This window comes from Paenibacillus tabacirhizosphaerae, assembly GCF_040812395.1.
Taxonomy (GTDB): Bacteria; Bacillota; Bacilli; order Paenibacillales; family NBRC-103111; genus Paenibacillus_E.
Genome location: NZ_JBFNXH010000002.1, coordinates 1 through 57,671, shown reverse-complemented (window position 1 = coordinate 57,671; position 57,671 = coordinate 1). Strand labels below are relative to the sequence as shown.

Genomic DNA, 57,671 nt, shown 5'->3' with positions numbered 1-57,671 from the left:
CTTGTCTGAGATGGATTGAAGCATTCACGATTTACCTCGCTGTCCACGTATAATAAGTCATTTTATTATACTTTAGGCACACTTACAATGTCTTCTGACCGGGCTTCCAATTCGCTGGACACAACCCGCCGGCTTGAAGCGCTTGAAGCACACGCAGCGTCTCATCCACAGAGCGCCCTACGTTCATATCCGTTACAACCTGATAGCGCAAAACGCCTTCCGGATCAATAATAAACAATCCGCGGTGCGCAGCTCCGGTTTCATCATCCAGCACGCCATACGCATGTGCCGTTTCTTTGGAAAAGTCGCTGACCAAAGGGAACTTGACTTGACCGATCCCGTTCTGCTCGCGCGGTGTTTGCGTCCAAGCTCTATGCGTATAAACACTGTCCACGGAAGCGCCGACAATCTCAGTATCCAACTCTAGAAACTGCTCGTAACTATCGCTGAAGGCCGTAATTTCAGTTGGACAAACGAAGGTGAAGTCGAACGGCCAGAAGAAGAAAACGAGCCATTTTCCACGGTAATCTTCCAGCGAAATTTTTTCTTCCAAAGTCTCCATATTTTTCGTTGAAAGCAGGGAGAAGGAAGGTGCAGGTTGTCCTATTTTAGCAAATGGATAGGTTTGTTGCAGCGTTGTTTGTGTCATCATTTCGTTTCCTTTCTTATCCGATTTTTTAATAAATCTCTATATTAGCTAGCGACTTCAGCTAAAGCTTTTTTCAATTTCGTAACATTAAGGCCTAGAATTTTGTGCTCGCCGATGACCGTTACAGGCAATGACATGAGCCCCATATCGTGAAGTTCTTGTCCGAATTGATCGTTCAGATCTATATTTCTTTCTTCATAAGCGACGTTCTGTTCGGTTAAATATTTCTTCAACTGTTGGCAATAAGGGCAATTTGTACTGGAATAAACAACTACATTAGACATAGCTTCATCTCCTAATCGGGTATGTTAGATTATTTGTACTGCGGAATTAATTGAGCGCGCTTGTTGATAAATTTGTCGACCGCCATCGCCGCGATAGCGCCATCTGCCGCCGCGACTACAGCCTGCTTAACAGGTGTGCGTCTAACTTCCCCCGCTCCAAAAACGCCAGCAACCTGGGATTGCATGGAACTGTCAAGGATCATGAAGCCTTCTTCGTCCAGCGGTACTTGATCCTGAAGGAAATCCGTTCCAGGCTTGCTGCCTGACAGGAATACGAAGACCCCGTCTACCGCCAACACGTCCTCGGCACCTGCCGCTGTGCGAATTTTCAGCCCTTTAACCTGCTGATCCCCCACGACTTCCAGCGCTTTTGTTTTGTAAAGCAGCTCTGTATTTAGCAGCTCAGGCACATGATGAACACCTTGAAGTTCAGGACGCGGAACAACGAAGTAAATTTTTTCTGTGAACTTAGCGAGCGCCTGCGCTTCTTCCAGCGCTTCCTCCGAATCGCCAATTACCGCGACCGTCTTTCCTTCAAAGAAAGCACCATCACAGGTTGCACATGTGCTAACCCCGCGCCCCATCAGATTTTCTTCCCCTGGCAGCATCCGGTTGCGGCCTTTGGAGCCTGTCGCGATAATGATGGACTTACCTTCATATATCCCATCAGCGGTGAAAACGTATTTGGTATCGCCTTCCACATCCACAGCGGTAATCGTCGTTTGAACGAATTCGGCGCCAAAGCCCTTGGCCTGATCACGCATCGTGTCCAGCAGATCTTTGCCAGATAGCTCCCCAATAACACCAGGGTAGTTAGCAATTTTATGTGTAATCGCGAGTGCGCCTGTGTTAGGGGCTTTATCGATGACCAGTGTTTTTAAATTGCCTCTTGCTGTATAAATCGCAGCGGAAGCACCCGCAGGGCCTGCGCCAACAATAATGACATCGTACATGTTTGCTCACCTTCCTTTCATTTCATCATCAAACTGAGAATATCTATCAGATAATAATTATTATAATTAAGATCTTAAATAAAGTCAATCCTTTTTTATAATAATTATAAATAAGATAACTCCCTTTTGCTTCATGTCGAATTGAAAATAAAAAAAGCCTCTCAATATTGAGAAGCCTTCCTGCTTAAAACAGAGCAGAAACTGCATGCAAATTGTTACCCATAGTAGGGATAAGGGCACGGGTATTGATAAGGCGGAAATGGGCATGGGTACGGATAATAAGGATACACCGGATAAGGCTGATTATACACATAAGGAGTAGTCACAACCAAAGGAAATAAATCTACATTATGACCGTGAAAGTGACCATGGCCGTGGCCAAAGTGTCCAGGGCCAAATCCGGGACCGCCGTGGCCAAATCCATGGCCAGGTCCTCCTAGGCCGCCGTGTCCAAACCCGCCGGGTCCTCCTAGGCCGCCCGGACCTCCATGGCCAAACCCGCCTGGACCGTGCCCGCCACCAACAGGCGGCCGGAATTCTTGATCTTCTAGTTTTGTCATCTTCGTAATCACTCACATTTCTGTATGGGTTATTTGCCTAATATACTGTATGTGTGCTAGTGCCTAGTTGGTGAATACGATTTTTGAAAATGGGCATTTATCCCGCCTCATCTCCTTGGTCCGTTCCACAGATCACTGAGTCCGACGAAAAAAACAACGATCGTCGTACTAACAATAAACCTCAAATCCCATGAGTTCGGAAACTCATTCATTTGAATACCCGAAGCTCTAAGGATTAGCACAAACAACAACAAAAGCAGATCAAATAACATACAGTAAGCCATACGCGCGGAAAGTTTATGGAGGGGAAGCTTATCTAAGATTTTGCCAAAACCAAACAAGTCTATTAATTTCCGGGGCTCATTGGAAGGTTTCTGGGGGGAATTCTTCTCCTGCTGATCAGCTGCCCGTTTTTGATCTTCCGACATCTTTTTTTCCACTCAGCAGTTGGGATTCTTCTGCATCCAACCATATGAGAATGGCCATAGCGATACTGCCGCCCATTATGAATACCCCCCCCAGAGGTGACAGCAAGTTCACCTGCCAGGTCATCACATACGATAGAAATCCAACAATTATTAAAAGAAAAGAACCCGTTTTCTTCATCTTACTTCCTAACCTCATAACCTGATCCTCCCCTGCATTAAGATGTATTAGTATATGAGAGATTCATAGAGTCGGTGATAGAAAAAAAGACCTCATCCCGCATAGGAATGCGTAACGTGATCAGGCTTTTTCAACGGACCCCTGGTGCGCTCGGAGAGAAGCAGGAAGTCTTGCTCAAAGCAAGAAAAACCGTCAGGGAAAACATCCTGACGGTCCTTTTGCGTGTAAACCCATACAAGGCTTCTTTTGCGATGTATTTTGTTTCAGCGTACAATTACGGGGCAGTCTAAAACTTTTTCAAAAGATGACGATTTTTCGATACATAAACCTGCGGCATCGATCTATTTTCTTGACACTCGACATAAAGTTGTTGTTTGTTGTCGCCGGATGACAAGAACTTGATCCCATTCCCGTTCAAGATCGCTTTCTTTTTGTTTTACAAAATGAAGAAGAGGCTGTACCTCTGACATTTTAATGACTTATGGGACAGCCTCTTTCAACTATTTAACTTACTATTTTTTCAATGCTTTCACAATCACCGTTACTGCTTCAGCGCGTGTAGCATTCGCATTAGGCTTGAAGGCCCCATTCTCGTAGCCGTTCACAATGCTGTTTGCCACAGCCGAAGCCACTGAAGCTTTGGCCCAATCGGAAATTTCCGCACTGTCTGCAAATGTTTTATTGCTAGAAGCTGCCGGGAGCTTAGCCGCTTTTGCGATCATGACTGCCATTTGCTCACGGGTAATCAAGTCGTCAGGTCCGAACGTGCTTACGCTGTACCCCGAGACGATCTCATAGGCCGCTGCCGTTTCGATGGATTTCTTCGCCCAATGGTTAGCGGTGTCCGCAAATCCTTTCCCGCTTTTCTCCTGCAGCTTGAACGCTTTGACAAGAACGGATGCAAATTCCGCGCGGGTGATGCTTTTCTCAGGACTGAACGTTCCTTTTGGATATCCATCAATGGCGCCCGACTTGATAAGCTCGCGGATGTTAGTTTCCGCCCAGTGTCCTTTAATGTCGGAAAGCTCTAAAGAAGCAGGTTCAGCCCCCTGTGTGGAAGACTGCCCTTTATTCTTCGCCAGAATGGCAAACTTCGTAAAATGCTTCACCGACCCGGTAACGATTGCTTGATCCGCATCGACCTTAGGATTATCCAGTTCCATCCATTTTTCCGATGATTCATCAAACCAATAAATCGATACCGTTGATTTTGCTAAATCCGTCTTTGTTTTATCAAACGGCAGCGTGATCGTAACGTCTTTAGTAAACTCGCCTTCGGCGTCTTTCTTTATTTCAAACACGTCGCTTACCAGCTTAAAGGTCGAATCTTTAACGAGATCTGCCGTGTTTGTTACTTTTTCTACAGTAACTTTGGCGTCTGACTTCATTGCACCCGCAGGAATAGCGATTTTAGCTCCGTTCAGTTCGACGGTACCGCCGGCTGAGGCTGTAATGGCGAGGCCGGAGGTAGCGGAAGAAGTGCCGCTGCCGCTGCTGTGGTAATCACTTTGGCTATTGCTAGATGTATAGCTGACAAATTGAGTAAAGTGCTTGGTCCAAATAACCAGGTCGCTGCCTACGTCGATTTTAGCCTCGCCGCCAGCCGCAATCTCTTTATCTGCAGCTTCTTGGGAATCCGCGCTTACCGTGTTCGTGATCGGAGTGAAAATACCGCTGCGTATAAATCCGGCCTTTTTCCCCGCCTGGTTCGGAATAAGCAGCCTTACCGCTTTATCGAAGGTCAGCGTGACGTTCGGTGAACCAATCTCGATGACCGCTGCAACCGTTCCATTATTGACTGTTACGCTGTTGTTAGGCAGAACTTCCGGCAACTTAATTGTTCCGTCCCAATTTAAAGGAGCGGTTATTGTAGCTCCGTTCGGGATTTTGACGCTAACGTCGCCGATAGAAGTGATTGCCTTCACTTCCACGGATGGCACCGTAGCCTGTTTGTTGCTTCCATATGTAGCCGTTGTAACTTGTACACTTGTTCCAGTCACTCCAGATGGAACGACAATGTTCACCGGACTGCCCGACAGTTGAATCTTCTCGCCCGTTGTTATCGAAGCCGGCGCAACAATCTCGCGGATACGTCCTTCCGATACATAATCGATCGGTCCTTGATGATTTTTCACAAATTTCACGGTTGCCTGCAAATCTTCCGGTCCTTGCAACGCATTTTTGCCAAGTGTATGCATTTTGATGTATCTCGCGTCATTGCTTGTGTACATAAAGCTGTTTACGACAAGCGTGTACGTGCCGTTCGCCGGAATCGGCGTTCCGTCAGGGAACGTCAAATCGATCACTTTGCGCTTCGTTCCGACTTGCGTCCACGTATACCGGAATCCACCCACGTGGGAATCCGGTCCGTACATCGGGTTCGTACCGAGCTGCGCCTCAACGATTTCCTTGAGCTCTGCTCCGGTCACCTCGACCCTGATGAGTGTGTTGCTGAAAGGTTGAATCGAGAACAGCTCTTCCCACGTGATCGAACCTTCATTGAGCGGTGCCCGTACGCCGCCGCCGTTCATCATGGCGAAGTCCGCGTTCAATTCGGCTTTCATCGCATCGGCGATCAGGTTACCTAATGGGAAGTCGTTGTTTATACCCGTTCCTTTACCCGGATAGTTTTGTACCATAGCATTGACGTTCGTACCGACGATTTCTTTCAGCTTCGGGCCTGCTTTCACATTGTAATCATCGATAATTGTTTGTACGTCAGTATCAGGTGTAACCGTCCGGAAGTTGTATAGGATTTGCCCCTTTTTCGAAACAACATCGCCTGTCGTACGGTCGATTTCCAGATCGACATCCATCAACGCTTTGCTGTATTCCCAAGCAGCGACGACCAGCTTGCCGTCGATTGTCGTGTTAACCCGCTTATGGTTATGCGCCGCAAAAATGACATCAATTTCATCATCGACCTTATTGGCTAGGTCTACGGCTTCGCCCGTGAAAGATCCGTTTGTCCCTTGATCCGCGCTCATATGTGCAAGAACTACGATCGTTTTGACGCCTTAAGCTTTCAGTTCGGCGGCCGCTTCGTTCACCGCTTCCACAGCATCCGTAAATTCAAGATCTTGAATGCCTGTCGGGATGACGATATGCGGCGTTTCTTCGGTGACGACGCCGATAAATCCGATTTTGGTTCCGGCAACTTCTTTTACCGCGTAAGGAGGTAGCGCATGCTCATGGTTCGCTTTAAACTTGACGTTGGCTCCGAGAATCGGGTACTTCATCCCTGTGTAATTTGGAGAGCCTGTGCCGTCGACATGTGCTCCGCCTTGAATCAAGCGGATCAGCTCAGCCGTTCCTTCGTCGAACTCATGGTTGCCTACAGCGCCGACATCGAAGCCGATTTCATTCAATACCTCAATCGTCGGCTCGTCATGGAACAACGCAGATAACGGCGGACTTGCTCCCACCATATCTCCAGAGTGAAGCATGAGGGTATTCGGATTCTCCGCTTTTTTCGCATTGATATATGTCGCCATGTACTGCATGCCGCCGAGATCTTTGTCCTTCTTGGTGTCGCCGTCCAGGTCTTCATTGATGCCGGAGTCTTTTTCATTAAACTTGGAGTCGATGTTGCCATGCAGGTCACTCGTCGCCAGCAATTGAACCTTGATGTTTTGCGAGTTGACATTCAGTGTATAACTTCCGTTTATCGCTCCATAAGTTGCCGTAATTACGGTTTGACCTTCGTTTTTCGCGGTGATTTGGCCGCTCGTGCTGCCGATTTCAGCCACCGCTGTATTGCTGCTCGTAAAGGTGACTCCCGAAGAGGAAGTAAGTTTCATGCCGCCATAGGTCGCTTCTGCAACCGAGGTTTCACCGACGATCAAGCTGGTTGGGCCGCTGAGCGTCACTACATCTAATTGCAGCACGGCAATCGTGCCGCCAACCTCGTTCGCGACCAAGAGCAATGGGAATCCGGTCGGGCTTTCCGACGCCGGAATGAAATCAAGTCCTTCCGGTCCGGTGTCGGTGGCCAGAGTGTCCTTCGGCGTCCACTTTCGTGTATTGATATAATTTGCGAAAACAGGATGTTCCGGATTCGTGACATCATATGTCATCACACCGCCAGTCCGCTCCAATCCGATAAATGCGAACACTTTATTTCCGACTTTCCCGACAGTGACATATTCCGGCTCAGGCCCTTTCTTGGGGCTGCGGTCATCCTTAGTCGTCTTGCTGTTGCTGGCGTTGAAGTTATCAGGCAGGCGCTCGGCCGTAATCGATTCAAAGTCATTCCCGCTGTCATAAACCTGACGCATCGTTTCCGCATTCCAAACAGAGAACGATCTTCCGCCATACAGATAAACGTTATCGGTACCCATATCTCCGGCTACCGTTACTTTGTCGTACGTCGTTTTTCCGTTCAGGAATTTTGCGGCCGCTGAATTCGTATTGAGGCTTCCTTTGAGATCGCCGATGCTCGAGCCATTCTTTCTTCCGCTCCAATCCGTCTCATCGCCTTCGTTAGCCGTGAATAAATACGTGGTGCTTCCCACCTTGTATGCAGCTACACCGTCCGGCATATACATCCCGTAGAAAGGAACATTTTCCAGCTTGAATTGCCCGTCGTTCACGAGGTCCAAAGAATTGCTGGACTTTCTAAAATCTTTGTAACCAAGTCCCTTGACGGAAATCAAAGATTTCGTGGACATGTTGATCGCCGCAATCGCATTATTTTCCTGCAAACTGACGTAAGCGATCGATTCGTCACCGGACAATGCAATATACTCCGGCTCCAGATCCGTAACAGCATCCGCCTTTGAACCGCTGCCGGTCACTAGACCCGTAGTAGAATCGGATGCGCCACGAATATGAACGAGATTATCGATGAGTTCTGGCTTGTCGAATTTAACATGGGTTACCGAATCATTTTGAGTATCCACGATGGTCACGCTGCCCTGCGGATCCATGCCCGCAACTCGCGGCTCGCCCTCGTCGGCAGTCAGTATGTAGCGCCCGTCGGAAGTAAACTTGACCATGTCGGGCTGTACGCCGGCTTCATAGGTTTTCAAGAGATTGCCGTCGTAATCGAGCACCATGATTTTACCGTTTTTTGCCGAATCCAGCTCTTGTACCGCTAAGGCAATCTTATCGGTAGCCGTATTGACGTCAACGCTTGTAAGATCCCCGTACTGGAATCCGTTGGTTTCAGCGAGCGCTCCAATATTAATCGATTTTTCCTTTGTTAAAGTGCCCCCGGCCGAAGTTAAAGGTACAATTTCTAATGTTTTAATTACACCGTTAACCAAGTAAAACTTGCCGTTGTCCTTGTTGTACTTGACGATTTCCGCCACGCCGCCATCTTTGTTCGTTTTACCTACCGAATAGTTGGCGATCTTCGTGATGTTTAGCGTGTCCGGCTTGGAATAAGTGCTTGAGCTGACTGTTGCGCTGGCAGCTGAAGCCCCAACAGTATCCGATGCGTTCGCCGTTATCGGCATACTGGTGATCATCGCTCCAACCATGTTCGCAACGACGAGACCTGAAATCAGTCTTTTATATTTCTGCTTCAACGTTTAATCAGTCCTCTACTATAAATTCTATTGCTATCTAGCATTTTATAGTAGAAATGTAATTCAAATATTTTCCTTTTACTAAGATATTGTAAAAAAATCCCTATTCATTCCACTAAAAAAGCCGAGGGATTATTCCCTAGGCTTTCGGATACATGTATCAATCGCAAGTCGAGTCTAGCGTCTCGGCGGCAAGGTCTTCAATAAAATCAGCGGCATTGCCGATTATGCGTATATGTTTGTGTCGTAAAACGATTATGCGCGTATGTTTGTGCCATGACTTCGCGCCACAAACATATGTGCTTTGTGTTTCCAATTAATTAAGTCGTAGACTGAACAATAAAGTACTAGATTTAGATAATAAAGTTGTAGACTGACGCGACTTGTTCCAAAACAGCATGACTCTCTTTCGAATATACCAGTCGATTTTGTTCAGGAAGATGTCGGCAAAGCTGTCCATCGCGTAGTAATTTCTCCACCCCTGAATTTTAGGGTTAAGTTCCTCTTTCATTTTGCTCATTGTCCAGTACAGTCGATTACGTGGCTCGGTGACTTCCTTTACCTTCTCCTTCATCTTCTTCATGGCTTTCTTCGAGGGGTAGCTTCGCAAAATGTGGTAATCTACTCCATAGAAAGTCGAATCCCACATTGCCATTCCACAGATAGATAAGCTTCGACTTCGACGTGTTCATTTGTAGTTCAAACTTGCCGAATACTGCTTTCAAAACGTTGATTGATTCTAAGGCATGATCCTTGGTTTTGCATAGGATGACGAGGTCGTCCGCATAGCGGACTAGTGTACCAAGTTCAGTGAATTTGTTTTCCCAGTTCGTGTCGAGATAATTCAGATAGATGTTTGCAAGCAACGGACTAATGACGCCGCCCTGTGGACTTCCAAGGTCAGTTTCGTAGAACTGATCATCTTTTACGAAGCCTGCCTTCAACCATTTCCGGATGAGCTTGAGTATTCTTCTGTCGCTTACTCGTTGCTCCACAAGCTTCATCAACTTCTCATGCGAAATGTTTTCAAAATACCCAGAAATATCCACATTTACTACCCAGTAAACACCTTTTCTCACGGCACGCAGAATGTGACGGATTGCTCCTCTAATATCCCGTTTTGGACGGAATCCATAGGAGCATTCCTTGAATTCCGTTTCAAAAATCGGCTCGAGCACCAGCTTCGTTGCTATTTGCACAACGCGATCACGGATAGCGGGAATTCCGAGCGGGCGAGGTTTTCCGTTTGTGCCTAGCTTGGCTAGGCGCGCATCTGTCAAGAAAAAAGCCTAGCGGCGTCCTTGGTATAGACCATATATGGCGAAAGGGAGTGGATTGGGAATGGGGTTCCAACCGCTATCGCTTCTCTACCCCACACCCATCCCCTCGTCTGTGCTACTCAGTGCTGCCTTCCACTTCTCTTCTCCCTTATCTGTCTTCCATTCGGTATTCCTGTCCATGAACACCCCTGCAAGTTTCCGGGTACATTTCACCTCCGCAAGCTTCACAAGAGAGTGGAGGAGGAGGTACTCCGGACCTCACATGCCCCATACACAGCGATATTGACGGAACTACGAAGCCTTATTCCACGGTAACGTCCCTTTCCTCCCCCTGAAGAGGAACTAGGGTGCGTTAAATGAGCGAAAATCGTGCCGAAAACCCAACATTTCCTGTTCATAACGCACGGTAGTTTCGCGAAACGTCCCTGCAACCGAAAACACCGCCTCTTAACGCACCTACGTTCCGCTCACCCATGCAAAATAGACGATCCATCGTAGATCGAGGCGGTATGGGGTGATCCAAACCGCGGTGGCACCTAAGTTCTGTGAAGGATTCAAACATTCTATTAAAAGAGCCATGGATTCCCATCCATGGCCTTAGACACTCACACTATTTTATCTGTTCAAAAGGCTCCCCACATAACGCAGCAGTTCATTCGCGCATACCGGGCAGTAACCGTGCTCATCGATTAATTGCTTCGTAACGTCATTGATTTTCTTCAGCTGCTTCTCGTCCGGCGTTTTCGTTGAGGTCGTAATCTTCACAATATCCTTCAAATCGGCAAACAGCTTCTTCTCAATCGCTTCACGCAGCCGTTCATGGCTGCTGTAATCGAATTTCCGGCCTTTGCGGGAATACGAAGAGATGCGAATTAAAATTTCTTCGCGGAACGCTTTCTTCGCATTTTCCGAGATGCCGATTTGCTCCTCGATCGAACGCATCAGCCGCTCATCCGGATCCATTTCCTCACCGGTTAACGGGTCTTTGATTTTACCCCAGTTACAGTAGGCTTCAATGTTATCCAAATAGTTGTCAAACAACGTTTTGGCTGACTCTTCGAACGAATATACGAAAGCTTTCTGCACTTCTTTCTTCGCAATATCATCGTATTCCTTACGGGCTACGGAGATGAAATTGAGATAGCGTTCCCGCTCATCCTTCGTGATCGACGGATGCTGATCCAACCCATCTTTCAGAGCGCGCAGCACATCCAACGCGTTAATACACTGAAGATCCTGACGGATCAAAGCGCTGGAAATCCGGTTTATGACATACCGGGGGTCAATGCCGCTCATGCCTTCCTCGATAAATTCATTTTGCATTTCCTTAAGATCAGCTTCTTTATAGCCTTCCACGACCTCACCGTCGTACATGCGCATTTTTTTGACTAAATCCATCCCTTGTTTCTTCGTTTCCTTCAAACGGGTAAGAATGGAGAAAATAGCCGCCACCCGCAAGGCGTGCGGAGCGCTATGAATATGCGACATATCGCTCTGGCCAATGAGCTTGTAATAAATTTTCTCCTCATCCGACACCCGCAGATTATACGGGATTGGCATGACGATCATCCGCGATTGCAATGCTTCGTTCTTTTTGTTCGCGATGAACGATTTGTATTCCGTCTCATTCGTATGAGCTATAATGAGTTCATCTGCGCTTATCAAGGCAAAGCGTCCCGCTTTAAAGTTGCCTTCTTGCGTCAAGGAAAGCAAATTCCACAGGAATTTCTCGTCGCATTTCAGCATTTCCTGAAATTCCATGATGCCGCGGTTCGCTTTATTCAGCTCACCATCGAAACGATACGCGCGCGGGTCCGATTCCGAACCGAATTCGGTGATCGTAGAGAAATCTATACTTCCCGTCAAATCGGCAATATCCTGAGATTTGGGATCGGACGGGGAGAAAGTACCGATGCCGATACGCGCTTCTTCAGAAACAAGCACACGCTCAACGAGCACATCTTCTATACAGCCGTTATACTCCGTTTTAAGGCGCATTTGACAGGAAGGACACAGGGTTCCTTCAATTCGAACGCCAAGCTCCCGCTCAACCTCAGAACGAAGCTCCCCAGGAATCAAATGTAGCGGATCCTCATGCATCGGGCAACCTTTAATCGCATAAACGGCCCCTAAATCGGATTTGGAGAATTGCTCCAACCCGCGTTTCAGCATGGTCACAATCGTTGACTTTCCTCCGCTGACAGGACCCATCAGCAGCAAAATGCGCTTACGAACATCCAATCGACGAGCGGCGGAGTGAAAGTATTCTTCTACAAGCTTTTCAATGGCGCGATCAAGGCCGAAAATTTCTTGATTGAAAAATTTGTAGGACTTGTGGCCGCTTTGATCATTAATGCCTTGCGAAGCAATCATTTCATATACTCTTGAGTGCGCGGTTTTCGCGAGGCCAGGATGTTTACGAACCAACTCTATGTACTCCGCGAACGTACCGTTCCAGGCTAGTAGTTCCTTCTCCGTACGATGCTCCGTAATTCTTTTGAATATGTCCATGGGTACCTCCTTTCACTGCCGCCTCTCAAAATCAGGTCAGCTCGTGATGGTGAATTGTGTATTACAATCCTATGCACCCATGGAGGATAAGTTTCCCGAAATTTTTATGTCAAATGGATTTCAATAGGACCTTCCAGCAGACGCTGTAAGCGTAAGATCGTAAACCGGTTGCGGACGAACAGCGCATCCTGCAAAGAAGCTTCCAGCAGCTCCGGCTCCACGCCAAGCTGCCCGGTCGTGACAGGACCCTGCACAGCCTTGAGCCAAGCGCTCAGCTGTTCCGGCGCAGGAACCGCGCGGGCGATGGCCTGCACATCGTCCCAGCGCTCAGCGATGCGCGCCTTCAGCTTGCGCGCATCAATGCCCTTGGCATCCGCCGGGAAGTTCTCGGCGATGACCTGCTCCGCCATGTCCCCATAAGCTTGCCGGATGCGCAGCGCATCCGACTGCTCGCTGGGGACCGCGGTTTGCGCGAGGCGCCTCTCGGCCTCGCCGGCCGTAAGCCCCAGCAGCGCCTCATAGCGCTGCGCCATCAGAACGGTCGCGACGCCGACCTTCGCGCCGTGCAGCAGCGCCCTGCGGCGCTGCTGCAGTAGCACCATCTCCCAATAGTGGGAGAGATGGTGCTCAGCCCCTGAGGCCGGCCGGGAATGGCCGACCAGGAGCATGGAGAGGCCGGATAAAATCAGGCCTTCCATAAGCTTGCGCATGCCGAGATCCGTGCGCTGCGCGATCTCGTCCACATGGGCCGTGCACAAGTCCACGGCCTCCAGGGTCAAGCGAGCGCTCAGCTCGCAGTAATGCTCGTCAAGCAGCACGCGGCCGAGCGCCCAGTCGGCGAGGGACGTGTGCTTGCCGAGCATATCGCCAAGACCGGCGGCGATCATGGCCTGCGGCGCCTCTGCGAGCAGCGCAAGATCAGCGAAGATTGCCTCGGGCGAGCTGGCGGGGATCGTCTGTTTGAAGCCGCGAACGATGAGCGGCGCCCCCACGGAAGCGAAGCCGTCGACGGACGGCGCCGTCGGCACGGACAAGAACGGGCGCTTCGTCCGATGGCTGACGAACCGGACAATATCGTGGACGGTGCCCGCTCCCACGGCCACGAGCGCTTGCGACGACAGCGGCGTGTCGAGCAGTACCTGCACGATCGCCTCCTCATCGGCGGCAACCTCTCCCAGCGTGTTCTCGCGAATCACGCTGACCGACACGTGCACTTGCGCAGCCTCCAGCAGTCCGCGCAAGTGCAAGCCAGCCGCTTGCTGCGTCCTCTGGTCCGCAACAAGAGTTACATGGCTGTAGCCGGCTTCCTTCACATAGCCGGCTGCAGCCTCTATAGCGCCTCGCTCGATAACGATGCGACGAATCGGAACCTCATGCTTGTGGCCGCAAGCACAATTGAAGCTCTGGCCCAGCCATTCATCCAAAACAGAATGCTCCTGAGTAGCATTCTTCATTTGCTCTTGTAAGTTATCACGGTTTTGATTCGACATTCTGCTTGCCCTCCTACGACTTCGTGCGTACTTTCCTTTCTTAAATTAACATGTACGTACAAGTTAGTTTCTCCCCCTATTCTAACAAAAGCTATGCTATAATGATACAAATTCTGATTACTAAGCAATGTAGATAGGGGAAGCAGAAGGGACATGCCCATCCAAACCGAAACGGAGCTGTATGCGCCGATTAAACAATATTTTGAACAGCAGGGCTATACGGTTCGAGGTGAAGTCAAGCACTGCGATTTAGTTGCCATTCGCGGTGAGGAGCCTCCTGTCGTTGTTGAGTTGAAGAAGAGCTTCAACATCCCGCTTCTTGTACAGGGCATTGACCGGCTCCGCTTGACCCAGCAGGTATATGTCGCATTTGAGCTCCCGAACAAAGGCCGCGCTCCGCACCGGCTCCAGTGGGAGGACATACGGCGCTTATGCAGGATGCTTGGCCTCGGTATCCTAACCGTTCAGTTCTATAAACGCAAAAAGCCCGCAGTCGATGTCGTCTGCGAGCCTATCCCTTATACCTTGCGCTCGAACAAGCGCGCTGCCTTGCAAGTCGTGCATGAATTTCATGAACGCAGCGGCGACTATAATGTCGGCGGCAGTTCGCAGCAGAAGTTAATGACGGCTTATCGCGAGAAGTCGCTTCACTGTGTCCATCTCCTTCGTGAGCATGGACCGCTAAGCCCTCGTCAACTGCGAGCGTTCACAGGCAACAAAGCCGTTAGCTCACTGCTGCAAAAAAACTACTATCACTGGTTCATACGGCAAAGCCGCGGCATTTACCATCTTACACCTTCAGGCGAGCAAGCATTGGCGGAATACGCCCATGTGGTAGCCGCATTTCCGCCAACAGAATCCCCGGTTGCGACTCAGCCTGGAACCGCTTCAACCCCTCAACTGCCCACTTCCCTGTAGCTTCTTAAGAGCGAACGAGTATTTGATACGCATTCGCTCCTTCCTTCATCATTTGAAGAGCCTTGTTCATCCAAATAGCCGCTTGCGATCCTTCACCCATGGCGATCGTCACTTGCTCCGCGTGCACGCCGACGTCTCCGGCCGCCCACACGAACGGCACGCTCGTCATTTTGCTGCGCGGATCCGTTACGATGTGGCGGTTTTCCATCCGCTCAGCACCAAGCTGTCCGGCCAAATCCGACTTTACTTCGTTGCCGCCAAAAGCAATGAATCCCCGTTCGGTTTCAATCAACTTCCCGCTTCCTAGCCGGACTGCTCCCATAATGCCATCCTCACCAGCCATAACTTCTTGAATATCTTCCGCTATATATACAATTCCTTTAAGATCTAATTCAGCAAGGAGTTCGCTTTTTACCGGCCGATTTTCATGATTGACATAAATGAGATCTTTCGTCCGGCTTCGAAGCCGGAGAGCCATCCGGGCCCCGGCATTTCCTGCGCCCATCACGACTGTTCGCCGCCCCCTGATCTCATACCCATCGCAATCCGGACACACGTATACCGTTAGGCCTAAGCATTCTTTCAAGCCTGTGATTTCCGGCATGCGATCCATTAGCCCTGTCGCTAACAGCAGCGTCCTGGCTTCGTATCCTTTGCCCGAGTTGCCCCATAGCTCAAAACCTTCTCCCAGCTTTCCTTTGCTCACAGCCTGAACAACTTCATCCTTAGCAAAAACAACGCCAAGCCGTTCAGCCTGCATACGCCCTACGCTGCGCAGTTCCTCTCCAGAGACGCCGTCTGGCCAGCCCAGTAGGTTATGATAGCTGCGGCATAAGGAAGAGCGACCAGCGCCAGCGTCGATAACCAGCACCCGATGCTCGTATCTTCCCAGCTGAATGGCCGCCTGCAGTCCGGCAATACCGCCGCCAACAATGATGCTATCAAAATACTCCATCATGTTCCCTCTTCTCCCAGTTATACTACTTTCTAGGATTCCCGGGACGGAGCACTTTCATCCAAACCATCCAATCATGCTTTCGAAGATTTTATCGACCACACCAGAGCAATCTGCGTAAGCGAAGCTATAAGCAAAATCCAAGGGATCGACCCGCCATCGAGATCGCTGCCGAAATTGATCAAACAGCCTATCGAAATAACCCTTCCCACATTCAAGAAAAACTCCCTTACAACGACACTTTCCACCTTTAATTCACCTTTTAGCGGAAGTGTGGAAATAAGCCCGTAATAATAGCCGGTCATCGTATTCCCTTGCAGTGGGGCAAATATCGAGTAGAGAATCATGAAACTCACTACCGACCAGAGATTAATGCTCCCAAGGAGCAGAGATGAGCCTATCAAATAACCGACCGTCGATATAGCTAAATACATCCGGGCTTTGCTCGACTGTGCATACTTGGATATAAATACCCCCATCACAATACTTAAGCTGGAGTAGAGAACACCCAAATAGCCTACAATATCCTCTCGCGGCATTACTTTAAACAAAAGAATGTTAGGAAGAAAAAGCATGGTTCCTTGCAGCAAGCCCATCCCGAAAAAGCCAAGTAAAGATTTCAACCAAGCTTTGTCTTTCTTCATCATCAATCCAGCATATTTTAAGTAGTAGGCTTTGTGGTGACCGCTGGATGCTTTAATCTTTAGTGAAATAACCGTTGCCAGCAGAAACATCAAGAAAGCGATGGAGAAAACAATCGTATAGCCTCGCAACCCCTCCTGCAGCCTGATAACAAAGCCAGCCAACGCCGGACCTGCCAAAGTCGCAGCTGTGAAAAAGATCATATTAAAAGCCAAATATCGAATACGATTTTGTTCGGTCGACACATCATACATCAAAGTAAGATATCCTACCCAGTAAAAGGCAGCAGCAAGCCCGTTAAAAATAGCAAAAAGCACATAATATTCGACTAACTTTTCTTGTGCAATGATAACGCTTAAATAAAAGAGAGCAATTAGCACGATACCTAATCTATAAGATACCATCCGATCTTTCTTCTTGATCATCCATCCGCCAATCGCGAACCCCAGTGGTGTTATGAGGAATACAAGAATGTTGTAGAAACCGTTTACAGCAAGACTTTGTGTAAGTCGCCACAAGTACAAATTCAAAAACACACCTGACATTGAAGCACCGAATTGAAAAGTCGAATGAATAACCAACGAAATGATCGCTTCGCGAGATAGTTGTTTTTCTAATGGAAGCGGATTCCGTTTTTGTTGAAGCCAGGCACTAAATCCCATATGTATCGTTACCCTCCAGTCTACCCCATTGTAACAGCCCGTGATCGTCCTGTTAAACGGCAAAAAGCCCCAGCTTAGACGCTGAGGCTTTATATTTGATCATATTCGGCTTACTTCTTAAGACTATCCCATGTTTTCTGGAATTCATCCAGCATTTGATCTTTCGTATACTTCTTCGCGATGTAACCTTGCATAATATCGCCGTATTTTTTGCTTGTCGCTTCGCCGCCTGGGAATTTGAACCAGTTCCAGCTCAATGTTTTGTTTTCTTTGCTGTATTTGATAATATCGGAAGCCAAAGGTCCAAGTATTTTCTCATCAGCAGGAATTGACTTGAAGGCAGGAATGAACTTGAATTCTTCTGTAATGTATTTCTTACCAATATCCGATGTTACCATCCAGTTCAAGAATTTCTTAGCTTCGTCTTTAACAGCAGAGTTTTTGTTAATAGCCCAGTTGTTCGGTACGCCCACGAGCAACTTATCGTTTTCTGCTGCATCATCGCTGATTGGCATTGGCAAGAAGCCAATTTTCAAGTCTGGATTTGTTTTGGAAATCTGCACTTGAGTCCAGTTACCTTGCTGCGTCATAGCCGCTTTACCTGTCGCAAAGTCAGTAACTTGCGTGTTGTAATCGGTTTGCAGCGGGTTTTTGTTACCATATTTCAATTGAAGGTCGAATAGTTTGGACCAATTGTTGAACTGTTCATTACCCGGGATTTTCGCTGTGCCTTTGTTCAAGCCGTCAATAAAGGCATTCGGATCTTTTTGGTGTGCAAACGGCAAGTTCACGAAGTGGTTACCAAGTACCCACCATTCGCCATAGCCTGTTTCGAAAGGCGTAACACCGCTATCTTGCAACTTTTTCGCTGCTGCTTCCAACTGCGTGTACGTTTTAGGAAGCTCTGTGATACCTGCTTTTGTAAACAAATCTTTGTTATAAATGAAGCCATAGCCTTCCAAATTCAGCGGTTGACCATATAGCTTGCCATTTTTCGTCATCGGTTCTTTTGCAACGTCTACTAGATCATTCACCCATGGCTGATCAGAGAGATCTTCCAGGTTATCGAACCATTTATCCAGATCGGAGAATCCGCCGTTGTTGAAAATATCCGGTTTATCGCCTGAGTTAAACTTTGCAAGCAAAGCCGCGCCATAGTCAGCACCGCCCCCAACTGTGTCCACCTGGATCTTAACATTCGGGTTTTGCTTTTGATATTCTTGAACTAATTTGCCCAATTGATCAGCAATTTCCACTTTAAATTGGAACATTTTAATTGTAACTTGCTTACCTGAAGCTGGTGCAGTTGTCGCTGTCGATCCGTTGGAAGCCGCTGGTGCTGGAGTTGATTTGTTACCACAGCCTGCTGCAATCACAGATAGTGAGAGTACAGTTGCCATGCTAAGCATCGTCAATTTCTTCATTTTGTATTGCCTCCCTTTTCTGATGTTCTTAACTGCTTACGAATTTATTGTAAACACTAGCTTGAACCTGGGACACAGATAATATTGAACATAATAGTGGAAAATCTTGAACCTTTCTGTCGAACTGTCAACCTTTTACTGAACCTGCTGTGATGCCTTCCACAATATGCTTCTGCATGGCTAGGAAGAAAATAACAATCGGCAATATACTAAGCGTCAGGCCGGCCAGTGCCAAATCCCATTGTTTCGTATATTGACCAAAGAAGGAAAAGGTAGCAAGTTGAATTGTTCGCAGATCAGGAGAATTCAAAACCAGTGAAGGAAGCAAATAATCGTTCCAAATCCACAAGCTATTGAGAATAACCACCGTCACGGACATCGGCTTCAGCAGCGGGAAAACAATCCGCCAGAACACACCATACGCCGAGCTGCCGTCAACCGTCGCTGATTCTTCAATTTCCAGTGGAATGGACTTGATAAATCCATGATACAGGAAAACATTCAGCGAAACACCAAAACCGAAATAACAGGCCACCAAGCCTAATCTGCTGTCCATAAGGCCAACTTGACTAGCCACGCGGACAAGAGGAATCATGATGGATTGGAATGGAATGACCATCGCAGCAACGAATGCGAGAAACACCAAGTTATTAAATTTGCTTGCCTTTCTTACCATCCGGTATGCAGCCATGGAACTGATGAGCACAAGCCCCACATTGCTGACGACCGTTACGATTAAGGAATTGAGAAAGGCTTGCGGGAATTTCATAATAGACCATACTTTTATATAGCTGTCGAAATATAAACTCTTAGGCAGCCTAGCTGTATTAGCAGCCAGCTCCGGAAATGTTTTTAGCGAATTTACGATCACAAAATAAAAAGGGACCAAGAACAATAGTGCAACCAGAATGCCCAGCACCTCGAGCGAAAAAAGCCGCCCTGAATATTTTTTTACAGATTCCATTAGACTTCAACCTCCTTGCGTTTCGTATACATGACTTGGATGGTTGAAATAATGGCAACAACAATGAAAAATACGAATGCTTTTGCTGTTCCCAACCCATAACGATTATTGCGGAATGCTTCTTGATAGATGTTAATCGCTACCGATTCCGTCGAGTTAAACGGCCCTCCCTTGGTTAAAGAGAAGTTCAGGTCGAACATTTTGAAAGACCAGGAAATGGTCAAGAATAAACATACGGTAACCGCCGGCATGATTAGCGGTACGATGATGCTCCGCAGCACTTGAAGACGTGTTGCACCGTCAATATAAGCAGCCTCAATCATATCTTTAGGCACATTCGAAAGTGCCGCAATGTAGATAATCATCAGATAACCTGAACCTTGCCAAATACTTACGATGACGATTCCCCAGAAAGCCGTTGGCGCGTCTCCGAGCCATGGCAATTGAAAAAAGCTGAGATGTGTCAGATCACCTAAAGTTCCAAAACCTTTGACGAAAATAAATTGCCAAATAAATCCAAGCAGCAAACCGCCGATTACGTTCGGCATGAAGAAAATTGTACGCAATACATTACGTGTTTTCAGTGCTTGGGTGAGCAAGAGCGCCAGAAGAAACCCAACAAGATTCGTAAGAATGACATTCGTCACGGTAAGTCGTGTAGTGAACCAAAATGCATTCCGATAGTCTTCGTCATGAAACAAAATCTGTTTGAAATTATCCAAACCGTTGAATTTCACGTTAGTTGTGACGCCATTCCATTCGGTAAATGAGTAATAAATGCTCATTAGGAAAGGAACAACGACAATGACCGCAAAAAATAGTAATGCCGGGCCGACGAATACCCACTGCTGAAGAAGTCCTGATATGCCTTTGTTGTTTTTCATGGGAATTCCCCCCTATGTTCCAGAATCATGAAGCTACGTTTTAGTATAAATTCTATTTTTCTTGAAAAACACAGATTATCGTGATGCAATAGGTGGAATTTGTTGACCTCTCCTGCTACAATGTAGGGGAAAAACAACCTACAAGAAACCGAGATGATGCTCCCTGATCCGTAACAGCATTCGCAATAAATTGATCCTTTTTTTGCTCTTGGCCACTTTAATTCCATTTATTACTTCTGTTGTCGTTTCCTATTTTTTCACAAAACAACGGGTAATCGAGGATACAATCGCAAGCAATGCAGTGCTCATTTCACAGGCAAAGGCCAACATCATCAACTATTTGAATAGTGTCACGCAAGCCTCCTTAACCATTTATACCGGGCAGCAAGTCTCGAAAGACACTGAGCCGTTATACAATATTTTGCAGAGACAAAAGGAAATTGATTATATAAGCGGCAAAGTGATTGCCAGCGGACTTCAGGTTATGTCCCATTCCATCAAAGAAGTCAAGCAAATTTATTTATATGCAAGTGTCAGCAACCGCTCTTATCTCATGGTCAACGACCTTTCAACAAGCTCGAATGGTAAATACGAGGAACTACGTCCTTTTCCCGAGAAGAGGGATGTTTATTTCCAAACAACCCATGAAAGCAATAATTATGGAATCCCGCTCCGAGATTATTTTGCTCCCTCACCCGTCCTATCTATGCATCGGAAAATCTTGTATGCTCCGAATAATAGTTCGATTGGAGAATTGGTCATCGACCTCCAGCTCGATTTGATCTCGGACATCTGCAAAAACTTGTATACGCATGACCAGGAAGAACTGTATATTCTGGACGACTCCGGCTTCATTGTCTTCGGTCCGGATCCAAGCAAATGGGGGCAGCCGATTGACGGCAGTTGGGGAAATGAGGCTATTCTCAGCACGGCAGAAAGCGGCAGCTATCAGTGGACCAAAGGTTCCTATGCGGGGATGAATGTATATGAGAAAATGAAAACAGACTCTGTCAACTGGACGATCGTCAAACGATTGCCTTATGATCAGCTAACCAAGAATGCAAGGCAATTGACCCTGATTAATTCATTTGTTCTGACCCTTTTTCTCGTCATTGTCGTTATTGGAACCGTATATGTCAGTATTATGTTTACTTCGCCAATCAAAAAGCTTATTCGTTACATAACCCGGATCCAAGCCGGACAAATGAACGCCGATATTGAGCTGACCCGAACGGACGAGCTAGGCATACTAGCAAACCGATTCCATACCCTTATGCAGGATTTGAATCAGATGGTGATGCGTGAATATCGGTTGGAGCTTGCCAATAAATCGAATCAGCTAATGGCTTTGCAAGCGCAAATCAATCCGCATTTTTTAAATAATGCGCTGCAATCTATCGGAACGCTCGCACTGCAGCATGAGGCGCCGAAGATTTACGGCCTGATCTCCTCCTTGGCCAAAATGATGCATTACAGCATGAACACAAGCGAATCTACCGTTCCTTTGCGTAAAGAACTGGATCATGTGAAATCCTACTTGGAGCTGCAAAAGCAACGCTTTGAGCACCAGTTCGAAATTGTATTTGACATTGAAGAAAGTACCAATATGCTTAATGTGCCTAAAATGATCCTGCAACCTCTTGTTGAAAATTATTTCAAACATGGTTTCAAACCAAGCGGAAGCACGGGCTTATTATGTATACGAACGACGAGCCTTGTTGAAGAAAACAGGGCAGTGCTCGTCATCAGCGTAGAAGACAACGGCGTCGGCATGACGGAAGAACGCATGCTGGAAGTAAAAAGCAATTTGCATGCACCTTCCATCTCTGACGATGCCAATATAGGACTCAGTAATGTGTTGACGCGAATTCAGTTGTATTTCACCGACGAAGCGAGTCTTGAGATCAGCCCAGTTGAGCCGCAAGGCTTGCGAATTGTCATTAAGATTCCCATGCAGAAGGAAGTCATAGAATGAAAGTATTAATAGTAGATGATGAGAAACACGTACGGGATGCGATCCGCCTCCTCGTTAATTGGCAAGAGCATGGCATTACTACCATATATGAAGCCTCCAACGGAGAAGCCGCGATAGACATTATCCAAAGGGAGAAACCTGAAATCATCATGACCGATATGATGATGCCCATCATGAACGGCGTTCAACTGCTGGAATGGCTGCATACCAAAGCTCCAAACAGTAAAACAATTGTCATCAGCGGTCACGATGACTTCTCTCTTTTACGTCACACGGTCAAATACGGTGGAACTGATTATATTTTGAAGCCAATCGACGCGGAGCAATTGAATGAAGCATTGGCAAAAGCCATCCTGGCATGGAGTAAAGACGAAGAACACCGGCAGTTAAATCACGAGCGCAACATGGAAATCAATCAGATTAAACCTGTCTATTGGGACAAGCTTCTCTCGACGCTAATCGCAGAACCTGCTACGTACGAAGGCTCAGCGGATCAAATTGACAAGGAGCTTGGGTTATCGCGCGATATTCATTACTGCCGTGTAGCCATCTTATCCCTGGATACGATGGAACGCAGCCTGAAGAACAAATTCAGCCATAATCTGGACTTGCTGCTATTCTCGCTCGTTAATATTTGCAATGAATTCTTGACCGCGGAGCAGCGCGGCTTTGCCTTCCGGCATTGGAATAGCGAAAACGAAATCGTTCTCTTCCTGTGGAAAGAACAGCGGGAAGCTGAAACGCTCCTGAAGAAAATTAATGAAGGGATGCGTGTAACACTGCGCAGCCGTGTCGATTTCGGCATTGGCGGCTCGCATGCATTTCCAGCCGACTTGTCGATATCTTATCAAGAAGCCAGAGAAGCGCTGCGGCAACGGAATCTCATGACCAAGGATACCTGGATCCACAGCACACCCAAATCTCCAGCGAAGTCTACACATCGCTCATTGTCATTCAGTCATTACGAGGAGCGAATTCATCTTGCAATCCGCAGCGGAAACATGGAACAGATTCAGGAATCCGTTCAGCTATGGATCGACGCCGTTAAACAGTTCGATGCCATCACTCCGCAGCAGCTTGATCTTTGGTGGCGTGAGTACACCGTCATGAAGCGTCGCTGGGTGCAGGAGTTTTTCCCAAGCAAAAATGAAGAAGAAGTCAAACAACTGCTCGCAGATGAACCTGCCAGCTTAATTGTTCCGCTCGATGAACACGGTATACTTTCCTTGACACTCTGGCAGCAAGAACTTACCCGAAGCATCGTGCATTTGTCCAAATTGCTATTGGAGCATCATCAAAAAGATAAAAATGTCATATTTGAAATAGCTTCCTTTCTCAATCAGCATTATCACGAGGATATTACACTTCAAGATATTGCCAGCCGCTTTTTCTTAAGCCGCGAGTATATTTCACGTAAGTTTAAGCAGGAATTTGAAGTCAACTTGTCCGATTATTTAGGTCAGATTCGAATGGATAAAGCGAAAATTTTGCTAAGCAATCCTCATCTACGTATTTCTCAAGTGGCTGAAATGGTAGGCTATCAGGACGAGAAGTATTTCAGCAAAGTTTTCAAAAAGCAGGAAGGCATTTCACCGAATGATTATCGGAAAATCTCGAAATCTACCTAATGTTTTTCTATTAGGAACGTGTCGATATCGCAAGAATTTGGTAAAAATCTGGAATATGGTATACTACTAGACAGAGGTGATTAACATGAACATGCCCATCGAGAATGCAACAGCGAATTCCTTTCCTCGCGCATCGAAGGCTACCAAGGTAAAAAGGAAAACGTATTTGTTTCTATTCATGGGTTGGGTCATGCTGATCGCAATCGGAGTGGCAGCAGCTATGCTGTACACAGAGCATTTGAGGAAAGAAATCGCAACCGATATCGCACAGCAAACCCAGCAGCAATTAAAAGTGGTTCAGGATGACTATCAAACGCAAGTCTCTCAATTGAAAGACAGTGTGACTACTGACATCAAAGCTCTGCAGAGCAAAGTAGACTCGCTGAACGAATTGTTAGCTTTCACCAAAGACAGCGCCAACAGCAAGACCGATAACAGCAATCAGTTGTACACGCAACTTGCCGATGTGAAGAAGAAGCTGGAAGAGTTGCAGAAGAATTTGGATGTGTTGAAATAATGAATGCCGTTCAACAAATCAATCGCATGTTCTTACTGGCTTGCGCGCCATTTCTAGGCATGCTGATCTGGCTGCTTTTCGTTTCTACGAATGTACATATTGCTGACTTCGCTCGAATCGGAGCTGCTTCCTTCTCCCTTCGTCAAGAGGCTACGTCGCTGGATGCCAAACTTGTTAAAGCGAATAGCGATGCAGTCCAAACGAAAACGATTATTCAGAAATATTTTGAATTGTATGAGAAGAGCACAGCTGAGGTCTCTGCCATGCTCCAGAATGCTACAGCACAGGCTGCTAAACCAGGTCTCATCTACGATTCCCGCATTACCGCTAAACTTGGAAGCCCCGTTAAACAGGCCTCATCGGGCAATATCGATCTTAAGCTGTTTACATTAAATGAAAGCAACTACAAAGGCTACGCGCTCAAGGTCAATCTCAAAAGCGACAAAGCCATTAAGCTTGTGCTCGGCAAGGACAAGATGGGATCCAGCGAAACGACCCTAGACGCGGTTCAGCGTTATGGGGCTATAGCTGGCATTAATGCAGGCGGCTTTGCCGACGACAGTAAGGGCAGACGTTTCCCGTTGGATACAACCATCATAAATGGGAAATACTTAAATGGCTTCTTCCCAAGCAATAACGATACGGTCTTCATCGGACTTAACAAGGATCGAAAGCTAATCGGCGGAAAATTTAGCAGCCAGTCTGAACTCGACAAGATGAATCCATTAATGGGCTCAACCTTTGTTCCTACTTTGCTCAAAAATGGCAGCAAAACATCTATTCCTTACCAGTGGCAAAGCTCACCTGCCAGGGCTGCCCGAACGGTCATGGCGAATTACAAACACGACCAACTTCTGTTTGTTGTCACTGACGGTTACGATGAAAGCGGCAACTCAGGCGCAACGCTGGCCGAACTGCAGGATAAGCTTCAACAGCTCGGCATCGTCGATGCTTATAATCTCGATGGAGGCGGCTCCTCGACACTCATTTTCAACGGAAGCGTCATTAACCGTCCTTCGGATGGAAAGCTCAGACCGCTCGCGACCCATTTCCTTTTCTTCAAATAACGAAAATTCACATTTTATTCGTTTCTTTTTTACGGATCCTTGGGTATAATAATTTCTAACTATATGTAATTTCGTTCCTCAAACCTATAGGAGGTGCAGATCATGTTTGGATTATCAGCAACATTTTGGCTCGTTTGTACGGTATTCGCGTTATTTATCGTCGCAATGATGACGGCTTCCTATAACGAAGATAAGACAAGAGGGCTGTAATTTTAACAAAATAACAAACAAAAGCATCGACTTTCTCCCTGCGGAGAAGCGATGCTTTTTTTGTTTGTCGCTACACTCTGGATTTCAGCATGTTCATTTCGGCAAGACACACGCTGCAAATATGCCGCTCTTTAAACTCGCTAACACCGTCCATATTCCCACAGAATACACATTTCGGTCGGTATCTCTCGAGAATAATATGGTCGCCTTGTACAAGGATTTCTACTGGATCTCCTTCGTTCATTTGGTAACGTTTCCTCAGCGATTTAGGCAGTACAATACGTCCCAATTGATCGACTTTACGAACAACACCAGCTGGCTTCATCATAGGACTTCACCTCTCTTCCGCTCACGTTTTCCATGCTTCTAGAACTAAACTAACCAGTCTATACGCATTGATACCGTAGGTATTCGCCGTTTTATGAGAAATTCCTTCTATTTTCAAAATGAAAACTTTCTCATTCTTACAAAATGGACGGTCTTAACGTCACAACTTAGAAAAAACTTAAGTAAGCCCGACGAAACCGGTCTGACGAAGCCCCTCATACAGCATAATTGCAACAGAATTCGATAAATTTAACGATCTTACCGCATCTGACATGGGTAGGCGAAGCAGCGTCTCTGGATGCTCACGCAGCAATTCTTCCGGAAGCCCCTTGGTTTCTTTACCAAATACCAAAAAATCACCGTCCTGGAAAGTAAAGTCGGTATAATTCTTCTTGGCTTTAGTCGTCGCGAAGAAGAAGCGATGTCCGGCGTACGCTTGCAGCACTTCATCGAAGGAATCATGATACTCCAATTTAACAGAATGCCAATAATCCAGACCCGCACGTTTCAGTGTCTTGTCATCCGTTTGAAAGCCCAGCGGTCTAACCAGGTGCAAATAGGTGCCTGTTGCTGCGCATGTGCGCGAAATGTTGCCTGTATTGGCAGGTATCTCGGGTTCTACTAATACAATATGAAAAGCCATCTCTGTAATATTCACCTCATTCTCTATCCTATTATAAGACAACCTGGAAATCAATTTTACACTGGGTTAACTTTATCTTAATATGTCGATGATAGAGTCCTGACATAATAGAATTATCAATCGATAAAAGGAGCAACCAATCGATGAAAAAGAAAATATTAGTTGTGGATGATGAACCTTCAATCTCCATGCTTATAGAATTTAACTTGAAGCTTGTCGGATTCGAAGTACATTGCGTATTTGATGGAGAAGCTGTGTTTGAGGCTATACAAACATTTCGCCCTGACTTAATTGTTCTTGATCTCATGCTGCCTAAAATGGATGGCTTCCAAGTGTGCCGCAAGCTTAGAAACCAGAATAACCTCGTACCGATTATTATGCTGACGGCCATGCAGGATCTTACTGATAAAATCGCCGGGCTTGATAACGGAGCCGACGATTATATGACGAAGCCTTTCAGCCCGCAGGAATTAATTTCCCGTATTCAAGCGATCATGCGCCGTATTCAAACGCTGCCCTCCACAGTGGAGAATGCACCTATCAATATTGGCCAAATTTCCATCAAAGCAGATCAACGGGAAGTTACGGTGGGCGGGACGCCAATTGAGCTGACACCCAAAGAATTCGAGCTGCTGCTTTTCCTATGCAAGCATCGCGGCAAAGTACTAAGTCGTCAGCAACTGCTGCATGGGGTCTGGGACTACCATTTCCTTGGAGATACCCGGATTGTCGATGTGCACATCTCTCACTTGCGGGATAAAATCGAGAACAACGCGCGTAATCCGGAATATATTATGACCATTAGAAACGTTGGCTATAAACTGACCGAGCCCGCTGTGAAAGAATCGCTGGCCTAGTCAGTGCTCCGCAAACAAAAAAGAGGCCGTCCCTGGGCAGCATGTTCGCTAAGGGACGGCCTCTTGCAGTTATGGCGATACTTGCCCTTGATGGGTGACATTGCAGACTGAGAGCGAGTTGCCTTCGGGGTCCTTAAAGCCGAACCCGCCCATGCCCTCCAAACCCGGAATGTAGTTAATGCCTGTCACCTCGACCCCTTGATCAATAAGGAAGAAACGGAAGCGTTCGAGATCGGGCACGAAGAAATCAATCACACTATGGATGATATTCGTATTCGTATTAAAGAAAGACAGCCGCTGAGGATCATCCGTCTGAACGAGGTACAAAGTCGGCACACCAATGCGATTGCCACCCTGCAGATGCAGCATCGCGGTCAGCCCGTCCTGATACACAACCTTTGTCCCCAAAATTTGCCCATACCAATGAATGGCTCTCGTCATATCCCCTACAGGAATTTCAATTGTAGAAATGCGTGGGACGATTTTCCACAGCACGTCTTCCTCAAATTGCTTGCCGACTTTATTGCTTTCCAGCTCTTGTGCCATATAGCTTAACAACTCCTTCTTTAATTGTTCTTTGGACCGCTTGATGCGACTTTCCACGGCACTGATCGAAAGACTCAAGTATTGACTGATTTCCCTCGCCGTAAAGCCGCTAATGTAGTACAAAATGGTGACCAGCCTCTTGGCCTCATCCAATTGATTTACGGCATCCCAGATCGTTTGTTGAACGAGACGGCGCTCTACGATCGCTTCAACGCCGTCCGCTCGATCAGTCAGATTGGCATAAGTGTCGATAGGCTCCGCAGGTCTTTCTTTCCTGAGCCAATCCACACATAAACGCTTGGTAATCATGAACAACCACCCGCCGAAATGCTCCTGCTGCTCCAGCGTGCCGAGCTTGAACCATGCCTTAACGAAAGCCTCCTGTGCGATGTCCTGTGCTAGATGATAATCGCGGATCATGCTAAGCGCCGTCGCATAGACCGCATTCGAATATTTTCCGAGCAATACGGAATAGGCATCTACATCCCCCCGCCTAGCTCTGGCCACAAGCTCGCGCTCTTTTTCCGAATCCAAACATTCTCCCTCCTTTCTATTAAAGACGGAAGCAACAAACAAAACCAGTCAAAAAAAGCCGTCCCTTCAGATCGTATGATCCTCGGAACAGCCCTCATCATTGTTAGAAAATAAAATCGTCATCCGTCAGCGGTTCTACATGAATAGTACGAACATAACCATTACCTTTTTTCGAGAAAAAGTCATGCTGCTTCGTCTTGGTGCTCAGACCGTTCAGAACGATCGGGTTGATGTCCTCTTCAGGGAACATCGGTTCCAATCCCAGGTTCATGAATGCCTTATTTGCATTGTAACGAAGGAATGCTTTAACATCCTCTGATAGCCCCAGCGTATCATACAAGCTCTCTGTGTACTTCTCTTCATTGGCATGAAGTTCCTTGAGCAGCGCGCACAGCGTTACATACGCTTCATCCTGCTCTTTTACACTCAACTCAGCATAAACTTCTTGAGCAAGAACCCCGACGTACAGACCATGAATACTCTCATCCCGCAAAATCAAATCGATGATCTCGCCGCTGCTCGTCATTTTCCCCTGCCCCGCCAAATAAAGCGGATAATAAAAGCCGCTATAGAACAAATAGCTCTCAAGCAGCACAGATGCTGCCATAGCCAGATAAAGCTCTTTGCGCGTGCCGATATTGTCATAATAACGAGAAATAGTGTTCGCTTTGAATTGTAAGTAGGGATTGCGTTCTACCCAAAGGAAAATCTCGTTGATCTCCTCCGTCGTCGACAGCGTTGTAAAAATGCTGCTGTACGACTTCGCGTGGATTTGCTCCATCATCCCCATGAAGCTAAGCACTGCTTTGCGCTGCAAGCCCTCCACATGCTCCAGAATCTTCGGCATGCCGACGCCGCCCTGCATCGTATCCAATAGCGTAAGCCCGCCAAGCACTTTCATATACAGATCGCGTTCCGCGCCGTTCAGTGTCATCCAGGACATTTTATCATCAGAGAGCGGGATTTCCTCGTCCGTCCAGAACTGCATAATATTTTGATTCCAGAACGTAATGGTGAAATCATCATCAGGCCGGTTCCAATTGACGGCTCTTTTCGGTGCATTGACGATGGTACTTGTGCTCATCTATAGTTAATCCCCTTCCGAATTACACGGCGCAGCTGACGCACTCCTCAACGGAGAGCTGATTGGTTCGTGTGTAGTAGAGCGATTTTAGTCCTTTATGCGCAGCGTATAGGTAGAACCTGGACAACTGTCTGGTCGTTACGTCACTGTTCACATGAAGAATAGTGGAGATGCCTTGATCCACATGCTCTTGAATTTCCGCAATAAGATCAAGAATTTTGAACTGATCCATTTGATAAGCGGATTTATAGTAAAAGAAATTTTCGCGGTGCATGAAAGGCATCGGATAGTATGTCGTTGAATTGGCATATGTCCGTGTTTCGATCGGCTCCACAATTGGCATGACGCTGGAAGTCGCATTTTGGATATACGAAATGCTTTGCGTAGGCGCGACAGCCAACCGATAAGCATGATACAAACCGTGCGCACGAACCTCATCTTTCAAAGCAAGCCAGTCGCTCTGGGTAGGAATGTCCATTCCTTCGAACAATTCTTTTACTTTAGCCGTAACAGGCTGGTAGTTCGTAGTTAAATATTTATCGAAATAAGCGCCATTCGCATACTCTGAATGTTCAAAGCCATCGAATGTTTGACCCTTCGCTTTGGCGATTTCCTTGCTCTGTTCAATGGAATAAAAATTCATAGCCATGAAGAACGTACGGGCAAAATCCTTCGCTTCTTCACTTTCATAGGCAATCTTATTCTTAGACAAGTAACCGTGCAGGTTCATAACACCCAAGCCGACGGAATGCAGCTCGCGGTTCGCCTTAGCCACACCGGGCGCATTCGCAACAGTCGTCATGTCACTGACCGCTGTCAAAGCGATCATACCCTCGTGTACGGTTTCACGCAGCTTTTTGCGATCCATCACATTCGCAATATTCATCGAAGCCAAGTTGCAGCTGATATCTCTGAGAATATGGTCCTCTTGACCGTAATCGTTAATTTCCGAAGTTTCTTGCAATTGGAAAATTTCCGTACAAAGGTTCGACATTTTGATCGTGCCGATCCCTTTGAGGGCGTGGTCCTTGTTCGCATTCGTTCTGTTCATCATATATGGATAGCCGGATTCCAACTGAGTTGTCGCAATTTTGATCAGCATGTCTCGCGCGCTCATCACAACTTTCTTCTTCACGCGCGGATCAGCCAGCAGTTCGTCATACATGGCATCAATATCCATGTCGTCCATATGCTTGCCATATGCTTGGTAGACCGTATAAGGTGCAAAAACATGAAGCGGTTTGTTCTCTTCCGCAAGCTTGTAGAATTTATTGGGCACGATGAGACCGATCGATAATGTTTTGAGACGAGACTTTTCGTCCGCATTGATTTTCTTGCTGTCCAGGAACTCCATAACGTCCCAGCCGAAAATGTTGTAGTACGCTGCTCCCGAGCCTTTGCGCTGACCCATTTGATCTGCATAGGAGAAGGCATCCTCCATCAGCTTGAGCACCGGCATAATGCCTTTGGCAGCTTGCTCCACACCTTTAATGGATTCGCCGCGGCCGCGAAGTTTGGAAAGATTGACAGCGACACCACCGCCGATTTTGGAGAGCTGCATGCAAGTGGCCAGTACGTAGTTGATCGAATTGAGGGAATCGTCCATTTCCAAGAGGAAGCACGATACCATCTCGCCTCGGCGGCTCTTGCCCGCATTCAGAAACGTTGGCGTCGCAGGCTGCAGTCGCTGCTCCATCATGGATACCGCTAACGCTCGCGCTGTATGTACGTCTCCGCGTCCCAAGTACAAGGCGACAATGGCGACACGATCCGGATAATGCTCCAAGTAGAGCGTCTTATCATCGCTTCGCAAAGCGTAGTCTGTGTAAAATTTCGACGCTGCCATATAAGAGGCAAACTCAAATGTGGAATCATGAGCAACTTGGTAGATCTCATTAACTTCAGCTTCTGTATAATGCTTGTATACGTCCTCGTAATAGTTGTTTTCGATCATATAACGAACTTTGGAAGAGGTGTCCGGGAATGTCAATGAGTTACGGTGGACTTCCTCCATAAATACTTGGACAGCTTCCTTATCCTTTTCCAATTGGAAAAAACCGTCTGCTCCGCGCTGCATTAATAGGTTATTAAGCTCAATGTGCCGCAATTGCGTTTACCCCCTGTACAAAGCGTTCTACGTCGTTTTTCGTTCCGGATAATTCAAATTTCGTTAAAACAGGCACATCATATAAGGCTGAGATTGTGTCTGCGCTTTTAGCAAAGCCGTCTCCCCAATTGCGATTGCCGCTTGCCGCCACACCAATCATGCGCGGATGATTCTCTTCTAAGAAGGAAGCAACCTTCGGTGGGATCTGACCAAAACCGGTTGTATACGTAACAAGCACAAAAGGCTCGTCCATCCTCATCGCATCCTCAATTTGAACCGCCGGCATTTGCAGCTTGGCGATAAATCTCCGAACGTTACCCGTTTTGGAATCATAAGCAATCAGCATAGGGATTCGTCTCCTTCACAGTCTTCTATCTCTATTATTTTGACACTATCATTTAGATCAAGCTTCAAACTCTATAAAGCGCTAGAACGCTATGTAATACACTTAGTAGTAAGCAAATAAAAACGACGCACTCGGCACAAAGCAAGTCCAAATACGCCACATCAGACATACGAAAATATCGCCTGCCGGGCAAGTCAGGAATCGACGAGATCATCCTATCTGCCATAGGGAGCCTCACTGCAAAAGGCAGGTTATCTGGCTTGGATTCACTCTTCGGGTCGCTCTCCCAACTTCGCCCTTTCGACAAAAGCAGTGAATATTCGATGAGAGTATTTTCCTTGCAATGGCGGGACCGCACCGGTTTTTAACCCATTTTCCCTAAGCATCATTCACGAGTCTATGAAACGTGTGATACCCTTTTCATCACGATATGTAGTTGATAGATTCAAATTTATATCAATATATAGTGGCTTGTCAATGAGTAAAATGGTCTACTTCGATACTGAAAATACCAAAACCCAACAACGTCGCGGCATGAAGGCACTTCACAATTTCAAAATATTTATGAGATGAAAATCCGCTTTTGTCGAATTTTGCATTTGTACAAAAATGGGATCCGCACCACGCCCGGACAATGCTCAGATTGATGATTCTAACACTAACGGTATCAAAAAAACAAGACTAAATTTATGTCTTCGCTGTTGAATTTTGCAAACTTATGCAACTAAACACCCTATCCCTTTGAAACCGATTCTACGGTCTATCTAAGGGTACTAAACTGATGGCACATGGATTGTGCGTCCATAACAAAAAAAGCTATTCACGACCGCCTGAGGGCGTCTGAATAGCTTTCGGTATGAAGCACGTGAGAACATAAAACCTTCTTAACCGTTACGTTTTTGGAAGTCAATCATGAAATCAGCAAGCGCTTTGCATGAAGCGTAAGGAACGGCGTTATAGGTAGATGCTCTCAAGCCGCCAACGCTGCGGTGTCCTTTCAAGCCAACGAAACCTTGCTGCTCCGTTTCCTTGATAAATTTCTTCTCAAGCTCCTCATCCTGCAAACGGAACGTAATATTCATTGTTGAACGGCTGCCTTTATCGACAGGACCACGGTAGAAGCCCCCGCTTTGATCGATTGCGCCGTAGATTAGACCTGTTTTCTCTTGATTGTTTTTCTCAATAACGGCTAGTCCGCCCTGCTCTTGAATCCATTTCAACACCAAATTCACCATGTAAATCGAATACACCGGAGGCGTATTGTACAAGGAGTTATTTTTGCTGTGGATTTCATAGCGCAGCATGGTAGGGATTGTTTTTGGCAAATCTTGCAGCATGTCTTCCTTGACAATAACGACCGTCACGCCGGAAGGACCGAGGTTTTTCTGTGCTCCCGCATAGATCATGCCGAATTTAGACACATCGACAGGACGGCTCAAAATATCGCTGGACATATCCGCGATAAGAGGAACATTGCCTGTATCTGGGTAGCTTTGGAACTGCGCGCCTTCAATCGTTTCATTGGAAGTCAGATGAAGGTAAGCCGCATCCTTATGAATATTGATTTCGCTCAAATCAGGGATTTTCATAAACTTTTGTTCTTTCGAGCTAGCTGCGATCGATACCTCGCCGAATAATCCGGCTTCTTGAACCGCTTTCTCCGCCCATGCGCCTGTAAGCACATAACTGCCGACTTTTCCAGGTTTCAAGAAATTTAAAGGAATCATCGAAAATTGCGTGCTGGCTCCGCCTTGAAGAAACTGGATTTGATACCCGTCTGGAATGCTAAAAATTTGTTTCAACAATTGCTGTGTTTCATTATGTACTTGCTCGTATTCAGCGCTGCGATGTGAAATTTCCATAATCGACATGCCGATTCCTTTGAATTCGACAAACTCATTTTGCGCTTTTTGCAGAACTTCTAGTGGAAGCGCCGCAGGCCCTGCATTAAAATTGTAGGCCCGATTACTCATGAATGACCACACCTTTGCTTTTAGTATTTGCATTATGGCTATGATAGCAATATTCTCCCCATGCATCAAGTAAAACCTCAGTTGGAAATGCTAGGAAAAGAATTAACCTTAGGGTTATTAATTTGTCGTAAAAGGAGCTGTAACCACTATGTTATCGGCATCAGAAATCTCTGTAGACGCAATGGAAAAAACTTCGGCAATAAAAGAACCGACTCCCTTTGACAACTACCGGATATTTGTAGGGATTCAGCTTCCACAGGAAGTTAAGGGGGCATTAGACTTATGGAAAGGCAGCATCCAGCAGAAGCTGCCTTTCCATAAGTGGACGCACCCGCAGGACGTCCACATCACACTGCACTTCCTCGGCGACACCTCCGCCGAGGTCGCCGATACGCTGGCCGCAGACTTGCGCCAGCTAGCCGCGGCCAAGCAGCCGTTCACCTTACGCGCCGATGGTCTCGGCGTGTTTGGCTCTCCGGCTGCGCCGTCGATCCTGTGGGCGGGCGTCGCCGGCGACACGACCGCGCTGGCCGAGCTGCAGCACGCCGTCGTAGGCGCCTGCGCCCGCCAAGGCTTTCCGGCCGAGGCTCGCGCCTATCGGCCGCATATCACGCTGGCCCGCCGCTATCGCGCAGCGGCGGGGCCGTTCCAGCGCGCAGCGCTAGCGGTCGGCGCGCCAGCCGGCGGCTGGCCGGCGTGGCGGGTAGAGGACATCGTCCTCTACCGCAGCCACATGGGCCGGCAGCCGGCGTATGAGCCGCTAGGCGTGTTCCCCCTTGGGGGACACGCGCGCGGCTAGTCGAGCAGCACCTGCGAAGCGGTGCTGCGGGCGAGCTCGAACATCAGCTGAATCTGATCAGCTGTGTTTCGTTCGACCGAGAGCGGCGGCAGCTCGCTCTCGTGGAAAAAGCCGACGCCGGTCGTTTCCAGACCGTCCTCTAGTGCCTCTCCGCCCACCAACTCGCACAAGATGAATATCTTGTATACGTGGTTGGGCGAAGGCGGGTGATTGTGGCGTTTCTTGTCAAGAACCGCCAACAACCGAACCGGCTGTACCTCATAACCGGCCTCTTCTTTGGTCTCCTTCACGGCGACTTCCGAGGGGGTAAGCCCGATATCCGCCCAGCCTCCAGGCAAAGACCAAGCCCCGTCGGCTCGTTCCTTCACTAGAAGCATCTTGTTCTCTCGCAATACAACCGCCCGAATATCTACTTTAGGCGTCGCATAGCCTGTCTCGCTGGCGAACAGCTCCCGTACCTTGTCTACAGGCGTTTCCGAGAAATAGCTCATCATTTCAATGCTAATGCTCCTCAGTGCCTCGTAGCGCTCCAGATCGTACCCATTCTCTCCATATTCAAGCCCCGCTTGACTAATCGCTTGTATTTGCTTCGCCCAATCGAGCCATGGAATATTCATCTATGTGCTCCTTTCCCCTTGACAATAAATCAGCATTCCGCGAAAAATAGTTACCATTTCCTCCAATCTCATTCTTACAAGTCCACTGGAAGAAGGACATACATACTCGATAACGCCAGGCACGATCGGCTCCTTCTGAACGCCCCAGGCCATCCCTCGTTTGGCACTGTACTGCTCATACACGCCCTTCCCAACAAAACAAACGACCTGAGGCCGATATGTGTGAATTTTATCTCTCAGGATCGCTCTCCCCTCCCGATACTCTTCCAGGGTAATTTCGGCAGCTGTCAAAGTCGGACGGGCGACAATATTCGTAAAACCGTACCCGAGCTGTAGTAAATCGCCATCCTCCTCAGGTTTGTATAATCGTGGAGTCAAGCCGGCTCCATATAGAATCCGATAAAAACGGTTACTCGGACTCGCATAGTGATGCCCTGTCTCTCCCGATCGAAGACTCGGATTATAGCCGACGAAAAGTATACGAAGGTTCTCTTGAAGATGATCCGAAATCGGCCTTATATCCAACAAATCCACTCCCTCCTAGACACGCCGTTCCTATCGCCTTTTCAATATATTACCATTATTTTTCGCAGCGCGCTAAACTGGAGTTGAAATCCCATTTATTGCGATGAAAGGCGTGACCCACCTTGATTTCTTTCCGCACATTTAGCGATCTTTTCTTTAAAATGAAAAAAGCTGTTTCCCCGTAGAAAAACCACGGAAGAAACAGCTTTTGAAGTGTACAGATATATGTGCTAAAAGATTAGCAATCGAAGTACAGGTTGTACTCGTGTGGGTGAATACGAATCGCAACTGCTTTTGCTTCGCCACGTTTCAAATCGATGTAGTTATCGATAAAGTCTTGTGTGAATACGCCGCCTTCAGTCAAGAAGTCGGAATCAGCCGCAAGAGCATCCAAAGCTTCATCCAATGTTCCAGGAACACTGCGGATTTCTGCTTTTTCAGCGTCGGACATTTCATAGATGTTTGTATCGAAAGGACCGTATCCAAGAGCGCGTGGATCGATTTTCTTTTTGATACCGTCAAGACCTGCCATCAGCATAGCTGCGAATGCAAGGTATGGGTTAGCTGTGCTGTCCGGTGTACGGAATTCGATACGACAACCTTTAGGTGTCACGGCTGCAATTGGAATACGAACTGCCGCGGAACGGTTACCTTTGGAGAATACAAGGTTAACCGGCGCTTCGTAACCAGGTACCAGACGTTTGAAAGAGTTCGTACTTGGGTTTGTAAGAGCAATCAAAGCAGGAGCATGGTACAGGATACCACCGATATAATGAATAGCCATTTCGCTCAGGTTTGCATATGCACCTTTTTCGTAGAACAAAGGCTCTCCTTCATTGAAGATGGACATATGCACGTGCATACCGCTACCGTTGTCACCAAACAATGGTTTAGGCATGAAAGTTGCTACTTTACCATATTCTCTAGCTGTGTTAGCAACGATATATTTGTATTTGAGCAGGTTATCTGCTGTTTTTGTCAAAGTGTCAAAACGGAAGTTGATTTCAGCTTGACCAGCTGTAGCCACTTCATGGTGGTGACGTTCAATGCGCAAGCCAGCATCTGCAAGCTTATTACACATTTCGGAACGAATATCTTGTTGGGAATCGATTGGAGCTACTGGAACGTAACCGCCTTTAACAGGTACTTTGTAAGCCAGGTTTCCGCCTTCTTCTTTGCGACCAGTGTTCCAACCTGCTTCTTCGGAGTCAACTTCGAAGTAAGATTTATTCATACCATTTTCAAAACGAACATCGTCGAAAATGAAGAATTCGGATTCAGGCGCAAAAAATGCTGTTGTTCCAACACCTGTAGTTTGCAGGTATTCTTCCGCTTTTTGAGCGATGGAGCGAGGATCGCGATCATAACGCTCGCCTTCAGGCGTGTGAATGTTGCTCATAATAATTAAAGTCGGATGAGCAGTGAAAGGATCTACGTATGCAGTTTCCGTATCTGGCATCATAACCATGTCAGATTGTTCAATACCACGGAAACCTGGGATGGAGGAACCGTCAAAAGCTACCCCGTTCACGAAAGTTTCTTCGTCTACTTCAGAAGCTGGCAAAGAAATATGCTGCGCTTTACCGGAAAGACCTACGAAACGAAAATCTACCCACTCGATGTTTTTTTCCTTGATAAGGTTCAACACGTTTTGAACTGACATTTAAAAAACCCTCCCATTTCCGTACATTCAACGTACTTTGCATGATTATTGTTCATCTTTTTGGTTGTTATCTTGCACATATTATATAGCTATTCAGCTAACACAGTCAATACTTATGTAAGGTATTTTTTATGGATGTGTAAGCTAATCTTACACTATTCACAATTTTGACCCATGTACACAAAAAAGACTGGCTCTCTTCCTATTTCAGAAAAGAACCAATCTCGGGAACCGCACTGTCTTAAGCGAAAATCGCTTCTTTCTTCGTATCGAATTTCTTTCCAAGAAGTGGGGAAAGCTTCTCTAGATCAACGAGCAGATCAGCAAATTGATTCGGGAACAAGGACTGAACGCCATCGCCTGTCATCGAGTTGTCCGGATCTGTATGCATTTCGATAATAAGTCCATCTGCTCCTGCCGCGACGGATGCTTTAGTCATTGGCACGACCAGCTCTCTGCGCCCTGTTCCGTGACTTGGATCCGAAATCACCGGCAAGTGACTTAATTGCTTAAGCACTGGAATAGCGGAAAGATCTAGTGTGTTGCGTGTGTATGTTTCGAATGTACGGATTCCGCGCTCGCAAAGCATAACATTCGGATTGCCTCCGGCTAAAATGTACTCCGCTGCATTCAGGAATTCATCGTAGGTTGAACTGAATCCGCGTTTCAGAAGAACCGGGGTTTGAATCGTGCCAAGCTTGCGGAGCAAATCAAAGTTTTGCATATTGCGAGTGCCCACTTGCAGAATGTCGGCATATTCCGCGCACACATCGACATACTCAGGCGTCATGACCTCGGTAATTGTAAGCAGACCATGCTTCTTGCCGGCTTCCGCCATCATCACGAGCCCTTCAACGCCTACGCCTTGAAAGCTATAAGGACCCGTTCTTGGCTTGAACGCGCCGCCGCGAAGTACTTGGCCGCCTGCCGCTTTAACAAGACGCGCAATTTCATCGATCTGCTCTGGCGTTTCCACCGCACAAGGACCGCCCATAACTACGAGCTGCTCACCGCCGATTTCAACACCTTTAATTTTGATTACTGTATCGGCCGGATGAAAATCACGGCTTGCTAATTTGTAGGATTTAGAAATCTTCACCACTTGTTCAACTCCCGACATTTGACGCAGCTGTTCGGCTAATTTAGGATCGGCTTGGCCGATAATTCCGATAACAGTACGGTCTTCACCTTTGGACACGTGAGCTTGCACACCTTGTTTTTCAATAAATTGTACAATCTCTTGAATACGCTCATCGGAAATTTTGTTGGATGTAATAGCAATCATGTTTACACGCTCCTATATATAATGTTTGTTTTAAATACTTGAATACTTCAACGCTTGTTCGCTTCTACGCTTTTAATCACTAAAGTAAATATACAACGCTTGACGAATTTTCGTCAAGCCCTAAATTATTTTTTTATTCAGTTGTGTCTGATGCAACGAGCTGAGCTTTACGAATTCTGCGCTTCTCTTTACGGCGATTCGAGTGATATTTGAGCAGCAGCATAATTGGAAAATAAGCGATAATACCTAACGCCGTCCCGACAACCATTCCGCCTATAATCAGATCCAGTCCGCTTCTAATGATATTAGAAAGCATGTGCGGTAAATGGTGAATCAGATAAACTTTGAAATGCTTTGGTACCAGCCAATCTCCAACTTGTTTGTTCAGAATGGAAAAAGGAAGATAGATCACTTTGCCAAACACAAAACCGATTAACGCCCCTGCGAGATTGGCTCTAAACAAGTACACGAGCGGGAAAATAAGCACGAAAGCAAACCCCGCAGTGGGGAGCGTGAACATTTCAACGAATAAACCGATTGAAAAACCGCGAGCTACCTTGGAAGGGCCGCCTTTGGCACGTAACAAAAGTAAGTATTTATACTTAAACCATCGTTTGGTGCTTTTCCAATCGTAGCGAGCTTTTTTAGTTTTCACCTTCTGTGCGGTTTGCATGCTGGGTTTCATCCTATCGAGTGGAATGGTTACGGAGTCACTCACTGCTCGCAGCTTTGGATTTGACAGCTGGAATGAGCTTCTTCATATTAATAGTACGTTTGAGTTCCCAACTGGTTTCATCTTTCGCATCGTACCCTTCCAAATAAGAAATCACTTCTTTCGTGATGGGCGTAGGCGTTGAAGCTCCAGAGGTCACGCCAACTTTCCGAACGTTCGCAAGCCATGCCCGATCCAATTCGGTAATATCTGCGATTCGATAAGCTCTCACCCCGGCAATTTCTTCGGAAACTTGCGCTAAGCGATTCGAATTATTGCTTTTAGGATCCCCCACGACGATAACAAGATCAACTTCCTTGGCCTGTTCTGCCACAGCCTCCTGTCTGACTTGTGTGGCAAGACATATTTCATTATGAATTTCCGCTTTTGGAAAAATCTCCAGCAAGCGATTCATAATATGTCTAATATCCCATTGACTCATCGTTGTTTGGTTCGTAATGATAATACGCTCAGATTGAACATTCAGTGCATCCGCCTCTTCCAACTTCTCAATGAGATGTACATGGTCTGGGGCAACACCAATTGCTCCCTCTGGCTCGGGATGTCCCTTTTTGCCTATATAGATGACTTCATACCCGTCTGCGACTTTTTCCCGAATCAAATCGTGCGTTTTCGTCACATCAGGGCAAGTGGCATCAACGACCGTCAAACCCTTATCCCGCGCTCTGCGGCGCACTTCCGGAGAGACGCCGTGAGCTGTGAAAATAACCGTTCCCTGCTGGATTTGTTCCAATATTTCAAGCCGATTTTCACCATCTAGCGTGACAACCCCTTCTTCTTTGAAAAAGTCGGTCACATGCGCATTATGAACAATCATGCCTAATATATAAATTGGTCTTGGCAGATTAAGATTTTTAGCCGTTTGCATGGCCAGTGCCATGGCGTCAACGACTCCGTAGCAATATCCACGCGGTGATATTCTGACAACTTCCATTTCTTCCACCTGCTCCGAAATTTATGTTTGATAGTGCCTTCCTTCCATTATAACGGATTACTCAGACAGAGCAAAGTTGACAGGCAGCCAAATGACAAAAGTGCTTCCTTCCTCTTTGCGCGTCGTCACCTCAATTGACCCGCCATGTTCATCGATGATCCATTTCGCAATAGATAATCCTAGGCCAGTGCCGGTGGTTTGACCTCTGGACAAATCCGCACGATAGAAGCGGTCGAAGATATGGGGAACATCCTCTTTGTCCATCCCAATGCCCGTATCTGCCACACGAAGACCAATAAAGCTGTCTGTCCGCAAGGCATCGAAAGTCACTCGACCTGTCGGCGTATACTTGAAAGCATTCTCAATAAAGATAAATAGAAGCTGCTGCAAATAATCCCTATTCCCCCATACAGTAACAGCTTCTAATACGTTAAGATCCCCAACATACCACTCGGCGGTGTGTGTCAGGAACTGCGCGCGCCTAACAACTTCTTGCACAAGCGGAAGCAAATCAAGCTGCGTTTTCTCCATTTGAACGCCAGCGTCCGCCCTGGCTAGAGCAAGCAAATCGTTAACCAAGCGGCTCATGCGCTGTGCTTCCCCGGCAATATCATGCATTGCTTCCAGTGAAAGCTGCATTTGATCCGCAGTGGCAAGCTGCGTTTGGCCAGAAGTCTGCTTCCACATCTTCTCGAGGAGGTCGACGTTGCCGCGAATCGTCGTTAGCGGGGTTCGCAGCTCGTGGGATGCATCAGACACGAACCTTCGCTGGGCCCGGTAAGCGTCGTCAAGCTCCGTGTACGTAATTTGAATCCGAGAAAGCATTCCATTGATCGTGTCGGTCAGCCTCCCAATTTCATCTCGTGGCCCATCATAGAGAATGCGCTTTTCCAAGTCATCTCCGCTACCGATTTGGTTGGCCGCTTCAATCACTTGGTCGATTGGTTTGAGCGCTTTACGGGCAAGGAACCATCCAAGGGAAGCCGCCACAATAATGGTTAATATCGCCCATATCATTAAGGTATTTCGTAACGTGACAGACGTTCTTTCGTAGCTTCCTATGGGGACTGCCGCTTGAAGAATGCCTACCAGCTTCTCGGGATTATTCGGCGATTCAGTAATCGCCCGGTTATAGATCAGAAATTCTTGGCCAGCCACTTTCGTTTTCTCAAAGTACGAATCCGTTTGCTTTAATTGATCGATGGTGGTCTTCGTAATGGGTAGCGTCAAGGAATACCAATCTAGATTTTGCGAACGGTTAATGGTTTTTAACTGAACATTGTATAATTGCAGGAACGAGTTTGTCGTATAAACGTCACGATTTTCAAGCTCCAAATCAATAACAAGCCCTTTCATTGACAGTATAAAACTTTTTTGCACACGCAAATAAGAATCATCCGCATCCCTTTTCAGTTCCTGGCGAACTTGATCATATAAAAAATAATTCAAAATAAAGTACAAAGCAATGCCGAACAACAGCATGGTAACTGCCAAGATGCCTGAATACCAAAGAGTTAGCCGAAGGCGCAAAGACATGACTACGAATCTCCCCTTAGCACGTAACCCGCTCCTCGGACGGTCTGAATGATTCGTTTATGCCCATATTCTTCTGTTTTTTGACGCAGCAGCGCTATGTAGACCTCAAGGACATTCGATTCGCCGCTGTAATCATAGCCCCATATTTTCTCCATAATGATATCACGGGACAGGACCCGCTTCGGATTCTGCAAAAATAGATGCAGCAAATCAAATTCTTTAGTCGTCAATTCAACTTGCTTTTCTTCACGAAAAACCTCTCGCGTATCCAAATCCAACGTAACGTCATCATAGCTCAAGCGATTCGTCGGCTGCTCCGGACGCTCCGCTCTCCGGCGAAGAAGCACGCGCACACGTGCCAGCAGCTCCTCGAGCGCAAATGGTTTAACCAAATAATCATCCGCGCCAAGATCCAGTCCTTTGACACGGTCACTGATTTCATCCTTCGCGGTGAGCATCAGGATAGGCACTTCGCTTCCGCTCTCACGCACACGACGAACCACTTCCCAACCATCGATTTGAGGCATCATGACGTCAAGAATGAGCAGATCAGGATCACTGCTCAGCATCTGTTTCAATCCATCCGCACCGTTGCCTGCCGTAGCTACCGAGTAACCTTCAAAAGCGAGCCCCCGTCTTAACATCGAAGTAATCTTCTCGTCATCATCTATAACCAAAATTTGTTCTCTCATCCTTCATCCGCCTTTCTTGCTTCCATTGTAACAAAAACGATCACATGCAAAAAGAAGCAGAGCCTGCAAGCTTGCGGCCGCGGGACTCCACTTCCTTTTATTCCTAATCTAGCCTTTAATGAGCTTAATTTTACTTCGTTGTGCTTTCAGATGTGTTTTTATCGCCAACAGTTACGGAAACTTCCACACGTTTGCCATCACGAATGAGTCCTAGCGTCACTTTATCACCGACTTTAGCTGCCTGCACTTTCGTAATCAGCTCTTGCGAATTTTTCACTTTGGTTCCATTGATGTCTACAATGACGTCGTATTGGCGCAATCCTGCTTGAAACGCCGGGCTTTTCCGCTGAACGCTGCCTACCAAAGCGCCGTCAGTGTTGGAAAGTTTCAACTCTGAAACCCAATCCTTACCGATATCTTGCAAGCCAACACCTAAGTAAGGTACAGGTTCTTTAGGGATTTCAACGTTATTTTTCAAATTATCAAGGACAGAAGAGATCGTGCTGGTTGGAATTGCAAATCCGATGCCTTGCGCTTGCGAGCTAACCGCTGTGTTAATCCCAATCACTTCGCCGTTTAAGTTAAGCAGAGGGCCGCCAGAATTACCTGGGTTAATCGACGCATCTGTTTGCAGCAAGTGTTTGTACTCACGCGTGCCTTTGGAATCCGGAATGCTGATAGGACGCTCCTTGGCACTCAGTACGCCTACGGTTACAGTATGATCGAATCCATAAGGGTTTCCGATCGCTACAACCCAATCCCCAACGTTAACATCCTCAGCTTTGCCAAGTGGAAGAATCGGGAAGTCTTTGTTATTCTCGATTTTAAGAACTGCCAAGTCTAAGTCATAGCTATTACCTAACAGCTTAGCTGTAAAGGGCTTATCGTAGCCTTGGACCGTTACCTGGACTTCATCGGCGCCATCCACCACGTGTTCATTGGTCAAGATATAACCGGTTTTCTCGAAAATAAACCCAGTTCCCATGCCCGCCGCTTGCAGGTCGCCGCTGCCCGAATCCTGCTGGTTCTGGTTCTGATCGGAACTGCCGCCACTGCCATTGTCACCAAAGAATTGACGGAAGAACGGATCGTCGAAAAGTGAGTTGCCGCCGCCGCTGCTGCGCGTCGATTTTTTCGTTTTCACTAGCGATTCAACCTTGACGATGGCCGGACCGGCATTTTGCGCGATTTCCGAGATGTTATTCGGACGTGCAATGTCGAGGCCCACATTTTTCACTTCGCCGCCGTTGCCGCTTGAGCTTTTCGCTGTCGTCTGGGAAGTGGAACCACTCGATGCTAGCGGCTGATGAGAGGTAAATAAATTCATCTTATCGGCGCTGAACATGAGTGCGCCTACAACCAAAGCGCCAGCCATAAACGCCGCGAATATGCTTTTCACAGATGTGCGCTTCTTGGCATTGTAATCCCAAGGTCCAGAACCTTGCTGCCCGCCGCCATCCGTTTGAAAGCTGAATGGGCGCAAATTTTTGGGAGGAGTAACTTCCACACTGGAAGTACCTTCAGAGCCTGATGCAGAAGTTGTCATTGGCTCCCCATCGTTATTCTCATTAAACGCCGATTTGTATGGCCCGTAGGAATAGTAATAAGATGGCCTTTCTTGCTTCGGATTTTGTTCATGCGCCTCAGGTTGCTTCTCATTGCTGTTATCATTGTTCTGCGGCTTAAAGAAGTCGCTGTAATCTTTTTTGTTGTCGTCCATCATTTTTACCTCCACATTTTCGATAAAGTTATAAGTGCATGCAGGGTCGTTCTCTTTGAAGCAGTAGGTCTTGCTGTCTATGGCTTTATCATGCACCCACAACCTTAAACGAATATTAAAAAACGATAAAATGGAGGTAAAAAAGCGCTCTATTGAGCAAATTTTAGTATTTTATTTGGCACATACTTCATTGGATCCAAGCTTTTTCGACTCTTTTCAGCAGTCCAGTCGCTTCATTAACCCATTTATCTTCAATTTCAGCGTCAGCGTCTAGCGGTGTTTGAAATTGATCAATGAGAGCCCCATACGTTTCCGCTTCTGCATGATGATCAAGCCCTTCATTGTACACATGTTTCAATACAAAGGGAGTTCCCATCTCAACAATCGCATCTGTCGCTTCCGTATCCCCGTCTATTCTTCCCGTTACCACTTGAAAAGGGATTCTCAGCCATACCTTATGCGCTTCATCTAAGAACCGATCGAAATAGCCATGATCATAATCCCAGTTTCCTCCCAGGGCAAACTCAAATTCACGCAGATGATCACGCACACTGTCAAAGGACTCCTGCACCTGCGTAAGCGATGAAGATAATGCTTTCATTCCGACACTCCTTTTGCGTTCGTTGTCTTATTGCTTACGCATAGAATGTGTCAAAATGTAGTTTTTATGTGCAGACATTCCCTAGAATTAGGCCCAGCCTTTGCGATGCGCAAAGATAGCTAATTGTGTGCGGTCTTCCAGCTCGCACTTCATCAGCAAATTGCTAACATGTGTCTTGACTGTTTTGATACTAATAAATAGCTCTTCCGAAATGTCTTTATTACTCTTCCCTTCCGCAATAAGCAGGAGAACTTCCTTTTCGCGTGTCGTTAATCCTTCCTCTTCCGGTTGGGCATTACGCTGACGAATCCCTCTGGTGAGGGCTAATGAAACCTCAGAGTTCATGACAGGCATACCGCGGTAAGCGCTTTGGATCGCATGAATGAGTTGATCGGACGATACCGTTTTAAGCATATAGCTAATGGCGCCCGATTCTACGGCTTCAACCACCTTAGCCTCTTCCAAAAAACTGGTCAGCATAATGATTTTAATTTGCGGGTACTTCAAGTTAATCTGCTTCGTTGCTGCGATGCCATCCATAACCGGCATCGTTAAATCCATGAGAATGATATCCGGCAGCGAACTGGAAAACTCCTGACTCAATTTATCCAGAGCTTCCTGTCCGTGACTAGCTTCGCCGATTACCTCAAGCCCCGGTTCCAATGATATGTACGTCCTTAGTCCAACACGCACCATGTCGTGATCATCTACAATCATCACCTTGATATGGCTACTCATTCAAATCTTCCCCCTTAGCCCGTGTAGGCTCGCTTGTTTGTCCGGAAAAACGCGGAATTCTGACCCGCACCCTCGTTCCTGAGCCGAGTTTACTGTCTATTTCCACTTCTCCTCCTAGCTTCTGCGCTCGCTCTCTCATCGTCGAAAGACCATGGGAAGCCGATGGAATATCACTTCGTTCAAATCCTTGCCCATTATCCTGCAGTTGCAGTACATATTGATGCTCCCGCTCCTGAATTGCGAGTTTAACCCCCGTTGCTGATGCATGTTTGACTACATTCGCAAGTCCCTCTTGAATAATAAGGAAAAACTGATGCTCAATGGCTTCTGATATGGTCCCGCTAATCACAACATCAAGCTGGCCTTGGAGCTCATGGGTTCGGCAATATTCCGGAAACCACTTCTCCAGAGCTTCTTGTAAGCTCATCTCATTCAATTCGATAGGTCTAAGCTGTGAGATTAAGCCGCGCATTTGTTTCTGCGCATGGTGGGACATCTGAATTAACTGATTCATAACACCGGACGCAGCATCCGGATTTCTCTCCAAAATTTTTGGCAAGGAGGAGGCAGACATATGAATAGCGAACAGCTCCTGGCTAACCGTATCATGCAAATCTCGAGCCAAACGCCTTCTTTCCTCCATAACTGCATCCTCTGTAAGCTCCTGATCGCGAATGGCTTCCGCCTCGCCGAACTTTTGCAGAAGTTGCACCCGCTCTTCCACAGCTGAAGCCATCGTGTTAAATGCTTCATACAAATATAAAAAAGGCTCGACTGGTTCCATCTCAATTCGGCTTGAGAAATTTCCTTTTGATATTTCAAGCATCGCCAAATGAAGTTGGTCCACTTTACGCTGCCATCTTCTGGTTGCTACATAACCTACAGAGACACATATGAGAAGAATTGCGATGACAAACCACACTCTGAATCCCCAAGTACTCAGTTCTTCTTTAAAATATTCAAGAACGATATATACACTGGAGGCCGTAATCAAACTGGAGATGAGAAAATAATTCAGCAATTGCCACTTCATATTATACATTCGCAATTTGTACATACCCGTGCATCATCCTATTCTTTTCACCGTAATGTCACCAATAAACATGCTTGTTGTAACAATCAGTTTGCGATCTGCCTCCTCATAGTGAGAGGATTGAGTCCTCAAGCTGCGAAGTAATCCGCTCTCTCTGCGGTCCAGCACCTTCATGTCTCCAATAAAAGAGCTCGCTATCACACGCACCTCGACATCAATATCATTAGGAATGAAGATTTTCACATCTCCGATAAAGGCTGTCACATGAATAGGCGTTTCTCCCAAAGGAATAGAAGCACGAGTAAGATCGATGACGGAATCGCCGATAAAATGAGAAATTTGAACAGGTTTCAATTCCCAAGGTTCTTGCCCAAGGTGAACATCTCCAATAAAGCCATGTCTATGCAGCACATTGCCAGAGTCATAATTCCTGACAAAATCATCATACCGATGCTGATTTCCATGTGGGGGAGTGCGCGGAGTTTCCGCTTTTTCTGTGCGATGGTCTATCGATTCCCACTCCGCACCGTTATGCAATTTTTCCGCAAATTCGCCATGAATATCTTTAAGAACCGCTTTCTCTTCCTCGCTCAATTCGCGCTTTGGCTCATTGGGAATATCCTTACGCACCTCTGTTGTCGCCTTCTCCCCCCAGCTTTGATGATCCCATGAATTTCTATATTTACCTTTGCGTTCGCTTCTTGCTTCATGTCGGGCAGCTCTTGCTTGATACTTTGCCTCTTTCACTTGATATTTCATTTGATCTCTTGTTTCTTTATAAGCATCCCAATTCTTGGTCTCTTTTCTCCTTGGCTTGAAAATGACACTAAGTCCAAATAAGATTAAAGCCACCGGTCCCAAATATTGAAACATCTCTCCGATAGATAGCTGAGTAAGATTCAAATTTTTCAAAAGAAAAATCGTGCCAACAGCGCACAGCAGCAATCCCCAAACCGAGCCTCCCCAGCCATGCTTACCCATGCTAACAAAACTTATTAATCCGTATATAATTAGAATAGCGGGCCAATAAGTTGAGAACATATAACCAATATCGAATTCAATAAGCCCCGTTTGATCAAGCAGAAAAAAAACGCCAACTGTCACGAGGACAAGCCCCCAAATTATTCGTTGAAAGATATGCGGATTCATACTTGCTTCCTCCATTTGTCTACATGTTTGTTAAGATACTTATAGTCTATAAGATGAAGACAAGATTGAAAAGAGACGTGAGATTGAAGCTGGCCTCAGCCTCTAGACGGAGATGATCGAGTTTCGCTTTCAAGAATACCTGACATGACATTTTCAATATTCGAACAATCGGCTTAAAATGTCATGTAATCTTACGTTATCCGTTGACATGCTTGTCATCAGAACCGTATAATTGGTGCAAATAAGTCCCGTTATATACGGCTTAAACCTTAGGGGAGAGAATACGAATGGATGCAATTCAACAGCTATCCAGTGGCTTAGATACCATATGGGTTGTCTTGACTGCAGCGATGATTTTGCTTATGGAAGGCGGTTTCGCCCTACTGGAAGCAGGCTTTGTCAGACAAAAAAATGCAGTAAGCATCATTATGAAAGTTTTTGTCGATATCACTTTTGGCGCTCTCATTTTCTATTTCGTCGGTTTTGCTTTGATGTACGGAAAAGACGCAGGAGGGTTAATCGGGACAACAGGGTTTTTCATGGGAGGAGATTTAACGCATATTCATTTAACTATCTCACATGAAACCTATTGGTTGTTCCAATGCGCGTTCGTTATCGCCGTTATCTCTATTGTTTCTGGTGCAGTCGCAGAACGCATTAATTTCCGCGCTTATATTTTATATACAATTGCTATGACAGGCATTATCTACCCAATTGCAGGGCATTGGGTTTGGGCTGTGAATGGCTGGCTTGGCCAATTAGGTATGATTGATTTTGCGGGCTCTGCTGTCATTCATGCACTCGGTGGTTTCTCGGCTTTAGCAGCGGCAATGATGATCGGTCCGCGCATCGGCAAATTTTCCTCCGATGGTTCCGCCAACATCGTACCGCCTTCCAATCTGCCTCTCGCTTCGGTAGGCGCTTTTATCCTCTGGTTCGGCTGGTTCGGTTTCAATTCTGGCAGCACGCTTAGCGCAACGAATACTTCCATCGGTCACATCGCTGTAACTACGATGCTGGCTGCTGCTTCCGGCAGTGCGACCTGCATCTTGTTTACGATGATGCGCTACCGCAAATCAGATCCGCCAATGGTCATCAACGGCGCTCTTGCGGGACTCGTCGGCATCACAGCGGGCTGCGCTTTTGTCAGCGATGTCGCTGCAATTATCATCGGCGCGGTATGCGGCATAGCCATGGTCTTTGCGACGGAGATCCTTGAGGCCAAAGGTATTGACGACCCTGTCGGCGCCTTTCCCGTTCACGGCATTAGCGGCAGTATCGGCACGCTTGCAGTAGGTTTGTTTGCGCAGCCTAATGCCATCAAAGAAGGAACAAGCGGATTATTTTACGGAGGCGGTTTTGAACTTCTCGGCGTGCAGGCATTAGGCCTCGTAATCGTTTGTGTGTGGGGTTTTATCTTAACATGGGGATTCCTAAAATTAATCAATCTCATTGTACCGTTGCGTGTAAGTAGAGACGAAGAGCTTGTCGGGCTTGACGTTGGCATCCATGGCGTTCCTGCTTACAGCCAGGAAGAAGGATTTATCGATTTAGGCCAACTGAAAAGCCGCAAGTGAAAGGCTTCTCAAAACAACGCCCCCCTTCCATATCGGAAGAGGGGCGTTCTTAGTTATTTTAAGAAAAGTCCTGTTCTATTTCTTCAGGGATCGAGATTACATCATTCGGCTTGGAGTCATTCATAATCGTTCGAGCTTGCTGAATATCAGCACGTAGCTTCCTTACCTGCTCCATCGGCTTTTTTACATAGTGAATGTACTCTACAGCCAGATGGTGGTCAGGTTTCTTTCCGGAGAACATGCGGCGCAGGGATGACATCGACTGATAAGCGCGCTCTTCCTTCATTCGTTTCCTTTCGTAGCGCTCAACGACTTCCTCGATCTCAGCAGCTTGCTGTTCCTTACGAGCAATATAAGCTTCCAAGAAAGGATAAACTTCAGCAGCCCTTCTCGGCGAACCTTGAACTTTCCCATCCGTTCGAAAAACATTCAACATGATAATTCACCTATCTCCACATGTTAACATTCATTACAGTAATCTTATTTTACACTAAGACAACAGTTTTGAGAACTATTATTTTAGCATTAAATCGATTCCTACAACGCCAACAGGGATTCCTTTTTCATCCAAAACTGCTTTAGACAAGGTGATACAAGGCTTTTTCGTAATAGATGACACGTATTCCTGCGAAACGAACAGTTCCCCGTTCATCGCTCTTTTCCACCACTCTCGTCCTTTCGCATTGACCAGCCCCGCTTCAGGAAGCGAGAAGATGAAAGTGCCGTCTGCCCGATTAGACCAAATCGCTTCAATACCTTCCGTCTTCTGCAGAACAGTACTTAGATGTGAGCTATGATGATCCTCATCCAAGGAAGTGATGTCAGGTTTAAGAACAAGTCCACTCAACAATTGCTTCATTTCCTGGGTGTTAATGTTAACTGTATTCTCTTGCTTTTGCAAACTAACCTCTTGAATAGCTTTGATTAACTCCGTAGAGGAACGATCCAGATTTCGATTCGTGTTCTGCAGCATCGTCACTTCTCTGCGTTGTTTCTTCATCTGCTCCAGTGTGTGCTCAACGCTCGCCATCGTCTCATTCATCAAATCGACAACTTGACCGAGCGAAGCCGTTGCGCCTGCGACGAGTGAAGACTGCGTTTTCGTTGAACTCGCCGTGCTCGCAACAAGATTGTTCACATGAAGGATAAGAGAAAAGATCGTGTCGACTTTATCTTTCATCACTTTCATTTCAGTTATGCCGTGAGCTACCGCCTCTTTCTCTTCAGCAACCGCGGTCACGACTTGAGAAACGCCGCTTTCAATCGAGGTTAGAATCTCCGATGATCTGGTGACCGCCTCATGACTTTGCGCGGCTAGCTTCTTAATCTCCTGGGCTACAACCGAGAATCCACGACCGTGCTCACCTGCCCTTGCCGCCTCAATGGACGCATTCAACGCAAGCAGCGAGGTTTGTGAAACGACTTGTGCGATAAAAACATTGATCTCTTCAATTTTCGAAGTATGGAGGGTCAAATCTTGAATCTTCTTTTGCATCTTATCGTTATTGATATGCAATTCATTCATCACTTCATCCGTCGCATTCAAGGAACGGGATACATCGACGACTGTATCTTTCGTTTGTTCGCTCTCCCGGTGCATATGTACAGAAGCGTCTAATATTTGCTCTGCGGCCGCAGCTACCTGCTGGATGGAGGCGAAAGCCTCCTGCAACTGATCCACGGCCTGATTGCTGCGAGCTTTCAAATCCTCTTCACCCTGAATCGAGGCATCGGCAATTTGAGTTAATTGGCCAATGGAGCGATTCACCTCTTCAACCGCGCCAGCCAAACGATCCGCCACGACCTGCGACTCCTGAATGAACGTAAGCATCTGCGCTTGCTGGTTACCGTCGCTAAACACGGAAATCGACCTGTCCCTGTCTTTGGTCCTAAACCATGCATAAACACCCATAAACAAAAAAAGAGCCAACGCGGCAACCGTGAACCATGTCGAGGGCACCCAAACCGCCGCTATACTTACAATAATACCTGCAAGAATAATGCCGTAGAACCAAGTCATTCGTTTCGTGTCTATGCGCATTTCCAACGAGCACACTCCTCACCATGTAGCCAAATGTTATATTTTGTTACATTATAGCGAAAAATGATGACATTGAAAAGAACATTAAAAAGGAGAGACCTATAAAGGCCTCCCCTTCTATTATGTGCTTTGGGTCATTCTTATTGATTTTGTTGGTTTTGTTGATTTTGGTTATTAGCTTGCTGCTGCTTGTTAGGTACCGCTGTTTCTGAAGCAAATTCTACATCCTGTTGTGTTTGTTTATTGTTGCTTTTGTTCTTTGCCATGTTCAATCACCTCCTGTACTTATAGGATTACCCAAACAGGAGAAATTATGTTGAAAATTTTTGATTTCTTCTCATCCTTAAAGTGCTTGTGTCGGTGAAATAATTTCATCCTTCAGCTGATTCCAAATCAGCTCTGTAACCTTGCCGGTCCCTTTTTTCACAATGAATACTTTAACCGTCTTTTTGCCCCATTCTTTGTAAACCTGATCCTTCGTGTCAAAATAAAGATCAATCTTTTTCCCTTTAATGGCACTGCCCGTGTCAGCGACAACGCCGTAGCCATAACCAGGAATAAACAAAACGGTTCCAAGTGGAAATACGGTCGGGTCAGCAGCAATCGTAGATAAGGATTTGTCATCGCGTTTAACTTTAACGCCTGAGTACGTAATCCCATATTCGGGATGATCAGGATTCTTGCCTGTGGATTCCTTACCTGCAAAATAACCTGTCGCGACTACTTCTACAGCTTTGAGTTTGGTCAAATCAGAGTCCAGCTTCGGTACATATCGGTAATTAAGCTGTTGCTGCTGTTCCTGTACGACAGGAAGTGAAGTAGGCTCCGTTTGCACGGATGGTTCCATTTCTTGAGGTGCTTGTATATGGGTGACGGTTTCTGCCACGTTGTTGCTTGCACTGTTGTGAATCCCTTCATTGTTCGCCATGGGACCAGTCAAGCTCTCTGACGACTCATTAGCACCAGTTGTTTGTTTTGCAGCATCAACTGCAACAACTTGCTGCTGAGGCTCAGTTACTTTAACTTCATCTTGTCCGAAAAACGAGAGTAGAACGTTAACAACCACCAACAAACTGAACCATTTGGACTGGCTAAATAATTCGGTCAACATAATTTTTTTGATACCTCCCCTACTATAGCAGGTTGTCCAATTCCACCCACGTTTATACGTTCGGTTGCAGACCCACTGTATAAGGTTTCCTGTTTATGCTGACTTATGCATCCAAATGGTCCGTTTGGAAAAAGAAAAAGCAGAGAAGCTTTCGCCCTCTGCTTGAATGAATAAAAGACTATTGTTTATTGCGAATTTCTTCGTTAATCATCTGGATCACTTGCTCGATAGGATGGGTTCCTAAGTCCCCTTGGCCGCGCTTGCGGATAGACAGACTGTTATTATTCACTTCATTCTCGCCTACGACGAGCATGTAAGGTATTTTCTCAAGCTGGGCTTCGCGAATCTTGTATCCAAGCTTCTCGTTGCGATTATCCGCCTCTACACGGATGCCCGCAGCCAGCAAGCGCTCTGTAACTTGGTTCGAGAATGCTTCGAAAGCTGGCGAAACCGGAATCACTTTAGCCTGAATCGGCATCAACCAAGTTGGCAGCGCTCCAGCAAAGTTTTCAAGCAGGAATGCAGTCATACGCTCCATTGTAGAAATGATACCACGGTGAATAACGACTGGACGATGCTTTTGACCGTCTTCGCCTGTATATTCAAGCTGGAAGCGCTCCGGCAATAAGAAATCGAGTTGCGCAGTCGAAAGCGTCTCTTCTTTCTTCAGCGCTGTTTTGATTTGGACATCAAGCTTAGGTCCGTAGAAAGCCGCTTCACCCTCAGCTTCGAAGAACGGCAAGCCCAACTCTTCAACAACTTCGCGAAGCATACGTTGGGAAGTTTCCCACATTTCGTCGTCCTGGAAGTATTTCTCTGTGTCCTTAGGATCGCGGTAGGAAAGACGGAATCGATAGTCAGTGATCCCGAAATCATCATATACCTGGCGAATCAAGTTCACCACGCGAGAAAATTCTTCCTTAATTTGATCCATGCGGCAGAAGATGTGTGCATCATTCAGTGTCATAGCGCGTACACGGTGCAGACCGGTCAAGGCGCCTGACATCTCATAACGGTGCATCGTTCCAAGCTCAGCAATCCGGATAGGCAGATCGCGGTAGCTGCGCATATCGCTCTTGTACACCATCATGTGGTGAGGGCAATTCATCGGACGCAAGACGAGCTCTTCGTTGTCCATTGTCATTTTCGGGAACATATCCTCACTATAGTGCTCCCAGTGACCGGAAGTTTTGTACAGCTCAACATTAGCAAGCACTGGTGTGTATACGTGCTGGTAACCAAGACGCTCTTCCAAATCGACGATATAGCGTTCCATGGTGCGACGCAATTTGGCGCCATTCGGCAGCCAAAGCGGCAGCCCTTGTCCGACTTCACGGGAAAAAGCGAACATTTTCAACTCTCTGCCTAGCTTGCGATGGTCGCGTTTCTTCGCTTCTTCCAAGAGGTGCAAATGCTCATCCAGCTGAGCTTTCTTCGGAAAAGCAGTCCCATAAATGCGCTGCAGCATTTTATTTTTTGCATCTCCGCGCCAATATGCCCCCGCTACGCTCAGCAATTTGAATGCTTTAATGCGGCCAGTGGATGGCAAATGCGGACCCCGGCAGAGATCAAAGAATTCGCCCTGGTCATAGATGGTTAACACTGAATCCTCGGGCAAATCCCGAATCAATTCCAGCTTGAATGGATCTTCCAGCTCAGTAAATATGCGAATCGCTTCTTCACGAGAAACTACGCGGCGAGTGATCGCCAGATTTTCCCCGGAGATACGTTCCATTTCCTTCTCAATTTTCACCAAGTCCTCGGGATTCAGCGGAGTTTCCAAATCGATGTCATAATAAAAACCATCTTCAATAACAGGACCGATACCCAGTTTCACTGCTTTTTCGCCGTAAATGCGTTTAATAGCCTGTGCCATTAGATGCGCTGTGCTATGACGGTATATTTCAAGCCCAGCTTCGCTATCCACAGTCAAAATTTCAACGTCAGCATCCTGTTCCAAAGCAAAAGTTAAATCTACTGATTTTCCATTCACTTTGCCGCCGATCGCATTTTTCTTCAAACCGGAAGAAATGGATTCAGCCACCTGCTCAATTGTTGTTCCAACCGCATACTCTCTAGTAGCTCCATCTGGTAATTTCACTTGTACGACCATGTTGTTATCCTCCTCAAATCTGATCAATTGAACGCAAAAAAGCACACTTCATCCCATAAGGGACGAGTGCGCTCAGCTCGTGGTTCCACCCTAGTTCGATTCGCAGCCAAATCCATAATGGACCAGACGAATCCTCATCAGCATTCGATAACGGGAATGATTCCGGTGCTGTTTACTAATAACTCGAAACGAGCCATATTCCACAACACGGCTACAAAGGGGTAAACAACCGATTCGCTGAAGGAGATTACAGCCAAGTCTCCTCTCTCTGAACAGCTCTTGCAGATCATTCATATCTTTGCACATAACGCCTTCGTTCATTATTATAATTCTCTCGTCTGACAAGGTCAAGGGGATAGTTGATCCTGCTTCTTGCCCTCGCCCAAATATGCGTGGCACGTACGGCAATAGGAGCATACTGTCGTCCTATCCTCAAATATTTGCATAATCGTTTTAATAACGGTTACGTCCGGATCTCTAGTGTGAATATAAATGTTGGCCGGTGATACCGTAATCAGCGTACTCACGATCATATCCTCAAAATTAATATCTTTTTCCAAAACTTCGAGTTTAAAGGTTGCATCAAATTCATTTGCATCAATCAGCTCTAATTTGTCATTCAAAATGACAAACTCATGGCCTCCTTTATGGATTAAGTGCGCAACAGGAATTTTGGCCTCTTGGATATATACAAAGTATTGAAGAAGCGAAATGAATTCCTGATATTGCCGATCCATTACAAATTCATCGACGGCATATTCAACGACTTCCCGAAGCTCCTCCATATAATCATGTGAACGAAATTTGAGAAAGCCTTCCAAAACAAGATCAGACTGCTCCTCAAAATATTGCATGAACTGCTGCTTGAGCAAATGCCTCCTGCGAAGTTTCCCAGCAACGGCATTGGAAAGCGATGTCTCATCCGTATCCGTTTCCCCATACATAAATTGCCCGCAGTATCCTTCAATAAGCGCCAGATCCTCCATCGCTTCATACTTAAACTCTTTGATGATAAGTTGACGAAGAATTAGCGGCTCTTTCTCTTCCATAATGTGATCCGCAATCACGCCAGCTAGTCCCTTCTTGACTTCTTTTTGCAAAATTAGTGCTTCCTTACCTTGGACATTCGTTTCACCACGAATCTGCGCGTAATTTCCATGCAACTCATAGTGAACAGATAATTCGTCCTCTTCGTTATGTAAAAGCCGCAGCTCACTCTCGATCTGAGCGCTTAGCGTACGAACATATGGCTCTTCGACATTCATCACAACAATCGCAAACAATTCCATGGTCTCACTCCTTTCCATCTGTAGGTGCATCCTCTTAAGAGTATATGGTCGATCGGAATCAGATATACAACGAACAATTTGCCATTTACTTTTGCAAACTTATGTCGAATTTTCACGGAAAGTTATTCCATTTAGGAAGTTGTTCATGGTATGATATAAACACGCTAGTGCTTTAGTAGGATATTCTCTGGAGTGAGTATACATGCCAATCAATGCCTATAATCAAGATAAACAGATCTGGAACCGCAAGCTGCTCCATCTGTATTGGGGACTTGTTTTTATCCAAATTCCAGTTCAATGCTTTTATCTGCTTTCAGGCCAGATCGAATCCAATTTCATCATCAATCACATTTTGAACCCATGTTTGATCATGGTCGCTGTTATGTTCTTACTGGAAATTGCGTATAAGTATGTTCAACAAGGACTGGATTATTTCATCATAAGCGGTGGCGCCTTGCTCTCGTTTACCATTATTTACTTTAATTACAATGTTAAAATGGCCCCTGTACATTTGTTACTCCCTATCCTAGTGTCCATCTTTTATTTTCAACGAGCTAAGTTTTTATACGCTGCTGCATTGTCTCTACTTTCACTAACGGTTCTATTTACCATCTCCGATCTAATAACTGCGATCCCAATCTTGGGAATTGCCTCATTCATCGCTTTTGGCATTACAAAACGCGGTGTAGACATCCTAACCAATCTGCAAACGACGACCGAACTTAAACAGGAATTAATGATTAAAAATATTATTATGGATAAATTGTCCAAAACGGATGCATTAACTGGCCTCTATAACCACATCACTTTTCACGAATACCTCGAAAAATTGATTGAGCAGAGCGAAACCGGGCAGCTGAATATTCATCTAGCCATTCTTGACATTGATAACTTCAAAAAAGTGAATGACACTTACGGACATCGGGCTGGAGATGCTGTGCTGAGAAGGGTCAGCGCAACCTTGAAGGAACGAGTGGGGCTTAATGATTTTGCCGCCAGATACGGCGGTGAGGAATTTGCTGTTATTTTCACAGAGAAACATACTGCAGAGGTTTTTGAGATTTTGGAGCGCATCCGTTGGCATATTTCACAAACCAAATATGAAGAGCTTAGCGGTCAAATCGTAACCATCTCCATCGGACTATGCGAGTACCTTAAGGGCAGCGGCAAGGAAATGCTCTTCGCTGGGGCCGATCAATCGCTGTACACGGCAAAGAAAACAGGCAAGAATAAGACCGTCATTCAGACGCTCCCCCTGGAAGAAGCAAATTAAAAATCACTCAGTGCTTATGCAGCAATAAGATGGCTCCTGAATTCATCGAGGCCACTGAAAAAGTCCTTTCATACGAAAAAGGTACAGTCCTTCAAGAAAATGGAGGAGGCTGTAC

52 protein-coding genes and 1 riboswitch (1 of these 53 running past the window's edge) are annotated in these 57,671 nt (G+C 46.5%); of the genes, 9 read left to right on the top strand and 43 right to left on the bottom strand.

Going from position 1 to position 57,671, the window contains the following annotated elements; genetic code table 11:
• The 12 genes from ABRS97_RS03180 to ABRS97_RS03125 form a co-directional block, all read right to left on the bottom strand.
• Positions 1-24, bottom strand: partial view of a hypothetical protein gene (locus tag ABRS97_RS03180; RefSeq protein WP_367811456.1) — the start only. The gene continues 255 nt to the left of window position 1, outside the view; only the first 24 of its 279 coding nucleotides appear in the window; its start codon is at positions 22-24; its stop codon lies beyond the left edge, outside the window.
• Positions 25-82: 58 nt separating this feature from the next.
• A complete protein-coding gene (locus tag ABRS97_RS03175; protein ID WP_367811455.1) occupies positions 83-652 on the bottom strand; it encodes a peroxiredoxin in 570 nt (189 codons plus the stop codon).
• A 41-nt stretch (positions 653-693) separates the two neighbouring features.
• Complete coding sequence (locus tag ABRS97_RS03170) at positions 694-933, bottom strand: glutaredoxin family protein (protein ID WP_367811454.1); 240 nt, start codon at positions 931-933, stop codon at positions 694-696.
• A 29-nt stretch (positions 934-962) separates the two neighbouring features.
• Positions 963-1,886, bottom strand: a complete 924-nt coding sequence (locus ABRS97_RS03165) for an NAD(P)/FAD-dependent oxidoreductase (protein WP_367811453.1) — start codon at positions 1,884-1,886, stop codon at positions 963-965.
• 215 nt (positions 1,887-2,101) lie between these two features.
• A complete protein-coding gene (locus tag ABRS97_RS03160) occupies positions 2,102-2,446 on the bottom strand; it encodes a hypothetical protein (protein ID WP_367811452.1) in 345 nt (114 codons plus the stop codon).
• A gap of 399 nt (positions 2,447-2,845) precedes the next feature.
• Positions 2,846-3,070, bottom strand: a complete 225-nt coding sequence (locus ABRS97_RS03155; protein ID WP_367811451.1) for a hypothetical protein — start codon at positions 3,068-3,070, stop codon at positions 2,846-2,848.
• 494 nt (positions 3,071-3,564) lie between these two features.
• Complete coding sequence (locus tag ABRS97_RS03150) at positions 3,565-6,039, bottom strand: S-layer homology domain-containing protein (RefSeq protein WP_367811450.1); 2,475 nt, start codon at positions 6,037-6,039, stop codon at positions 3,565-3,567.
• A 30-nt stretch (positions 6,040-6,069) separates the two neighbouring features.
• Positions 6,070-8,583, bottom strand: a complete 2,514-nt coding sequence (locus tag ABRS97_RS03145; protein ID WP_367811449.1) for a choice-of-anchor I family protein — start codon at positions 8,581-8,583, stop codon at positions 6,070-6,072.
• A gap of 316 nt (positions 8,584-8,899) precedes the next feature.
• On the bottom strand, positions 8,900-9,157 hold the full coding sequence (locus ABRS97_RS03140) for a group II intron maturase-specific domain-containing protein (protein ID WP_367811448.1): 258 nt from the start codon (positions 9,155-9,157) through the stop codon (positions 8,900-8,902).
• Positions 9,120-9,863, bottom strand: coding sequence for a reverse transcriptase domain-containing protein (locus tag ABRS97_RS03135; RefSeq protein WP_367811447.1), 744 nt, complete (start codon positions 9,861-9,863; stop codon positions 9,120-9,122). Before ABRS97_RS03135 ends, ABRS97_RS03140 begins: the two co-directional genes overlap by 38 nt.
• A gap of 615 nt (positions 9,864-10,478) precedes the next feature.
• On the bottom strand, positions 10,479-12,374 hold the full coding sequence (locus tag ABRS97_RS03130) for a PrkA family serine protein kinase (RefSeq protein ID WP_367811446.1): 1,896 nt from the start codon (positions 12,372-12,374) through the stop codon (positions 10,479-10,481).
• 104 nt (positions 12,375-12,478) lie between these two features.
• The gene (locus tag ABRS97_RS03125; RefSeq protein ID WP_367811445.1) at positions 12,479-13,864 is read right to left on the bottom strand and encodes a sn-glycerol-1-phosphate dehydrogenase; all 1,386 of its coding nucleotides are present in this window, start codon (positions 13,862-13,864) and stop codon (positions 12,479-12,481) included.
• A gap of 153 nt (positions 13,865-14,017) precedes the next feature.
• Here ABRS97_RS03125 and ABRS97_RS03120 point away from each other — a divergent pair, with 153 nt between their 5' ends.
• Positions 14,018-14,782, top strand: a complete 765-nt coding sequence (locus ABRS97_RS03120; RefSeq protein ID WP_367811444.1) for a DUF2161 domain-containing phosphodiesterase — start codon at positions 14,018-14,020, stop codon at positions 14,780-14,782.
• 4 nt (positions 14,783-14,786) lie between these two features.
• Here the strand turns inward: ABRS97_RS03120 and ABRS97_RS03115 are convergent, their stop codons facing one another.
• From ABRS97_RS03115 to ABRS97_RS03095, 5 genes are all read right to left on the bottom strand, one after another.
• The gene (locus ABRS97_RS03115; RefSeq protein ID WP_367811443.1) at positions 14,787-15,740 is read right to left on the bottom strand and encodes an NAD(P)/FAD-dependent oxidoreductase; all 954 of its coding nucleotides are present in this window, start codon (positions 15,738-15,740) and stop codon (positions 14,787-14,789) included.
• Between the two features lie 71 nt (positions 15,741-15,811).
• A complete protein-coding gene (locus ABRS97_RS03110; RefSeq protein ID WP_367811442.1) occupies positions 15,812-17,041 on the bottom strand; it encodes an MFS transporter in 1,230 nt (409 codons plus the stop codon).
• Positions 17,042-17,151: 110 nt separating this feature from the next.
• A complete protein-coding gene (locus ABRS97_RS03105) occupies positions 17,152-18,465 on the bottom strand; it encodes an ABC transporter substrate-binding protein (protein WP_367811441.1) in 1,314 nt (437 codons plus the stop codon).
• 127 nt (positions 18,466-18,592) lie between these two features.
• On the bottom strand, positions 18,593-19,429 hold the full coding sequence (locus ABRS97_RS03100; protein ID WP_367811440.1) for a carbohydrate ABC transporter permease: 837 nt from the start codon (positions 19,427-19,429) through the stop codon (positions 18,593-18,595).
• The gene (locus ABRS97_RS03095) at positions 19,429-20,313 is read right to left on the bottom strand and encodes a carbohydrate ABC transporter permease (protein WP_367811439.1); all 885 of its coding nucleotides are present in this window, start codon (positions 20,311-20,313) and stop codon (positions 19,429-19,431) included. The genes ABRS97_RS03100 and ABRS97_RS03095 overlap by 1 nt, the downstream gene beginning before the upstream one ends.
• A gap of 190 nt (positions 20,314-20,503) precedes the next feature.
• Between ABRS97_RS03095 and ABRS97_RS03090 the strand changes: the two genes are divergently transcribed.
• The 4 genes from ABRS97_RS03090 to ABRS97_RS03075 all read left to right on the top strand — a co-directional run bounded on the left by ABRS97_RS03090 (position 20,504) and on the right by ABRS97_RS03075 (position 25,500).
• A complete protein-coding gene (locus ABRS97_RS03090; RefSeq protein ID WP_367811438.1) occupies positions 20,504-22,288 on the top strand; it encodes a cache domain-containing sensor histidine kinase in 1,785 nt (594 codons plus the stop codon).
• On the top strand, positions 22,285-23,916 hold the full coding sequence (locus ABRS97_RS03085; RefSeq protein WP_367811437.1) for a response regulator: 1,632 nt from the start codon (positions 22,285-22,287) through the stop codon (positions 23,914-23,916). Before ABRS97_RS03090 ends, ABRS97_RS03085 begins: the two co-directional genes overlap by 4 nt.
• A gap of 85 nt (positions 23,917-24,001) precedes the next feature.
• Complete coding sequence (locus ABRS97_RS03080) at positions 24,002-24,433, top strand: hypothetical protein (protein ID WP_367811436.1); 432 nt, start codon at positions 24,002-24,004, stop codon at positions 24,431-24,433.
• Positions 24,433-25,500 carry a phosphodiester glycosidase family protein gene (locus tag ABRS97_RS03075; RefSeq protein WP_367811435.1) on the top strand — a complete coding sequence of 356 codons (1,068 nt, stop codon included), beginning with the start codon at positions 24,433-24,435 and terminating at the stop codon, positions 25,498-25,500. Before ABRS97_RS03080 ends, ABRS97_RS03075 begins: the two co-directional genes overlap by 1 nt.
• 280 nt (positions 25,501-25,780) lie before the next feature.
• Here ABRS97_RS03075 and ABRS97_RS03070 read toward each other — a convergent pair whose 3' ends face one another.
• A complete protein-coding gene (locus ABRS97_RS03070; RefSeq protein ID WP_367811924.1) occupies positions 25,781-26,035 on the bottom strand; it encodes an AbrB/MazE/SpoVT family DNA-binding domain-containing protein in 255 nt (84 codons plus the stop codon).
• Between the two features lie 180 nt (positions 26,036-26,215).
• Complete coding sequence (gene trmL / locus ABRS97_RS03065) at positions 26,216-26,680, bottom strand: tRNA (uridine(34)/cytosine(34)/5-carboxymethylaminomethyluridine(34)-2'-O)-methyltransferase TrmL (RefSeq protein WP_367811923.1); 465 nt, start codon at positions 26,678-26,680, stop codon at positions 26,216-26,218.
• Positions 26,681-26,823: 143 nt separating this feature from the next.
• On the opposite strand from trmL, the gene ABRS97_RS03060 reads away from it, so the two are divergent.
• The gene (locus ABRS97_RS03060) at positions 26,824-27,537 is read left to right on the top strand and encodes a response regulator (RefSeq protein WP_367811434.1); all 714 of its coding nucleotides are present in this window, start codon (positions 26,824-26,826) and stop codon (positions 27,535-27,537) included.
• A 69-nt stretch (positions 27,538-27,606) separates the two neighbouring features.
• On the opposite strand, the gene ABRS97_RS03055 is transcribed toward ABRS97_RS03060, so the two are convergent.
• The 5 genes from ABRS97_RS03055 to serC form a co-directional block, all read right to left on the bottom strand.
• The gene (locus tag ABRS97_RS03055) at positions 27,607-28,617 is read right to left on the bottom strand and encodes a sigma-70 family RNA polymerase sigma factor (RefSeq protein ID WP_367811433.1); all 1,011 of its coding nucleotides are present in this window, start codon (positions 28,615-28,617) and stop codon (positions 27,607-27,609) included.
• Positions 28,618-28,720: 103 nt separating this feature from the next.
• Positions 28,721-29,701, bottom strand: coding sequence for a class 1b ribonucleoside-diphosphate reductase subunit beta (gene nrdF, locus ABRS97_RS03050; protein WP_367811432.1), 981 nt, complete (start codon positions 29,699-29,701; stop codon positions 28,721-28,723).
• A gap of 22 nt (positions 29,702-29,723) precedes the next feature.
• Complete coding sequence (gene nrdE / locus ABRS97_RS03045; RefSeq protein WP_367811431.1) at positions 29,724-31,808, bottom strand: class 1b ribonucleoside-diphosphate reductase subunit alpha; 2,085 nt, start codon at positions 31,806-31,808, stop codon at positions 29,724-29,726.
• Positions 31,795-32,154: a class Ib ribonucleoside-diphosphate reductase assembly flavoprotein NrdI gene (gene nrdI, locus ABRS97_RS03040; protein WP_367811430.1), complete on the bottom strand. Its 360-nt coding sequence runs from the start codon at positions 32,152-32,154 to the stop codon at positions 31,795-31,797. The genes nrdE and nrdI overlap by 14 nt, the downstream gene beginning before the upstream one ends.
• A gap of 228 nt (positions 32,155-32,382) precedes the next feature.
• A riboswitch (cobalamin riboswitch) is annotated at positions 32,383-32,588 on the bottom strand.
• Between the two features lie 450 nt (positions 32,589-33,038).
• Positions 33,039-34,127 (bottom strand): 3-phosphoserine/phosphohydroxythreonine transaminase, encoded by a 1,089-nt coding sequence (serC, locus tag ABRS97_RS03035; protein ID WP_367811429.1) that lies wholly within the window; start codon positions 34,125-34,127, stop codon positions 33,039-33,041.
• A gap of 148 nt (positions 34,128-34,275) precedes the next feature.
• On the opposite strand from serC, the gene thpR reads away from it, so the two are divergent.
• On the top strand, positions 34,276-34,926 hold the full coding sequence (gene thpR, locus ABRS97_RS03030; RefSeq protein WP_367811428.1) for an RNA 2',3'-cyclic phosphodiesterase: 651 nt from the start codon (positions 34,276-34,278) through the stop codon (positions 34,924-34,926).
• Here thpR and ABRS97_RS03025 read toward each other — a convergent pair.
• From ABRS97_RS03025 to liaF, 13 genes are all read right to left on the bottom strand, one after another.
• Positions 34,923-35,543 (bottom strand): NUDIX hydrolase, encoded by a 621-nt coding sequence (locus ABRS97_RS03025; protein WP_367811427.1) that lies wholly within the window; start codon positions 35,541-35,543, stop codon positions 34,923-34,925. The genes thpR and ABRS97_RS03025 overlap by 4 nt on opposite strands.
• The gene (locus ABRS97_RS03020; protein ID WP_367811922.1) at positions 35,544-36,062 is read right to left on the bottom strand and encodes a mismatch-specific DNA-glycosylase; all 519 of its coding nucleotides are present in this window, start codon (positions 36,060-36,062) and stop codon (positions 35,544-35,546) included.
• Positions 36,063-36,306: 244 nt separating this feature from the next.
• Positions 36,307-37,731: a type I glutamate--ammonia ligase gene (gene glnA / locus ABRS97_RS03015; RefSeq protein WP_367811426.1), complete on the bottom strand. Its 1,425-nt coding sequence runs from the start codon at positions 37,729-37,731 to the stop codon at positions 36,307-36,309.
• Between the two features lie 241 nt (positions 37,732-37,972).
• Positions 37,973-39,016 (bottom strand): 3-deoxy-7-phosphoheptulonate synthase, encoded by a 1,044-nt coding sequence (gene aroF, locus ABRS97_RS03010; RefSeq protein ID WP_367811425.1) that lies wholly within the window; start codon positions 39,014-39,016, stop codon positions 37,973-37,975.
• Between the two features lie 133 nt (positions 39,017-39,149).
• Positions 39,150-39,689 carry a DUF2062 domain-containing protein gene (locus tag ABRS97_RS03005; RefSeq protein ID WP_367811424.1) on the bottom strand — a complete coding sequence of 180 codons (540 nt, stop codon included), beginning with the start codon at positions 39,687-39,689 and terminating at the stop codon, positions 39,150-39,152.
• A gap of 37 nt (positions 39,690-39,726) precedes the next feature.
• The gene (locus tag ABRS97_RS03000; protein WP_367811423.1) at positions 39,727-40,683 is read right to left on the bottom strand and encodes a 4-hydroxy-3-methylbut-2-enyl diphosphate reductase; all 957 of its coding nucleotides are present in this window, start codon (positions 40,681-40,683) and stop codon (positions 39,727-39,729) included.
• 57 nt (positions 40,684-40,740) lie between these two features.
• The gene (locus ABRS97_RS02995) at positions 40,741-42,219 is read right to left on the bottom strand and encodes a sensor histidine kinase (protein ID WP_367811422.1); all 1,479 of its coding nucleotides are present in this window, start codon (positions 42,217-42,219) and stop codon (positions 40,741-40,743) included.
• 2 nt (positions 42,220-42,221) lie between these two features.
• Positions 42,222-42,911 (bottom strand): response regulator transcription factor, encoded by a 690-nt coding sequence (locus ABRS97_RS02990; RefSeq protein ID WP_367811421.1) that lies wholly within the window; start codon positions 42,909-42,911, stop codon positions 42,222-42,224.
• Positions 42,912-43,041: 130 nt separating this feature from the next.
• Positions 43,042-44,631: a S1C family serine protease gene (locus tag ABRS97_RS02985; protein WP_367811921.1), complete on the bottom strand. Its 1,590-nt coding sequence runs from the start codon at positions 44,629-44,631 to the stop codon at positions 43,042-43,044.
• A gap of 187 nt (positions 44,632-44,818) precedes the next feature.
• Positions 44,819-45,232, bottom strand: a complete 414-nt coding sequence (locus ABRS97_RS02980) for a YugN family protein (protein WP_367811420.1) — start codon at positions 45,230-45,232, stop codon at positions 44,819-44,821.
• An 87-nt stretch (positions 45,233-45,319) separates the two neighbouring features.
• Entirely contained in the window at positions 45,320-45,970 is a 651-nt protein-coding gene (locus ABRS97_RS02975; protein WP_367811419.1) for a response regulator, read from the bottom strand.
• Positions 45,963-47,027: a HAMP domain-containing sensor histidine kinase gene (locus ABRS97_RS02970; RefSeq protein ID WP_367811418.1), complete on the bottom strand. Its 1,065-nt coding sequence runs from the start codon at positions 47,025-47,027 to the stop codon at positions 45,963-45,965. Before ABRS97_RS02970 ends, ABRS97_RS02975 begins: the two co-directional genes overlap by 8 nt.
• A gap of 9 nt (positions 47,028-47,036) precedes the next feature.
• Positions 47,037-48,152 (bottom strand): cell wall-active antibiotics response protein LiaF, encoded by a 1,116-nt coding sequence (liaF, locus tag ABRS97_RS02965; RefSeq protein WP_367811417.1) that lies wholly within the window; start codon positions 48,150-48,152, stop codon positions 47,037-47,039.
• 287 nt (positions 48,153-48,439) lie between these two features.
• On the opposite strand from liaF, the gene ABRS97_RS02960 reads away from it, so the two are divergent.
• On the top strand, positions 48,440-49,729 hold the full coding sequence (locus ABRS97_RS02960) for an ammonium transporter (protein WP_367811416.1): 1,290 nt from the start codon (positions 48,440-48,442) through the stop codon (positions 49,727-49,729).
• A gap of 58 nt (positions 49,730-49,787) precedes the next feature.
• Here ABRS97_RS02960 and ABRS97_RS02955 read toward each other — a convergent pair whose 3' ends face one another.
• From ABRS97_RS02955 to ABRS97_RS02930, 6 genes are all read right to left on the bottom strand, one after another.
• On the bottom strand, positions 49,788-50,165 hold the full coding sequence (locus ABRS97_RS02955) for a hypothetical protein (protein ID WP_367811415.1): 378 nt from the start codon (positions 50,163-50,165) through the stop codon (positions 49,788-49,790).
• Between the two features lie 78 nt (positions 50,166-50,243).
• Complete coding sequence (locus ABRS97_RS02950; RefSeq protein ID WP_367811920.1) at positions 50,244-51,770, bottom strand: methyl-accepting chemotaxis protein; 1,527 nt, start codon at positions 51,768-51,770, stop codon at positions 50,244-50,246.
• A gap of 140 nt (positions 51,771-51,910) precedes the next feature.
• Positions 51,911-52,036, bottom strand: a complete 126-nt coding sequence (locus ABRS97_RS02945) for a hypothetical protein (protein ID WP_367811414.1) — start codon at positions 52,034-52,036, stop codon at positions 51,911-51,913.
• A 77-nt stretch (positions 52,037-52,113) separates the two neighbouring features.
• Positions 52,114-52,881, bottom strand: a complete 768-nt coding sequence (locus tag ABRS97_RS02940) for a 3D domain-containing protein (protein ID WP_367811413.1) — start codon at positions 52,879-52,881, stop codon at positions 52,114-52,116.
• A 178-nt stretch (positions 52,882-53,059) separates the two neighbouring features.
• Positions 53,060-54,994 (bottom strand): threonine--tRNA ligase, encoded by a 1,935-nt coding sequence (gene thrS, locus ABRS97_RS02935; RefSeq protein ID WP_367811412.1) that lies wholly within the window; start codon positions 54,992-54,994, stop codon positions 53,060-53,062.
• 347 nt (positions 54,995-55,341) lie between these two features.
• The gene (locus tag ABRS97_RS02930) at positions 55,342-56,301 is read right to left on the bottom strand and encodes a putative sporulation protein YtxC (RefSeq protein WP_367811411.1); all 960 of its coding nucleotides are present in this window, start codon (positions 56,299-56,301) and stop codon (positions 55,342-55,344) included.
• Positions 56,302-56,485: 184 nt separating this feature from the next.
• Between ABRS97_RS02930 and ABRS97_RS02925 the strand changes: the two genes are divergently transcribed.
• The gene (locus ABRS97_RS02925) at positions 56,486-57,556 is read left to right on the top strand and encodes a GGDEF domain-containing protein (protein WP_367811410.1); all 1,071 of its coding nucleotides are present in this window, start codon (positions 56,486-56,488) and stop codon (positions 57,554-57,556) included.
• Positions 57,557-57,671 lie beyond the last annotated feature (115 nt).

What these genes read in the sequence shown, in the direction of transcription:
- ABRS97_RS03175 (WP_367811455.1), bottom strand. Translation starts at nt 652, where the DNA reads ATGATGACACAAACAACGCTGCAACAAACCTATCCATTTGCTAAAATA.
- ABRS97_RS03170 (WP_367811454.1), bottom strand. Translation starts at nt 933, where the DNA reads ATGTCTAATGTAGTTGTTTATTCCAGTACAAATTGCCCTTATTGCCAA.
- ABRS97_RS03165 (WP_367811453.1), bottom strand. Translation starts at nt 1,886, where the DNA reads ATGTACGATGTCATTATTGTTGGCGCAGGCCCTGCGGGTGCTTCCGCT.
- ABRS97_RS03160 (WP_367811452.1), bottom strand. Translation starts at nt 2,446, where the DNA reads ATGACAAAACTAGAAGATCAAGAATTCCGGCCGCCTGTTGGTGGCGGG.
- ABRS97_RS03155 (WP_367811451.1), bottom strand. Translation starts at nt 3,070, where the DNA reads ATGAGGTTAGGAAGTAAGATGAAGAAAACGGGTTCTTTTCTTTTAATA.
- ABRS97_RS03150 (WP_367811450.1), bottom strand. Translation starts at nt 6,039, where the DNA reads ATGAGCGCGGATCAAGGGACAAACGGATCTTTCACGGGCGAAGCCGTA.
- ABRS97_RS03140 (WP_367811448.1), bottom strand. Translation starts at nt 9,157, where the DNA reads ATGAAGGAGAAGGTAAAGGAAGTCACCGAGCCACGTAATCGACTGTAC.
- ABRS97_RS03130 (WP_367811446.1), bottom strand. Translation starts at nt 12,374, where the DNA reads ATGGACATATTCAAAAGAATTACGGAGCATCGTACGGAGAAGGAACTA.
- ABRS97_RS03125 (WP_367811445.1), bottom strand. Translation starts at nt 13,864, where the DNA reads ATGTCGAATCAAAACCGTGATAACTTACAAGAGCAAATGAAGAATGCT.
- ABRS97_RS03120 (WP_367811444.1), top strand. Translation starts at nt 14,018, where the DNA reads ATGCCCATCCAAACCGAAACGGAGCTGTATGCGCCGATTAAACAATAT.
- ABRS97_RS03115 (WP_367811443.1), bottom strand. Translation starts at nt 15,740, where the DNA reads ATGATGGAGTATTTTGATAGCATCATTGTTGGCGGCGGTATTGCCGGA.
- ABRS97_RS03110 (WP_367811442.1), bottom strand. Translation starts at nt 17,041, where the DNA reads ATGGGATTTAGTGCCTGGCTTCAACAAAAACGGAATCCGCTTCCATTA.
- ABRS97_RS03105 (WP_367811441.1), bottom strand. Translation starts at nt 18,465, where the DNA reads ATGAAGAAATTGACGATGCTTAGCATGGCAACTGTACTCTCACTATCT.
- ABRS97_RS03100 (WP_367811440.1), bottom strand. Translation starts at nt 19,429, where the DNA reads ATGGAATCTGTAAAAAAATATTCAGGGCGGCTTTTTTCGCTCGAGGTG.
- ABRS97_RS03095 (WP_367811439.1), bottom strand. Translation starts at nt 20,313, where the DNA reads ATGAAAAACAACAAAGGCATATCAGGACTTCTTCAGCAGTGGGTATTC.
- ABRS97_RS03085 (WP_367811437.1), top strand. Translation starts at nt 22,285, where the DNA reads ATGAAAGTATTAATAGTAGATGATGAGAAACACGTACGGGATGCGATC.
- ABRS97_RS03080 (WP_367811436.1), top strand. Translation starts at nt 24,002, where the DNA reads ATGAACATGCCCATCGAGAATGCAACAGCGAATTCCTTTCCTCGCGCA.
- ABRS97_RS03075 (WP_367811435.1), top strand. Translation starts at nt 24,433, where the DNA reads ATGAATGCCGTTCAACAAATCAATCGCATGTTCTTACTGGCTTGCGCG.
- ABRS97_RS03070 (WP_367811924.1), bottom strand. Translation starts at nt 26,035, where the DNA reads ATGAAGCCAGCTGGTGTTGTTCGTAAAGTCGATCAATTGGGACGTATT.
- trmL (WP_367811923.1), bottom strand. Translation starts at nt 26,680, where the DNA reads ATGGCTTTTCATATTGTATTAGTAGAACCCGAGATACCTGCCAATACA.
- ABRS97_RS03060 (WP_367811434.1), top strand. Translation starts at nt 26,824, where the DNA reads ATGAAAAAGAAAATATTAGTTGTGGATGATGAACCTTCAATCTCCATG.
- nrdF (WP_367811432.1), bottom strand. Translation starts at nt 29,701, where the DNA reads ATGAGCACAAGTACCATCGTCAATGCACCGAAAAGAGCCGTCAATTGG.
- nrdI (WP_367811430.1), bottom strand. Translation starts at nt 32,154, where the DNA reads ATGCTGATTGCTTATGATTCCAAAACGGGTAACGTTCGGAGATTTATC.
- serC (WP_367811429.1), bottom strand. Translation starts at nt 34,127, where the DNA reads ATGAGTAATCGGGCCTACAATTTTAATGCAGGGCCTGCGGCGCTTCCA.
- thpR (WP_367811428.1), top strand. Translation starts at nt 34,276, where the DNA reads ATGTTATCGGCATCAGAAATCTCTGTAGACGCAATGGAAAAAACTTCG.
- ABRS97_RS03025 (WP_367811427.1), bottom strand. Translation starts at nt 35,543, where the DNA reads ATGAATATTCCATGGCTCGATTGGGCGAAGCAAATACAAGCGATTAGT.
- glnA (WP_367811426.1), bottom strand. Translation starts at nt 37,731, where the DNA reads ATGTCAGTTCAAAACGTGTTGAACCTTATCAAGGAAAAAAACATCGAG.
- aroF (WP_367811425.1), bottom strand. Translation starts at nt 39,016, where the DNA reads ATGATTGCTATTACATCCAACAAAATTTCCGATGAGCGTATTCAAGAG.
- ABRS97_RS03005 (WP_367811424.1), bottom strand. Translation starts at nt 39,689, where the DNA reads ATGCAAACCGCACAGAAGGTGAAAACTAAAAAAGCTCGCTACGATTGG.
- ABRS97_RS03000 (WP_367811423.1), bottom strand. Translation starts at nt 40,683, where the DNA reads ATGGAAGTTGTCAGAATATCACCGCGTGGATATTGCTACGGAGTCGTT.
- ABRS97_RS02995 (WP_367811422.1), bottom strand. Translation starts at nt 42,219, where the DNA reads ATGTCTTTGCGCCTTCGGCTAACTCTTTGGTATTCAGGCATCTTGGCA.
- ABRS97_RS02990 (WP_367811421.1), bottom strand. Translation starts at nt 42,911, where the DNA reads ATGAGAGAACAAATTTTGGTTATAGATGATGACGAGAAGATTACTTCG.
- ABRS97_RS02985 (WP_367811921.1), bottom strand. Translation starts at nt 44,631, where the DNA reads ATGGACGACAACAAAAAAGATTACAGCGACTTCTTTAAGCCGCAGAAC.
- ABRS97_RS02980 (WP_367811420.1), bottom strand. Translation starts at nt 45,232, where the DNA reads ATGAAAGCATTATCTTCATCGCTTACGCAGGTGCAGGAGTCCTTTGAC.
- ABRS97_RS02975 (WP_367811419.1), bottom strand. Translation starts at nt 45,970, where the DNA reads ATGAGTAGCCATATCAAGGTGATGATTGTAGATGATCACGACATGGTG.
- ABRS97_RS02970 (WP_367811418.1), bottom strand. Translation starts at nt 47,027, where the DNA reads ATGTACAAATTGCGAATGTATAATATGAAGTGGCAATTGCTGAATTAT.
- liaF (WP_367811417.1), bottom strand. Translation starts at nt 48,152, where the DNA reads ATGAATCCGCATATCTTTCAACGAATAATTTGGGGGCTTGTCCTCGTG.
- ABRS97_RS02960 (WP_367811416.1), top strand. Translation starts at nt 48,440, where the DNA reads ATGGATGCAATTCAACAGCTATCCAGTGGCTTAGATACCATATGGGTT.
- ABRS97_RS02955 (WP_367811415.1), bottom strand. Translation starts at nt 50,165, where the DNA reads ATGTTGAATGTTTTTCGAACGGATGGGAAAGTTCAAGGTTCGCCGAGA.
- ABRS97_RS02950 (WP_367811920.1), bottom strand. Translation starts at nt 51,770, where the DNA reads ATGCGCATAGACACGAAACGAATGACTTGGTTCTACGGCATTATTCTT.
- ABRS97_RS02945 (WP_367811414.1), bottom strand. Translation starts at nt 52,036, where the DNA reads ATGGCAAAGAACAAAAGCAACAATAAACAAACACAACAGGATGTAGAA.
- ABRS97_RS02940 (WP_367811413.1), bottom strand. Translation starts at nt 52,881, where the DNA reads ATGTTGACCGAATTATTTAGCCAGTCCAAATGGTTCAGTTTGTTGGTG.
- thrS (WP_367811412.1), bottom strand. Translation starts at nt 54,994, where the DNA reads ATGGTCGTACAAGTGAAATTACCAGATGGAGCTACTAGAGAGTATGCG.
- ABRS97_RS02930 (WP_367811411.1), bottom strand. Translation starts at nt 56,301, where the DNA reads ATGGAAAGGAGTGAGACCATGGAATTGTTTGCGATTGTTGTGATGAAT.
- ABRS97_RS02925 (WP_367811410.1), top strand. Translation starts at nt 56,486, where the DNA reads ATGCCAATCAATGCCTATAATCAAGATAAACAGATCTGGAACCGCAAG.